The sequence below is a fragment of the Flavobacterium granuli genome, from assembly GCF_031456055.1.
In the GTDB taxonomy this organism is placed as follows: domain Bacteria; phylum Bacteroidota; class Bacteroidia; order Flavobacteriales; family Flavobacteriaceae; genus Flavobacterium; species Flavobacterium granuli_A.
The window spans coordinates 692056-749726 of the sequence record NZ_JAVDTX010000001.1 but is presented as its reverse complement, the minus strand read 5'-3'; the positions used below and the strand labels follow the sequence as shown (position 1 = coordinate 749726).

The window sequence follows — 57671 nt, the reverse complement described above, 5'->3', positions numbered from 1 at the left end:
GTATTGTTGAATTTTTGTACTTTAAATATACATCCGCATTTGCTTTCGTTTTTGTTCTAAATAAATTAATAATTGCATTGGCATTTTTGAAATTATTTTTTTTAAAATCATAATCCTTGACTTTATTAGAATTAAATACGTGGCCCATGACTATGAGTTCCTGTTCATTGGCATATCCACGATATAATTTCAAATAAGGCTTCATTTGATATGATTAGTTTTATTTTCTATCTAAATTTATTGTTTTTTATTAATATACTAACCGAAATTATGAAAAAGAGTATCATCATGGTTGTAAATCCAATATCAGGAGATGTTGATAAAGCTCAATTTATTGAAACGGCTAGTTTTTTTGCAGAAAAAGAAAATTTGGAACTCATTTTATACGAGACTTCCGGAGAGGGTGATGTTGTCAAGATAAGAGAATTGTATAATGAGCATCTACCCGAAAGAATTTTAGTTGCGGGTGGTGACGGAACCATTAAAATGGTCGCAGAAGCAATAGAGAAACATGATGTAATTCTTGGAATTTTGCCAGCCGGTTCTGCAAATGGTTTGTCGGTTGATTTGAATTTACCGTTGACACTTGAAGAAAATCTTGAGATAGCTTTTTATGGTAATTATATCGAGATGGATATGATTGCGATCAATGGAAAAAAAAGTTTGCATTTGAGTGATATTGGACTCAATGCTGATCTTGTTAAGAATTATGAAAATAGCGAAACACGTGGCATGTGGGGATATGCCATTCAGGCCTATACAACTTTGATAGATATGGAAGACCCTTTCGAAGCAACGATTACCGCCAACAATCAAACTTCTACATGTGTAGCTCGGATGATTGTGATTGCCAATTCTCAAAAGTATGGAACTGGAGTAATAATTAATCCTGATGGGGCAATGAACGATGGTAAATTTGAACTAGTGATTCTGAAAAATTTGGATTTGATTGTTTTCGGAAAAATTATCACTGGAAATATGCCGATTGAGTCAGATGATGTTGAAATAATTTCTACAGACAGAGCCACCATAAAAACGAATATTCCCGTAAGCTTTCAAATTGATGGTGAGTATTGTGGCGCCGAAAGTATTTTGGAAATTTCTATTTTACACAAACAATTAAAGGTTGCTGTAGCATAATTTTATTTATTATTTAAATGGATTTCTTTCCTGCCAAGCAACTTCGGGTTCTAGTTTTGGAAAAATTTTTGGAACATGCTTGTTTATTTGTTTATTGCTGTGTTCCATAAAACCGTACATTTTCATTGGTATTGCCCCAACTGAACTCTTAATTTCCAAAGCCGTTCTAGCAAAAATAATTTCTTTAAATCCTTTATTGATCGAATAGGCAATCATGTCATAAAGCATATTCAAATACAGCATTTTTTCTCTTTGAACGGTGTCGTCATAACCTAAAAAATAAGTGTCTATCGTATCGCCATTTTTAATCAATGTATTGAAACCAATAAGATTTCCATCAATAAAATAGCCGTAGAACAAAAATTTGTCTTTCAGAGTTTCTTTAAAAATCCTAAAATGGTTTTTTGTAAGAAAAAAAGTATTGAAAGGTGCATTTTGGGCAACATGATGGTATAAGTCATAAATTGTTTCTTCGTACCGGATTATGTCTTCCAGGTGTAATTTCCTTTTTTCTATTCCTTCTGCTTTTTTTCGGGCTCTTTTGTATTGGTCACGGTATTTTTTCGTCAAGGAATCGATATAATCCTGTTCAGTCCGCCATTCATCCCGAATTGGAAAAGTCATATTGGGTTGAACGCTGTATTTATAGTTTTTTGAAAAAGCATCAGAAGCAAAATTTTCTACATCTTTTTGGGAGTAATCTTTAAAAGTCGTGATGTGCACTTTCTTGCCCATCAATTTAAATTTAGCTTTCAAATCATTAGTCGCTTTTTTTAAGGTTTTAATACCCTCAACAGACGATATGGCATCCGAAAAAACAAATGAATTTTGCCCCGTAAGCATATTATTACCAATGAGCAAAACGTGAGAAGCAAAATTTTTCAGAACAAATTTTCGAACGGAAGCTTTAACACATCGGTCTCTATCTCCAAAAGATTCTAATTTATTTAAATCCAAAAATTGCGAAATAGCGATCCCTACCAACTCTTGCTCCTTAAAAAGCCCAATATAATGACAACTCATATTGATTGGAGCCGACTTCTCCAAAATTTCAAAATACGCTGAGGACAAAAAAATGTTTTCACAGCCCAAATTATCCCAATTTTCAGGAAGTTGGGATTTAGTTTCGTAAATCTTATATGAAAGAGATGTTTTCAAATTGGGTAAGTATATTTTTTCAAATTTAGCCAATTTATATGGAATTGTGATTGAGTTTCTAAGCTGAATTTGAAGCAGAAACATTTGGTGTTTTTTAGCCGGCATCGTCCCGCTTTTCGTTTCAATCTTATAAGCCGAACACCGGCTTATAAGGATTTTCACTATAATCGGGGCTAAAGGGAAAGATTTTGCATTTTACCATCATCTAAAAAAAGAAGAATAGCGATAATCATATTAAGGCTTAGTTTTGAGTTAATAAAGGTTAGTCTCTTAGAAGCTTAGAATCTCAGCATCTTTCCCTAACTTTATAGAAAAGAAATAATTATGCAAACATATACCGAAGAATCAGCTAGCCCCTTTTTGGAAAATTTAAAAGATTGGCATTTCAAACATAATGCGATAGAAAAGGATTTTAAATTCAAGAATTTCACACAGGCACTTGGTTTTATTGTGCAGGTTGGTGTATTGGCCGAAAAGATGAATCATCATCCAGAGCTTTTTAATGTCTATAATAAAGTGAATATCCGTTTGAATACACACGATTCGGGAGGAGTGACCACTAAAGATTTTGAATTGGCCACCCAAATTGAGGGTTTGTTCTAATAAAAAAGCCTTATTTCTAGATGTTTAGAAATAAGGCCTTCTTGTTTTTAGCTTTGATTTATACCCATCCACAGATCAATGATCCTATAATAGTCAAGGTAACAATCCAATATCCAGCATGAATCCAAATGTATTTCCAAGATTTTCTTTCGAATAAACCGTTAATTGCAACTATTGGGAAAGCAAAAAATAAACCAGAAATGAATCCATGTAAAGCACCATGCTTGAAGGTTCTATAAGCAGTTCCATAATCCGCCATGAAAGCTTTAAATGAGGGAAGTGCTTCACTAATTTTCGGTGGACCACCAATCATTCCTAAAGCACCACTTTGATGAATCGTTAGAGAAGATTCGATTATAACTATAAAAAGAGAGAAAATGTAGGTTAATCCAAAAATCTTAAACATATTTCCTTTTTGAAGTTCCTCTTGTGTAAGACCTGTTTCTTTCATCCAGATAGTTCCAAAAACTTTTGGATTATACCAAATAAATCCAACTACTAATGTTGCTAATGCACTTACAAAAATTGCAATCCAATTCATTTCCATAATTTAAGGTTTTAAGGTTATACATCAAAAGTAATTAATTTTTCAATATGTATTTTAAGTTTAAAAATTTACATATAAGTAGTAAAATAATTACTATAACAATAAAAAGATGTATTTAATCGATTATTTTTGTATTTAAGTATGTTTTGGTATTACTTTTGTTTTGTTATACGTGAAAAATAAAGTTTATAAAACGAGCATGGTACTATATACCAATTTAGTTATGCGAATTACATATAACGGATAAAAACAATTAATAGCACCTATGAAAAATATCGTTACATTATTTCTTACTGTTGTCTTTTCAATTTCGTTATTGGCTGAAGTGCCTAATTCTGAGAAAAATATTTTGATAAAATTGTATCAAAGTACAAATGGTGACCAATGGAAAGTTAAATGGGATTTGAACGCCCCAGTTTCAACTTGGCATGGTATTAAAATTCACAGCGATAAAGTAATAGGGATCAATCTTTCCAATAATAATTTAGTGGGGACATTACCTGCTGCAATTACAGATTTGAAAAACTTGGAAGAATTAAATCTGTTTAAAAATCAAATCTCTGGAACAATTCCTGAAAATATTGGAAAACTAAAAAAGTTAAAAGTATTAAACCTTTCTTTCAATAAGTTGTCAGGGACAATTCCGAATTCTATTTGCGAGATACCGCATTTGAATACATTAATGATTTTCATGAATAAGCTTTCAGGAGAATTGCCAAATCATATTGGGAATTTAAAAGAATTAGAAGTTGTGTCTTTATTCAATAATGAATTATCAGGTCCACTTCCTGCTTCATTATATGAATTAAAGAATCTAAAAGAATTGATGCTGAGCAGCAATAAATTTTCGGGACAAATCAGCTGGAATGTCGAAAAATTAAAAGCTTTAGAAAATCTAAGTTTGTTTGACAATAAAATGAACGGACATATTCCTTACACTATTGTGAAATTAGACAATTTGAAAAGTGTTAATTTAGCGTATAATTCATTCTCAGGTACAGTTTCTCAAGCTTTAGCCCAAAAAGAAGATTTTAATCTTAATATGATTAATGAATCTGGTATTGCTTTCAAATTAGAAGTATCAGATAATGCAAAAGGAGTCTTAGCGGCTGATGAATAAGTTTATAAATAGAGTTTAGTAGTTAGAATAGTTAAAATAGTTTTCATGTAGTTTGGCGCAATGGTTTAGTTTTAAACTGTTGCGCTTTTTTTATGTATTTACATTTTATTTACTTTCTAATTTTTGAAAACACTCTCTAAGTTTTTGTTTAAATCAGTCCACTTTTTGCTGACGATTTAAATGAGTCAGTTCAATTTTAAAAGATTAAAAAAACCGTGTCACAGCAATTGTCCTGTTCTTTGTTTTTGGTAGTTTTTGTCCCAAATAATAATACGTTTACGTTGCAGTTAGATTCTTTTTCTTCAAAAAAGTGTAGCCTATAATAACACCGTTTTAGTAGATCTTGGATCTCGCTATTGTGTGTCTTGTAAAATGTAAAGCCCGTTTTGGAAACCATGAGAACCTTATATGGTGAGAATGTAAAAATTAGCGAAATTGATTAGATGTGCTTAGGTTGTTTAAAACGTTATCTTTTAGTTTGTTATGTTTTAATATGGTTTTTCGGATAATTTTATCAGAAAAAAAGTAAAATAAAATTTGGAAGTCTGAGTTTTTAAATTACTTTTGTTCTATCAAATTAGTATAATATAAAATATTCTATATCAGAAAAATTAAGACTTCGAAGTAAATCCTGCTTTTAATAATGCAAAATTTATTTGTGTTTGGTGTATTGTTGCTGTTGATGTTTTTATCTTTATTCCTTTAAAGTTTAATGTAATAACTTCTGGTTATTTGATAATAAATAGTATTGAAAGAGTTAAATAAATTTTTTAAAAATGTCTGAAAACACAAATACAAAGCAATTTGCCATTCATGAAGACTGGACTGTAGTAATCTTAGGCTTCCTGATTATTGGATTGTCGCTTACGGTTTTTCTTCTTCCGGTTCCTGCATTTAAATGGGTGAATTATACGGAACTTATAGAAAATGTTTTTGGTTACGGTAATTTGAAAACAGTTTTGCAACAATTTATATTCTTGTTGGCAATAGGGGGGTTAGGTGTTTTATTGACTGGAAAATCTGTGAAGCATTTCCTGATTGGATTTCCTGCTGTATATTTCTTAACCATTATCGCTTTGATTATTGCAGGAAATGAACAAGTAAAATCATATAATCTGGAAGCTGTTATTTTCAGTCTTTTTATTGGATTATTTATTGGTAATTTCTTTACGCTTCCAAGTTGGTTTCGGACTTCGCTTTCTACGGAATTGTTTGTCAAAATTGGATTAATATTATTAGGGACAACTATTATATTTTCAGATGTTCTTAAAGCTGGTTTTTTAGGTTTAATACAGGCTTTGGCAGTAGTTTTATCGGTTTGGTATTTTGCATTTTGGTTATGCACAAAATTAAAAGTGGACGATGAACTCAAGATGATGATATCCAGTTCGGTTTCCATCTGTGGAGTTTCAGCGGCAATTGCAACATCTGGAGCCATAAAGGGGGACTCAAAGAAACTTTCTTATGTAATCTCAATGGTGTTGATTACTGCAATTCCGATGATGATTTTTATGCCGATTATCGCAAAGTATTTTAATTTTTCGGAAGAGGTGACTGGGGCTTGGCTTGGAGGTAGTATTGATACTACGGGAGCAGTCGTAGCTTCTGGTTCATTGGTGGGGGAAACTGCTTTGAAAATAAGTACGATTGTTAAGTTCTCTCAGAATGTGCTTTTGGGCATAGCAGCATTTGCAATATCACTTTATTGGACTTATACTCATAATACATCAGAGGAGGTAGCGGTTTCTAAACCAACTTTGAGAATTATCTGGGAGCGGTTTCCAAAGTTTGTGATTGGTTTCATAGTTGCTTCTTTGGTCTTTTCTTTTCTAGTTTCAGTAGAAACAAGAGATGTTGTAAAAGAAAGCCTGAAAAACCTTCAGAGTATTTGGTTTGCTTTGGCTTTTACCAGCATTGGTTTGGAGACGAACTTTAAAGATTTATTCAACTCAAATACTAAAAAACCGTTCTATGCTTTTTTAGTAGCGCAGTTGTTCAACGTAATAATTACTTTAATCATAGCCTATATTTTGTTCGGCAAATGATTGTTGAAAATAGACCTTGATACTGATGAGTTTTTTGGTTCTCTGCAGTAAAATTAATTTTGTTTATCATACAAAACAGAGTTAGTTGATTATTTGGTCATACTTGATTTTTTTTTTTTGTAAGTGCAATAATTCAATTTCTTTGAATTGTTGCGCTTTTTTTTGTAAGATATGTATTCGGTATAATTATTCTCATTCAAATTTGTCGATTTTTTTTGTTTGTTAGCGAACTTTTTAATTATTTTTGGATTAATGAAATTTAATAAACCCCCAATGAATAAAAAAATTACGCTAATTTTTATTTTCTTCTTTTCCCTTTCAATTTTTGCTAATATTTCACAGGCTGAAAAGGATGTTCTCATAAAATTAAACCAAGCTACGAATGGTGCTAAATGGATTAATAAATGGGATCTTTCTTTGCCAATGAACAAATGGTACGGAGTCAAAGTCGTTGACGATAAGGTAATTTCTATAAACTTAAACAACAATAATTTGACAGGTCGTATTCCTGTTGAAATTACTACTTTGTTAAATTTGCAAGAATTGAATTTAGGTACCAATTTATTAAATGGTGAAATCCCACTGAATATTGGTAATATGAAGACTTTGCAAATTTTAGATCTTTCGTTTAATAAATTAACGGGTTTTATTCCAGTTTCAATTTGCAATTTGCCAAATTTAAAAACATTAGTCTTAGATCGAAATATACTATCAGGTGAATTGCCTCCACAAATAGGCAAACTTACAATGTTGGAGAATTTATCGTTGTATGAAAATTCGTTTCAAGGACAATTGCCTCTTTCTTTTTATCAATTAAAATCATTGAAATCAGTTTCTTTATATTCTAATAGATTTACTGGGAAATTAAGCCCAGCAATTGGGAATTTGGAATTGTTAGAAAATTTAAATCTTTTTGATAATGATTTCAAAGGGCAAGTCCCTTTAGAATTAGAAAAATTAACCCATTTAAAAAAAATGAATATATCCTATAATTTGTTTTCAGGATTAGTTTCTAACAAATTATCATTATTGGATAAATTGAATATGACTATGCGAAATGAAATAGGAAACGTAGTTTCGTTACCCGTTATTAAAGGGTAATTATTTCATTGCAAAGTTTGAAGTGATTGAAAGTTGTTTGTTTTAATACATTTAGTTAGAATGCCCTGTAAATTCATACATTACGGGGTTTTTCGTTTTTTGTATGCTACAGAATATTAAAATTTCTTCCCTTTATTTTTTGATTATTAAAATATTCTCCATTATTAGCTTGAAAAATTATTTTTTTTCACATATTTAATTCGCTGATGTTGTAGTGATTATATAATTGTGTTAAATTAGTAGAAAAATTAATGTGTTTTTTACACACTCTTCGTTGTAAATAGTTTTTTTTGGAGCTGTGCCTTTCGGATTACTCCTGTTTGATTTTTTTTGATTTGAAATTGCTTGGCATGTGGAATTATTACATGTTATGTTTTTTGAAACAACTTTCTCTGTGATTTAGTAATATTATATATAACTTAATAAATAGAACAATGGCAGAATTAAAAAAACAGCAAACTGCGTTAGGAGACGCAGCAGCGAGACAATTAGCAATTGCAACCCGTTCAGTTCCTCAGATGGGAACAATTACACCAAGATGGCTCACGCATCTTTTGCATTGGGTTCCTGTGGAAGCAGGGGTTTATCGTTTAAATAAAGTAAAAGATGGGACTCATATTGAGGTGGATTGTTCAGCTAGAGATGAACATGAACTTCCTAATACTTTTGTGGACTATATCGATAATCCTAAGGAGTATAATTTGGCCGCAGTACAAACCATTGTTGATGTTCATACTCGTGTTTCGGATTTGTACAGTAAACCATATAACCAAATTACAGAACAATTGCGATTAGCGATTGAAACTATTAAGGAAAGACAGGAAAGCGAGTTAATAAACAATAAAGATTATGGTTTGTTAAGCAATGTGGTTCCTTCACAAATCATAAAAACCAGAACAGGCGCTCCTACACCAGATGACATGGATGAATTGTTGACTAAAGTTTGGAAGGAACCTGGTTTTTTCTTGTTGCATCCGTTAGCCATTGCTGCATTTGGTAGAGAATGTACCCGTCGCGGAGTTCCGCCTCCAACCACTTCTATGTTTGGTTCCCAATTTCTTACTTGGAGAGGTATTCCACTTATTCCTTCGGATAAATTACCTATTAAAAACGGAAAATCTAAAATTATATTGATGCGTACTGGCGAAAGTCGTCAAGGAGTAATTGGACTTATTCTACCTGGATTACAAGGTGAACAGTCGCCTGGCTTGTCAGTTCGTTTTATGGGTATCAACGAAAAAGCGATTGCTTCTTATTTGGTATCGTTGTATTGTTCCTTGGTAGTTACTGTTGATGATGCAATTGCGGTGCTGGAAGATGTGCAAATAGATAAGTATCATGAATACAAATACTAACAATATCGGATTACCGAATATTGAGGATTTGCAGCATTTAGCCAATGAGTTGTTCAGTGCTTTGCCCAACGAATTTCCAAAAGAAATTTCCTTGAGTCCAGATCATAATGAACATCCTCGTGCTACTAAAATAGCTGAAACACTCCTCTCTGCTGCCAATTTAGGTCAAGTCGAAACTGTATTTCCAGTAAGTAACCATGACACTTTATTGGCTCAATCGGGTTTTGGTCCATCTCCAATTCCAAATCTGCCGAAGAATCCTTTGGATTTTTCTCAAACTCCGCCGTCTATGGGAGGTTTTGGTGGATCACCCTCGGTTGCTTCTTATGGAAATATTGCTCCTATAGGTGAATCTCAATATTCTTTTTCGAGTATTCCAAAGCCTAATTTTTTTGAACAAGATTTAAATGGTATTGATACTTCAAAATATGGACTGGGAAGCGGTGAAGTGCCGTTTGCAATAGGTACAGGCAATAATGTCAATATGGAAGATCCTCAGACGGGATTTTCTGATTTGAATTTAAAGAATAAAGAAGAATCATCTTATTTGCCATTTGAATATGAAGGGTCTTCTTTTGAATCTGAATTAAAAGCGGCATTGGATTTGGTGAACACCAGTTTTGGGGTTCCATTGGAAAAAGGGTCAGTTGGATTAGAACAAAATAGCAGTTACTATTTTTTGGATCAAAACCCGTTTGCTTTTGATTCCAGAAAACCTGCAATTTCATCTGTTGTTCCTATTCAATCACAATCCAGAAGCGGATGGGTTGGATCTAATTTTGATGCTAATTTGATCAAAAAAGATTTTCCGATTTTGAGTGAAAAGGTAAATGGAAAACCATTGATTTGGTTCGATAATGCGGCAACCACACAAAAACCAAAGTCAGTTATTGATCGCGTTGCCTATTTTTACGAACATGAAAATTCTAATATTCATCGTGCAGCACACGAATTGGCGGCCCGTGCATCGGATGCTTACGAAGCAGCACGCGAAAAAGTGAGAGTGTTTCTGAATGCGGGTTCTGTTAACGAAATTGTTTTTGTTAGAGGTGCAACAGAAGGTGTTAATTTAGTAGCTGAAAGTTGGGGAAATCATAATCTGGTGGCTGGCGATGAGATAATTGTCAGTCATTTGGAGCATCATGCCAATATTGTTCCTTGGAAGCGTTTGGCCGATAAAAAAGGCTTGAAATTGAGAGTGATTCCGGTTGATGATGATGGACAAATTTTACTTGATGAATATGCTAAATTGTTAAATTCTAAAACGAAGTTGGTGGCGTTTACGCAAGTATCCAATGCGTTGGGAACTGTGACGCCGGCAAAACAAATGGTTGAAATGGCTCATACTGTTGGAGCCAAAGTACTTTTGGACGGTGCACAATCTGTTTCGCATATGAAAGTAGATGTTCGTTATCTCAATGCCGATTGGCTTGTTTTCTCGGGACATAAATTGTTTGGGCCAACGGGTATTGGTGTTTTGTATGGAAAAGAAGATTTACTGAACGAAATGGAACCGTATCAATCTGGCGGGAATATGATTCAAGATGTGACTTTTGAAGAAATCAAATATCATAAAGCGCCCAATCGTTTTGAAGCCGGAACCGGAAATATTGCCGATGCGATAGGACTTGGCGCTTCAATTGAATACATTTCGAAAATTGGAATTGAAGCGATTGGACAGTATGAGCATTATTTGTTGGAATATGCCACACATTTACTCAAACAAATTCCGGGAGTAAGATTGATAGGTACTGCAGCCAACAAAGCCAGTGTGCTTTCGTTTACTTTGGAAGGTTTTACTAATGATGAGGTTGGAAAAGCATTAAATAGGGAAGGTATTGCGGTACGCACCGGACATCATTGTGCGCAGCCTATTTTAAGAAGAATGGGTGTGGAAACCACAGTTCGTCCTTCATTGGCTTTTTACAATACTTGTCAGGATGTAGATGTGTTTATAGAAACCCTCTGGCGATTAAAAACAGATAAATAAATAGCAAAGCCTCAGGATTGTCCTGAGGTTTTTTGTTTGATTTAGTTGCTCTTTTGGATGTAAATTAAAGTAAATAATTTATGAAAATTTTAGACACTTAAATACCATTAGGAAAGGTTTAATTAATTAGCTTTGTTATAAACTGATAATTTAACGGACGTTATTATGTCATTTTGCTATTTTTAGAAGCTTTAACAGAGAATTCAACGGATTTGAAGTTGAATGATGAAAATTAATTTAACCACATTTTAATCTTAAATAATATGGTAGTACAGTATCAAGGAAAACAAAACGGAATCCCGACAATATTCACTCTAAGAATCATCGGAAACAATCTATCAAAAAGTAGTTCGAATTACCAAATTGATTTATTGATAGGAGACAAACAGTTGCCAGTTTTTACGACATTAATTCATCAGAGTTTGTCTAATTGTTTAAAAGAGATTTACTTATTTGGAAAACATAACGGTATCAAGTTTGATGCTTCTTCAGAGAAAGTTGCACCTAAATTAGTTCCTTATGATTTGGTTTTATTCAACGCTCACAAGCAGGGTTTGTTTGCAGCATAAACCAATTCCTTTAAATGCATAAAAAATGACTGTTCGTAATTGAGCAGTCTTTTTTTTTGTATGCGAGTTTAGGTAAGATCGCTAAATTCTTAATTTTATTCCATAATAAAAGCTTCAGATTTCTCTGAAGCTTTTCTAGTAGCCCCTAACGGGGCAATTTTCGAATCATTTTATGGATAATATAAAGAAGTTGAAGAAAAGAAGTAATTCAAAATTTTCTGATTTTCCAAGAAATGATGAGTTAATACACTTATGGTACAGTTTGTAAAACGTTTTTAGAGAATCATTAAGTTTTAGAAGAAGAAATAGCCAACAGATATTTGAAACACTCCGTTTTTATTCTCAATAGAAGAATTATCTAAATTATTAATATCAGTTAATCCCAGATTATATCTTACACCAAAATTAAGTCCGTTGTCAAGTTTATAGCCTAAGCCAAAATTAACACCAAAATCAAAAGTATTAAACGAATCTTTCACATTTGTCTTTTCATTTTTAGCAGAAAGTAAAAAACCAATTTGCGGTCCGGCTTCAACACTTAATCCTTTTGTTAAATAATATTTTCCCATTAAAGGAATGTTCAGATAACTTAAGGCAATCGTATTATCAGCGAAACCATATCCCTGACCAGAATACATTAATTCAGGTTGGAAAGAAAATTTATCCGAAATGGGAATTTCTGATAAAACACCAAAATTAAATGCTGTTACGAGATCAATACCTTTGGTATTATCTCCGCTGATTGATGCAAAGTTTAAACCTCCTTTAGCGCCAAATTTAATTTCTTGGGCATTAACATTTGTAAATCCTAAAACTGTAACAACAGCTAGTAATAAAAATTTTTTCATAAAAATTGTTTTGAATTATTTGAATCCAAAATTCGTTTAAGAAAAATTAAAAAAGGTTTCAAAAGCTTAAAACTGTATAAATTGGTACTTATTTGCTGGTGTTTTTATATTCGTTTGGCGTTTGACCAGTAACTTTTTTAAAGGCTTTATAAAAAGTCGTTTTTGAAGTAAAGCCAGATTCTAATCCCATCGTCAACAAATTATAGTTTTCATATTCAAAATTTGAGATCATTTCTTTGACAGCTTCAACCCTATAGTTATTTATGTAATTGGCAAAGTTGTCTCCTGTTATTGTGTTTATAATTTGTGAAACATATCCCGCGCTAATTCCTAATTTTTCAGCAACTTTTTCTCTGTTTAATGTACTGTCAGTATAAATGTGCTGATCTTTGCAAAGTATTTCCAGTTTTTGAAAATAAAGATTATCCGCCGTGATAGATTCCCTATATTCTTCTGGTCTGTTTTCTACAATTTGCAAATTGGAATACGAAATGGCTAAATCTTCATTTAGAAAATTGTGGATGGCATCTTTGTTTTTGGCAAGTTTGTATTTGTAAATGCCAATATAAGCTGTCCAATGAATTATGAATGTTGCAGATAGAGCCAAGACGTTCATAGTAGGAGAAATATCATATTGATGAAATCTGCCGGCTAGACAGGCAATAAGGTAAGCGAATAACAATGAAGAAACAATTGTTAATAAGGTAATTATCCATTTTTTTTCATGTAAATTTTTTAAATGTCTTATCATAAAATAAGAGTAAATCGGCAGGAAAGGGATGAATGTAACACCTAAAGTAAGATGGATCAGACCGAGTATTTCGAACAGACCGTTGCTTGACTCAGGAATATTATAAATTCCTGCAACACGATCAAGATCGTATGTAATATTAAGGACAGCGGAATAGGTAAATGGGATAAAACATAAATAAATTTTTTGTTTGCTTTTTACAGTATCATCAATCCGGTTTATAATAAAAAGGAATATGAAAGTAGGTATCAGAAATACCCATTCGACGTTTTGAATAAAGCGCAGAAAAGGATAGGGAGTAAATGCTTCTTGAATCTCAAAAACATGATTCAGTAAAATAATTGAAAGTGTAAATAGTAAGTATGCCAGATATTTATTTGAATTACTATTGAATAAGGAAGACTTTAAAATAATTAAGCCTAAGATTATTCCCTGAAAAATCGCAATATTTAAAAGTGTTGTATAAATCAATTTTTTAGTATAAAAGTTGTTTTTAAAATTCGCTTTGGAATATCATGGTAATTAGTCATTTTCAAAACATAGTTTATTTCGTAAGAATTTATAAGGCGAATTTATATTAATAGTAATGACTTTTCTTAATGGATTAAGAAATGATTAACTAAAAGGATTGTTAATTTGTATAAAAAAATATCTTAAGGATTTTTTTAAGAGTCTAATCTGTAATGGCTGTTACAAAAATATTTCTGGATTTCTACCTGTTGAAATATTACTGCATAAGATTAGATTTGTTCAGTTTTAATGAATTGAAACTTTATCTGTTTTTTCTACCTATTTTTTTACGATGCGAATCAACTTAATTATTTGAAATTTATATGAAATTAAATTTTTTGGGTTTTACTGTTGAGATTTTCTCTGCGGTATCTGAATCTGAGTAATTTTTGAATTGGCTCTCTCAAGAAATATGTAATTTGTTAGAAAGAGTGAAATATATGTAACAAAAAAAAGCTCCAGATTTCTCTGAAGCTTTTCTATAGGGGAGTGGGACTCGAACCTGTGTCCGCCGTGGCAGATATGAGCCCGACGATTTACATATTATTATTCTATTTATACTTACTCAAATCTAGATTGAGAATAGTACCTACTCTGCTAAACTCTTCATTAATCTTTGCATTCAAGATTAGTTGTTCATTCTTTATTGGATGATTAAAAATTAACTGATGTGCATGAAGCATCATTCCTTTGAGGTCATAATTCTCCAACCATAATTTATTTTGTTTGTTACAACCATGTGGTCGACTTCCTAAAATGGGATGAAAAATATGTTTGAAATGTTTGCGTAATTGATGCATACGTCCAGTTTCAGGAATCGCTTCTACCAAGCAATATCGCGATGTTGGTTTATTATTAAATTCTAACTCAACTTCGGCATTTTGCAATCGATGAAAGTATGTTATTGCATTTTGTGTAACGTCATCATCATTGGTTAAATCATAATCAATCGTTAGTTCTTCGGGTGACCAACCACGTAAAATGGCTAAATATTTTTTTTCGACTTCGCGTGTGGCAAAACGATCATTCATGATTTTCAAAACTTCTTTGTCCAATGCAAATAACAAGATACCAGACGTTTTTCGGTCTAACCGATGAATCGGATAAACGTGTTGCCCTATTTGATTTCTCAATTCTTGAATAGCATAAACTTTTGCATCGCGCGCATAAAATGATTTGTGAACCAACAAACCACTTGGTTTATTAATTGCTATAATATATTCGTCTTGATAAAGTATTTCTAACATTTGGAAAAAATAAAAGAGATAATATGTATTGTTTAATAAAAATAAATACAAACAAAAAAGCCTCACATTTCTGTGAAGCTTTTCTAGTAGCGGGAACAGGACTCGAACCTGTGACCTTCGGGTTATGAGCCCGACGAGCTGCCTACTGCTCTATCCCGCGATGTGCGTTTTGTAATCTCAATAAGGCTACTTAGTAGCGGGAACAGGACTCGAACCTGTGACCTTCGGGTTATGAGCCCGACGAGCTGCCTACTGCTCTATCCCGCGTTGTTTCGGGTGCAAAGATACGCCGAATTTAGAGAAAAACAAGGAAAACTTTAAAAAATGTTTTATTTCCTGTATTGACTTGATATGTTTACCTTTGCACTATAAATTAAAGTAGAAATGTCACATAAAGCAGGTTTTGTAAACATCATAGGGAATCCAAACGTTGGGAAATCAACGTTAATGAACGCCTTTGTTGGTGAAAGGTTATCAATTATTACGTCAAAAGCACAAACAACACGTCATAGAATTCTTGGAATTGTAAATGGAGAAGATTTTCAAATGATCTTGTCGGATACTCCTGGAATCATCAAACCGGCCTACGAAATGCAGGAGTCGATGATGAACTTCGTGAAGTCTGCTTTTGAAGATGCCGATGTTTTGATATATATGGTAGAAATTGGTGAACAGGAACTGAAAGACGAAGCTTTTTTTAATAAAATTATTCATTCGAAAATTCCAGTTTTGTTATTATTAAACAAAATTGACAATTCGAATCAAGCACAATTGGAAGAGCAAGTGGCTTTTTGGACTGCCAAAGTTCCAAATGCAGAAATTTACCCAATATCTGCTCTGCAAAATTTTAATGTTCCTGAAGTTTTTCAAAGGATTATTTCTCTGTTGCCAGAATCACCAGCGTATTACCCAAAAGATCAATTGACAGATAAACCGGAGCGTTTCTTTGTTAATGAAACAATCCGTGAAAAAATATTATTGAACTACAGCAAAGAAATTCCATACGCAGTAGAAATCGTAACTGAAGAATTTTTTGAAGACGAAAACATCATCCGAATTCGTTCTTTGATTATGGTGGAACGCGATACTCAAAAAGGAATTGTTATTGGTCACAAAGGTGCTGCCCTGAAAAAAGTGGGAATGGATGCTCGTATAGATTTGGAGAAATTTTTCGGAAAACAAATACACATCGAATTGTATGTGAAAGTGAATAAAAACTGGAGAAGCAACGCGAATATGTTGAAGCGTTTTGGTTATAATCAATAAATGTTGATTTGGTAATTCGGTTATTTGTTTAATCGAATGTTGGAATGTAAAGTCCGAAATAAAATAAATATAAAATCAGTATTGGAGTTTTTCTCTAATGCTGATTTTTTTTTAGCCCAGATCTAAATGGAAACCCCGCAGTGAAAAAAGGTTGTTGTTCCTGTGGTTGCTGAGCGACTGGAAGAAGCTCGAGCAAGCGCATTGGAACAACTCCTTTTTTGAACGAGGAGTTGCAATGGAGAGCTGGATTGGCTACTAATTATTCAGATTCTAGGATTTCTAGAAATACTTTTTCGATATCGTTCATTTGTTTTTCGCCGTTGCTTCGGATTTGTTTGGCAACTACATAAAGCAGAAACCACGAGAAAATCATGAGGGACATCACGACAAAATCACCTGTTGTGGATTTTTTCAGAATATAGTCAGAGTAGGCGATTCCACAAAAGATGATGAATGTTCCTGCTACCATAAAATGGAGGAACATGAAAAATGTCCATAAATTGGGGTCGGGACCAAACAGGCCTCGGATATGGGTTTGATTTTCACCTTTGGATTCCATTTCTAAGTGCAAATGTGGTGACCAATATGCTTTTTTCTGTCCTTTGATATTAATCCAAATGTGGTATTCTTTTATTTTTAAAATGTAGTCTGGTGATTTTGTGGTGGTGAAATGAATGAATTTTTGTCGTAGTGAATCGATGTCCTGATTGACTTCTTTGTAGAATCTCAAGCGCAAACGAATCTCATTATTGGCATCCATAATTTTAGAAATGAATTGGTTAAGTGATTAAGGTGTGGCGAATATACCAAAAAAATTGATATTCATGCTTTTATACACTACCTTTGCAGGCCGAAACTGGGAAGCAGTGTTCGGACAAATAAATATTTGAATTTATATTATGAATAATATTGTTGCGATAGTAGGAAGACCTAATGTAGGGAAATCAACCCTTTTTAATAGGCTGATACAAAGAAGAGAAGCTATTGTAGATTCAGTATCTGGGGTTACCCGTGATAGAAACTATGGTAAAAGCGAGTGGAACGGAAAAGAGTTTTCTGTGATTGATACGGGAGGATACGTTCGAGGATCGGATGATGTTTTTGAAGGTGAGATACGTAAACAAGTAGAGTTGGCTATCGACGAAGCCGATGTTATTATATTTGTGGTGGATGTTGAAGAGGGGATTACTCCGATGGATGATGTTGTTGCCCGTTTGTTACGTAAAGTGACTAAGCCCGTTTTATTGGCTGTAAACAAGGTGGATAATGCCATGCGTGAGAAAGACGCTCTTGAGTTTTATAACCTTGGTTTAGGTGAATATTTTACATTTGCCAGTATTTCAGGAAGTGGAACGGGAGATTTATTGGATGCTTTAATTGAAGCTTTTCCAGTGAAACCAGAACCGGTTCAAGAAGAGGTGGTTTTACCTCGTTTTGCTGTAGTAGGTCGTCCTAATGCTGGAAAATCTAGTTTTATCAATGCATTAATTGGTAAAGAACGTTTTATGGTAACTGACATTGCGGGTACTACTCGTGATGCTATCGATACAAAATTTGACCGTTTTGGTTTTGAATTCAACTTGGTGGATACTGCGGGAATTCGTCGTAAAGCGAAAGTGAAGGAAGATTTGGAGTTTTACTCTGTAATGCGTTCAGTGCGTGCAATTGAACATGCCGATATTTGTATTTTGGTTATTGATGCCACTCGTGGATTTGAAGGACAGGATCAAAGTATTTTTTGGTTAGCCGAAAAGAACCGTAAAGGTGTTGTAATCCTTGTGAATAAGTGGGATTTGGTTGAAAAAGATACTATGTCAACTCGTGATTACGAAGAGAAAATTAAAAAAGAATTAATGCCATTTACGGATGTGCCTATTCTTTTTGTTTCGGCTTTGACAAAGCAACGTTTGTTGAAAGCATTGGAAGCGACTGTTCAGGTTTTTGAAAACAGAAAGCAGCATATTGCAACATCTAAATTCAATGAATTTATGTTGAAAGTAATTGAAGCATATCCGCCACCTGCAACCAAAGGAAAGTATGTGAAAATTAAATATTGTATGCAGTTGCCAACACCAACACCTCAGTTTGTGTTTTTTGCCAATATGCCACAATATGTTAAAGAACCTTACAAACGTTACCTTGAAAATAAAATTAGAGAAAAATGGGACTTTTCAGGAGTGCCAATCGATATTTATATTAGAGAGAAGTAAAAATAAAAGTAAAAGGATTTGTTTTGGCTTATGAAGTATAAAGTCATATTGAGAACATAATCTTTTTGAATTGATAAAATTAAACCGTTCATATCTGAGCGGTTTTTTTGTTTTCAATAATTAGCAATTTTAGAATAGATAATTTAAAGTTTTTGATAACTATAATAGAATTAAATCGAAAATAAGTTTTATTTTAAGTAGTATTAAGACTGCTAAAATAATAATATTACGTATTTTAACAGTATAATGTGTTTTTTAACGTTGTTTTATGATAAATTTGTCTTAAATTAAATAATAAGAATTATGAGAAAGATTATATTAGGAGCTATACTGTTATTTAGTGTAATGGGGTGTTCGGAAGATAGTGCCAAACAAGATGAGGTTGCTAATCAAGAAACTTCTATGAATATTCATCTTAGTGCACAAAAATCTAATATCACAGGAAAAGACGTAAAACGAGGAATACTTCCTGTTACAGTAAATTTGGTATATATTAGTGTACAACCTTGGAGTCAGAACGGAATTCACGGGGACGGTGAAATTGACGTAACTAGGCTTGCAAACACATTTGTTTTTAATATTGTTTCAAATGATAGTGATGGTGCTTCTGATGGGTTTGAAATAAGAAATTTTAGTACAGGAATTTCACAATTTACTGTTACTGCACATTCTGACAACATAAATATTCCAAACGTCAAAGCTTATGGTTCTTGTGTGGGTGAATCTAGCATATTATCCGTGAATGATTTATTCATAAAATGGGAAGCGAAGCCTGTTGCTATTAATTATACATCAGATGTACAAACAATAGATGTAAAAGCGGGAATAAATACGCCTGTTTTTTTTACGTTACTGCCAATAAATGGCCGTGTGATAGCCGTATTTCAATTATCGGATGAATTAAAAGATTGGAATTATAGTGCAAAGGTTCAAACATTAAATGATAGTGGATTATTAAATTCAGGTCTTATAGATGTTGATAAAACTCATAACGGTGTAACTTATCTTGATGGTTTGTTCGTTAATGAAGATAATTCATCACGAACTCATACCATTACTATTTTTGATGATAAGGGTGAAAAAGTTGCTGAATACCCTGTTGCTATTGACGTAACAAATGGAGAAAGCACTAATACGATATACACGATACTTTCTGATCAAATTCCAGAAAGCAATAAATTGCAAACAACAATATTGGTTCCTGATTTCAAATCACCACCAGCAAGTGAAAAAAGTATTTAATTAGTTTAAATGAAAGTCCCGAATTTATCGGGACTTTTTTTTTGCCTGCTTTGAAAGTGTGATTTCTTAGTGTACTAAGTTTTTCTTAGAATTATCTTGGTACCAATCTTTAAATTTTTTATTTGTTTTGTATTCCTCATCATGCAAAACGATAAAGATCAAAAGCAGTAGTAAGCTCACGCCAATGAAGTACAGACCCATTAAAACTGGAAAAAATAGTTTTGTTTGACAAAGTGCTGCAAAAACTACAAGATAAATTGTGGTTAACCACATCAGTTTAATTGCAAAATTTTTCATGACCTTAACTTTTCTAATAAAGTTACGGTCTGTTTTTACAAAATTTAGTTAATTGATGAATAATCTATTCTTAAAATTGAATAGATAATGCTATAAAATTTTGGACTACTTTTTTTATAAAATTATATCAGTTTGAGTAAAACTCCCAAAATAGCAGCGATGCAGATAATATGAGGTTCTTGTATTTTTTTTATATAAATCAGAATTAGAACGGTTCCTGTGGCTATCAATGCTGTGGGTATGTCAACAATGGTTCGGGTGGTAATAACAATTACCGCACCTACCAAAGCACCAATTACTCCGGCAGTTATTCCATCGACAAAAGCTTTGATGCTCTTATTTTGTGAAATCTTTTTAAAATAAGGAGCAGGAATAACGGTAAATAAATAACAAGGCAAAAAGACACCCAAAGCAGCAACAGTTGCTCCCGCAAATCCAGCGACTAAATATCCTATGAAGCCCACAGTAATAACAACGGGACCGGGAGTTATCATGGCTACAGCAACTGCATCGACAAATTGATTTTCTGTTAACCATCCATACTCATTAACTACTCCTGCATGTAAAAAGGGAACAATAGCCAATCCGCTTCCAAAAACAAATGCTCCAGCTTTAGTGAAAAACCAAGCTATTTCCCCTAGTTTTCCAAGTTCAATTGTCGAGAATCCTGCCGTTGTCATGAAAAACAAGGAGGCTATTTTAGGTCTTTTAATCCATTCTGGTGGAGCTTTTACTGCCATGTATACAAAGCCTAAAAGGACAAATAGCAGTACTTCTTCTTTTTGTGTAACTACTGTAAGAATTGTAGAAATTATATAAAACAACCAAAGTAACCAATTGTTTTTAATACCTGAAATTTCAAATTTGCTGATGGATTTAATAGTAAGCTTGTAGGAACTCAAAATAATTATGCCAATTACTGCTGCACTTATACCGTAAAAAATAGCTTGCATCCAAGGTAAACCGCCATACGCTTGGTAGGCAATACCTAATAAAACAACCATTATGAAAGAAGGGATGACAAATGCCAATCCAGAAAGTGTAGCTCCTAAAACACCAAAGTGAACGAACCCAATGTAAATTCCTAATTGGGCAGCCAAAGGACCTGGTGCTAATTGTGATAAAGCTAGTCCTTCTTTAAAGTCGGTATCGTTAATCCATTTTTTATCCTCGACCAAGTCGCGATGCATGTAACCAACTAAAGCAACGGGACCACCAAAACCTGTTGTGCCCAGTTTGAGAAAGTATTTTATTAGATCAAATAAGGTATAATTAAGTTTTTCGGTACTCATGTTCGTTTTGTTTTTTTGAATGGTTTGGTTCAAAAGAAAAGACATTGTGTTTTCATAAAAAACGAACAAAAGAAAAATGAGCTGATCAACTTTACTCTGAAGTTGGACTTCTTTAAGCTTAATTGGTCTCAGTTTTATGCTTCTCTTTCAGTTTTATTTTATGAAAAAAAGTAAACCTTATAATGTCTCGATTAAAATAATCAACACCACTTGGGCGTTGTTGAAAACTGTTTAAATAACCCAATTCTAATGCAATATTTTTGTTGATACCATATTGTAAAGCAGCATAAATTCTGTTTTGATCAAAAGTGTTTTTATCAATATTTTCTCCAGCATTAATCATTATTTCATCATAAACAATGGCTTTCAAGTACTGACTTTCTTTTTTCCAACAAGAATATTCACCTTGAAGACGGTATCTAAATCTCCAATTGAAAGTAGTTCCCGGTTGCAAGCCATCTTTATTGGCATTGTGAAAAAACCGTTCTTCCACTTGAAACCGTTGGCCCAATGTTATGTTGCCATAATCGTGTTTCCAAATAATGTCCTGTTGTCCTCTGTATTCTGGGGTCCTAAAATCATTAGTGACTTCAGGAACTTGAGTAGCAACAGAGAAATAGGATACTCCAACACCCAAATCTATGTCTTTATTGATTTTATATCGTCCGACGATTCGAACTAAATATAAATTCTCCTCGAAAGGACTTATAAAAACTCGATTGTCAAATTCAGAATGAATCGACCATTTGTTGTTTAATGTCAATTGGTTGCTATAACGTGTCCAAAGCAAACTTTGATGATCTACATTTTTTTCGGTTTGTGCTTTGCAAACAAGACTTAGTAACAAAAGGCAAAAGATTCTGATGGTTTTCATGAATATTTTTCAATTTGCCACAAATTTACATAAACTCTACAGTTCGCATAGAATTTATTTTGCCACTAAACCAAAAAGCCTTTCACATAATCCTCAGTCATTTTTTCTTTTGGATTCAAAAGAACTCTTCCGTAAGACCAAAACTCAATAGTTTCTTAAAACCAAAAGTTAACTTGGCTTTTACGTCAAGTTAACTTTTGGTTTTAAGAAGTTATTAAAATTACTATAAGGTATATTTCAAAGTAATCCCATAAGTAATTTGATCTCCCAACACTGCTGCATATTGTCCAGTATTTCCTCCTGCAGGCAACAATTGTTCATAATAATTTTTGTTTAAAAGGTTGCGACCCCAAACGTGGATCGATAAACCTTCCGCAGCACGGAAACCTAGACGGCCATTGAAGATAGCATAACCAGGAACAACTAAATAAGTTGATGCTGAAGGGCTTGATGAGAATTCTGAACGAGCATAGCCATCAAGAGCTACAAAGAATTTTCCAGCATTTGAAAAGAATTTGGCATCTTTAGTGTATTCACCACTTAAACTTCCAGCCCATTCTGATACACCTGGTAAATCAGTTCCAGAAACATCCTTATAGTTTACAGCAACTCCATCGACAACGGTTCCGGTTTCTTCTAATGGAAGAGGTGCATTGGTGAATTTAACATACTTACCGTCGGTATAAGTTGCAGCTCCGTAAAGGGTAAAATGTTTACTAATAGTAAAACTAGCATCTAGTTCTGCACCTCTTACACGTACTTCGTCTGCATTGGCAAGATATCCACGATTCACTCCCAACTCTGCAGCTTGTACATTCGTTTGAAAATCTTTGATATTTGTATCGAAGTAAGTCAAGTTCAATATTGAATTTTTGAAAGGAGAAGTTTTTACTCCAAATTCATAATGATTTACATCTTCTGGTTTAACTACTGCAAGATCACCTAGAGTTTGACCTGCAGGAGGAGTAGGAAGTCCAGCTACGTTCACACCAACTGGTTTGTAACTTTTTGCATAAGTACCATAAACATTGATTTTTTCAGTTGCTTTATAAGAAACTGTAATGTTTCCTGAAAAGTCTGTATCATCAATATCTGTTGAAAAATTTTGATTGCTATAAACCGCTTTTTTAATAGCTAATAGTTGTGGATCGTTCGTTTGAAGACCTCCGTATGTTTTACGGTCATAATCTGCAATTTTTTTATCAAAATTATATCGTAAACCTGGTAGAATATGTAATTTGTCCGTTACGGCCCAATCCAACTGACCGAAAACGGCAGTACTTGCAGAATGTATTTCAGCATTGGTTTTTATACCGTATCCTTCAAGAAGATTAGGTGTTTCCCATAATGCTAATGGTACGGGTGTGCTCACGCCATTGTTATTATAATTAACGCTTTGTTGAGAAAATCTCCATTGAGCATTACCTGATTCTTCAGTACCTTTTGTTTTTGATGTTTGATCAATGAAAAAGAAACCAGCAACACCAGTTATTCTTGACGTAATCTTACCTGCATAACGAACCTCTTGAGTTATTTGTGTTTGTCTTGAAGGGTTTTGCGATTTGGCAAGTACCTGCAAACCTGTGAAATCCCTATCATTGGACGGATCCCAAGTCCAAAAACGCCAAGCTGTGGTTGAGGTAAGTGTTCCTCCGCCAATTTTAGTGTCAATATTAAGGGATGCTCCACCTAAATCTTGTCCTGAACGCCAAGGGGTATCGTGGTCAATCTTTCGGTCAAAGGCATTCAAACTTGGCAATTGATAATTCAAATCAGCAATAATTGCATTAAATTGGCGGTAAGGTTTTCTTTGTGTAGGTGCAACGCCAGCAACAACTTGAGCATATCCGTCATTATGTTGAGTAGTAATATCTCCAGCCAATATAATATTTGTGTTTTCAGTTGGTTTATAAAGCAATTGGCCTCTAATACCTTGATTGTTTAATGTGTTTGTTGGTTTCCCAGATACGATATTTTCAATTATACCATCACGTTGTGTACCAGAAAATGACAATCTACCAGCTACTTTTTTGCCCAAAGCTCCAGTAACCGAAGCCTTGGCTTGAAGATAGGCGTAATTTCCGTAGCTTACTTCGAAGTCAGCACCAGAGGTGAAGCTTGGTTTTCGAGAAGTAATGTTGAAAGCACCAGAAGTTGTGTTCTTACCAAACAAAGTTCCTTGTGGCCCACGTAACACCTCAATTTGCTCTACATCGATAAAATCAAGAGTTGTTGCCGCTGGACGTGCATAATAAACACCATCTACATAGAAACCTACACCTGGATCGATACCATCATTGGTAAGCCCGAATGGAGAACCTAGTCCACGGATGTTGATTCCTGTATTTCTTGGGTTTGAAGAATAAAGTTGTACAGAAGGAACCAATTCTTTAATACGGTTCACGTTGAATGCTCCAGTTTGTTCAGCCTGTTTACCAGTTACAACAGATATTGCAATTGGAACATCTTGAACTTTTTCTATTCGGCGTCTTGAAGAAACAACCACTTCGACCAAAACATTTTCATTTTCTGGTGTTAAGCTGATTTCTAATGGAGTTTCCGTTGGTTGGCTGATTTTTATTTCTTTGGTAGTATAACCAACATATTGTATTAAAAGAGCAAAAGGAAGTTTTTCGTGAGTATCAATGCTGAATTTACCATTGGCATCAGAAGTTGTATTGTATTTTGTCCCTTTTATAATAATGTTTGCACCTGGCAAGAAATTATTTTGATTGTCAGTAACAGTTCCTGTTACTTTACTTTGGGACCATGAAGTAGAAAAAATTAATAGAAGTAATAAGCTTGAAATTGTTTTTATAGATATAGTTTTCATTATTTTTATATATTATATGTAATTAGTAGAATTTAAAAATGTTTTTTTATTGTCTAGCACATACACATACAACACATCACTTGAGTGATATTTTTTTCAACACTTGATAGATTAGTTATCTTTTTTGTTTTCCTGACTTCAATTTTTTTGTTTGTAATTGTTTGCATAAGGATAAATTTGTTGTTAATGATAAGTTAATTCTTTGCAAAGATATATAAATTCTATAAATTTAGTATAGTTTGAAAAATATTTTTTTATTTTTTTACCAACGAGGCAATAGTAATACCTTGCATTGCCTTCAAAGTTTCCTCGCGAATAGTTATTAATCCGTGTCGTAATGCGCATTCAGACTCACTTACGCAATCAGAACAGCGTTCGTAAAAATTTAATGAAGCACATGGAAGTAATGCGATTGCACCATCAAATAATCGATGAATATCGGCCAAAGTGATGTTTTCTTTGTCTTTTAAAAGATAATAACCACCATATTTCCCTTGTTTACTGCCTACAAAATGGCCTCTTTTTAAATCCAATAATATCTGTTCCAAAAACTTTTTTGGGATAGAAGCCCCTTCCGCAATTTCAATGGTTCTTGAAATATGGTTTTCATCTTGTTGCGCTAAATATAGAAGCGCTTTAAGGGCATATTTGGTTTTATGTGAAAGCATTCGGAATAATTATTTTTTTTATAATGTATAAAACTTGGATGAATTCTTTTTGAGAATGCATTTAGGATTCAAATATAGACTTTTTTTTAATTTTTTAATTTAATTTTTGAAAACAAACGAATCCTTGTTGTATCTCCGTTTGGAATTTCAATGTTATTTATGTTTGAGGAGCTTTATCCAGCTATACACTATATCTATTGTCCCGAACCCCGGGTCAATAGGATGCCGTTTCCATCTGGGCTAGGGGATTCGTTTTCATAATAAACGTTGTTATTTAAAAACACAAAAGAGAATTCTTTATGAAATCTCTTTTGTGTTTTGTTATTTTTTTACCAGCTTCCGCCGGAACCTCCACCAGAGAATCCACCTCCGCCAAAACCACCGCCGAAGCCACCGCCACCGAAACCACCGCCTGATGATCCACCAAAACCACCGCCGCCGCCTCTTCCAAGGCTGCTTAGAAGGATAACATCCATTAGGCTTGGGCCAACACCGCCGCCACGGTTTCCTGAATTACCGCTTCCGCCACCTTTGTTTTTGGATAGTAATATCAAAACAATGGCTACAATCACAATGAATGGTAAAATTGGGAAATCTTTTCCTTTGGTTTGTTTGCGTTCGCCTTTGTATTTGCCTTTGAAAACATCAATAATGGCATCAGTTCCTTTGTCTAAACCTCGGTAATAACTACCTGCTTTAAATTCTGGAATGATAATATTTCTGGTGATTTCTCCGCCAATTCCAGCTGTCAGTCTGTCTTCCAATCCATAACCTGGGGAGATCCATATTTTTCTTTCGGCTTTCGCCAATAAAATAAGGACACCGTTATCATCTTTTTTGGTTCCACCAATTCCCCATTGGTGTGCCCATTTGGGAGTAAGAATACCAATGTCTTCGTTTTTTAGACTTTCTATAGTGATCACAACAATTTGAGTTGTCGTTGAATCCGAATATTTGATGAGTTTTTCTTCTAGTTGCGATTTTTCCTCAGGACTTAGAATATTGGCATAATCATAAACTGAAGTTTGGAAACTGGGTTTTTCTGGAATTGTAAATTGTGAGAAGATGCAATTGCTTGAAAAAAACACAAGAAGAAAGAAGATGGATTGTAAAATTCCTTTGGAATTTGAGTTTTTCATTGTTGGATTTTTCATTGGTTATCCTTTTGATATTTCGTTTGACAATTCGTTGGTGTCGCCTTCTTGCCAAGGGAAATATTTTTGCAATCTTTCTCCTGCCCTTAGTATACCATCAACAAGACCTTGCTTAAAGTCTCCTTTTTTGAATTGAGAAGCCATCACATCACGGGTGCAATCCCAAAAATCAGGTTCGACTAAATCGTTAATACCTTTGTCACCACAAATAATAAAATGATGGTCTTCAACAGCGAGGTAAATTAGAACTCCATTTTTAAGGTCGGTCTCATCCATTCTTAATTCATGAAAAACTTCCTTGGCACGATCATACGCATCCAAGGAAGTTGTTTTTTCTATATGAACCCGAATCTCACCTGAAGTGTTTTTTTCGGCTATCCGAATAGCTTCAACAATTTCTTGTTCATCTTCTTTGCTTAAAAAATCTTCTACTTTTGACATCGTATAATTTTTAAAAACCCCGCCATGGCGGGGTTTGATTTTTTTAGAATTTTACTTCAGCAGGTTTGTCTGCACCAGCTACTGCTTCGAAATATGGTTTTTCTTTAAGGCCATACATTCCTGCCAAGATATTTCTTGGGAAAGTATTAATGTTGTTGTTGTAAGGCTTAACGGCTTCATTAAAACGGGTTCTAGCTGTTAAGATTTGATTTTCTGTACTAGCTAGTTCATCCTGTAATTTCATAAAGCTTGCATCAGCTTTCAGGTTTGGATATTGCTCAACACTAACCAATAATTTTGATAAAGAAGAAGAAACTCCTGATTGTGCCGAATTGAATGCAGCTAGTTGTTCTGGGGTAACGTTTTTTGGGTCAATTGTAATTGAAGTAGCTTTAGCACGAGCTTCGATAACAGCTGTTAAAGTGCTTTTTTCATGTTCAGCATATCCTTTTACGGTGTTTACTAAATTTGGAATAAGATCATTTCTCCTTTGATAAGAAGTGTTAACATTTCCCCAACTTTCTTTCACGTCTTGTTCAAGTGTCACTGCATTATTATAAATTCCAGAAGCCCAGCTGTAAAGTCCAATGATTACTACTGCTACTATAATCCAAGGTAAAAATCTTTTAAAATTCATAATTGTTTAATTTAAGGTTTGTTTGTTTTTATTTATTGTTATTGCAATTCGTTTTTAATGTTAATTAGCTGCATTTTTATAGTTTCTAATTTACTGATAATTTCAAATTTATCCATTGTTTTCTTTTGGCCTTCCTTCAGATGGATTTTAGCACCTTCTAAAGTGAATCCTCTTTCTTTGACTAAATGATAAATAAGTTGAAGGTTCTTGATATCTTCGGGTGTGAACATTCGGTTTCCTTTGGCATTTTTCTTTGGTTTGAGTATGTCAAATTCACCATCCCAAAAACGAATCAGTGAAGCGTTTACATCAAAAGCCTTGGCAACTTCGCCTATACTATAGTATCTTTTGTCTTTTGGAAGTTCAATATGCATATTTTTATTTTGAATAATTTTTTTTAATTTTCTTTCTATCCTACAAGTTCGTTCAGATGGCGACTGAAATGCTTCGCAAATTCGTTGTCGTTCAGGTCTGAAATCTGCCAACTGAAAAACTAATCCAAGGATTGATTTTCCTGATTCGCTATTTTAGAAATAGCAACGTATTCGACTGCCGAAATATTGCCGTAATAAAAATTTAATGGGTTCACCACTTTTCCGTTTTTGTGAACTTCATAATGTAAATGTGGCGCTTCGGAACGTCCTGTGCTACCTATATATCCTATAATGTCTCCTCGTTTTACTGATTTTCCAGGTCTGCAGTTGTATTTACTCAGGTGCGCATAAAGGGTCTCGTACCCATAACCGTGCCTGATTACAATATGGTTTCCGTATCCAGAAGCAGTATTGTCTGCTTTGGCGACAACTCCATCTCCAGTGGCGTAGATTGGTGTTCCTGATTTGGCCGTAAAATCCATTCCTTCGTGCATTTTTCTGGCTTTGGTAAATGGGTCCGTTCGGTACCCGAAACCAGAAGCCATTCGTTTTAGATTTTCATTTTTTACAGGCTGTATTGCCGGAATTGCCGAAAGCAGTTTGTCCTTCGCTTTGGCCAATTTTATAATTTCGTCCAATGATTTGGATTGGATTGCGAGTTCTTTACTCAAGGCATCTATTCTTTCGGTAGTGCTGGTTACCAATTTTGAATTGTCATAACCTTGCAGGGCGACATAACGGTTTACTTTATAATAGCCTGCTTTTCGTTCTTCTTCCGGAATGGCGGCTGTATTGAAATAAACTCTGTATAAATTGTTGTCACGATCCTCAATATCTTCAATTACATCATCTACTTCGTCCATTTTTTTGTTTAAAATGGCATAATTCAATTTTAGATTTTCAATTTCTCGTGCTTGCAAACGATCTTTTGGTGTGTCAAAATATGGAGTGTTCAATAGTATTATGAAAGTCAAAAAACCAAACAATGCCGAGGCTAATAAAAACAGAACGGCAAAGCCAACTTTTCTCCTCTTTCTGATTTTTATTTTGCGATATGCTAGATTTACGGAATCGTAATAATATTTTACTTTCGCCATATTTTAAAATACCCTATTTTTGCAAATTGTAAAGGATAAGTCGAACAAATTTAATAAATGTTTCAGTTGTTCGACTCTTTTTTTAATAATAAATAAATGACACCTGTCTTTATAGAGACGCTAAGATTCCAAGATACTAAGAGACTGAGTTTTTTAGCTTAGAATAAAGTTCTTGAATAGCTGGTTTTTCCAATAAAAGACTCTAAGTTTCTAATTTTTTTAAGGCTTAGTAACAAAAAAATAAACAAATTACTGAATATATACAGCAAAAATGAAATCACAAGACGTACGTAAACAATTTTTAGATTTTTTTGAAAGTAAAGGGCATTTAATTGTTCCATCTGCTCCGATTGTTCTTAAGGATGATCCGACTTTGATGTTTAATAACTCGGGAATGGCTCAGTTTAAAGAGTATTTTCTAGGCCTGGGAACTCCAAAAAGCAACAGAATTGCCGATACGCAAAAATGTCTTCGTGTTTCCGGAAAGCACAACGACTTGGAGGAAGTAGGGATTGATACGTATCACCACACAATGTTTGAGATGTTGGGGAATTGGTCTTTTGGAGATTATTTCAAAAAAGAGGCGATTCATTGGGCTTGGGAATTATTGACCGAGGTGTATAAAATTCCAAAAGACATTCTTTATGTTTCGGTTTTTGAAGGAAATCCTGATGAGAATGTTCCTTTTGACCAAGAGGCTTGGGATATTTGGAAAACATTAATTGACGAAGACCGAATTATTCTTGGAAACAAAAAAGATAATTTCTGGGAAATGGGCGATCAAGGACCTTGCGGACCTTGTTCTGAAATTCACGTTGATATTCGTTCTGCTGAAGAAAAAGCTTTGGTTTCTGGTAAATCTTTAGTGAATAATGATCACCCGCACGTAGTGGAGATTTGGAACAACGTATTTATGGAATTCAACCGTAAAGCCGATGGTTCTTTAGAGAAATTGCCTGCTCAACACGTGGATACAGGAATGGGATTTGAGCGTCTTTGCATGGTTTTGCAAGGAGTTCAGTCAAATTATGATACCGATGTTTTTACTCCGCTAATCAGAGAAATCGAAACGATTACTGGTACAAAATATACCATTAAGGCAAAAGACGAAGAAGAGGAAAAAGTAAATATTGCGATTCGTGTAATTGCGGATCACGTTCGTGCGGTAGCTTTTGCTATTGCCGATGGTCAGTTGCCATCGAACACGGGGGCAGGATATGTAATTCGTAGAATTTTGCGTCGTGCGATTCGTTACGGTTTTACTTTCCTAGATACGAAAGAACCTTTTATATATAGATTAGTAGACACTTTGAGTACACAAATGAGTGGTTCTTTTCCAGAGATTCGTTCACAAAAAGCGTTATGTTCAAATGTGATTCGTGAGGAAGAAAGCTCTTTCTTGAGAACTTTGGATCAAGGATTGGTTTTATTGGATGCTGTTATCAATACCAATTCCGGTACTGTAATTGATGGTAAAAAAGCATTCGAATTGTATGATACTTATGGTTTTCCAATCGATTTAACGGCTTTGATCTTGTCTGAGAAAGGATTAGAATTGGATGAGAAAGGATTTCAGGAACAATTGCAATTGCAAAAGGAACGTTCCCGTGCAGCTTCTAAAGTGACTGCAGGAGATTGGAATGTTTTGGTTGAAGATGATGTTCAGGAATTTGTGGGTTACGACCGATTGAAACACAACGTTAAAATCACTAAATACCGTAGAGTGGATAGTGTAAAAGATGGGGAGATTTACCAGTTGGTTTTTAATTCTACACCTTTTTATGGTGAAAGTGGAGGACAAACGGGAGATAAAGGATATCTGGAAGCTCAAAACGGTGACATTATTTATATTATTGACACCAAAAAAGAAAACAACCAAACTGTACATCTAACTAAATCATTGCCTGATAATTTAACGGATAGTTTTACGGCTGTGGTGGATGAAAATCAGAGAGCAAAAACATCTTCGAACCATACGGCAACCCACTTGTTGCACCAAGGATTGCGAAAAATATTGGGTACTCATATCGAGCAAAAAGGTTCGATGGTGCGTTCTGCTTCTTTGCGTTTTGACTTTTCTCATTTCTCTAAAGTAACAGATGATGAACTTAAGGAAGTTGAGGATTTCGTTAATGCTAGAATTCGTGAGAGTTTGCCCTTGATAGAAAAAAGAGCGATTCCGAAAGACCAAGCGTTGCAGGAAGGTGCAATGGCATTGTTTGGGGAGAAATATGGGGATTTGGTTCGAATGATCAAATTTGGTGACTCAGTGGAATTATGTGGAGGAACACACGTTCCGAATACTAGTGATATATGGCATTTCAAAATTACTTCTGAAGGTGCTGTTGCGGCTGGAATCAGACGTATTGAGGCAATTACCAGTGAAGCTGCTAAAGATTTTTTTGAATCGCAGTTGATTACTTTTGCTGAAATCAAAGAAGTGTTGAAAAATGCTGTAGATCCTGTAAAAGCGATTCAGTCCATTCAGGATGAAAACGCTTCTCTTAAAAAGCAATTGGAAGTTTTATTGAAAGATAAGGCCAAAAATATGAAAGGTGAATTGGCTAAGGAATTACAAGATATTAATGGAATTAAATTCCTTGCGAAGCAAGTTGATTTGAGCCCTGAAGGAGCAAAAGACTTGGCTTATGAATTGGGAACATTGGGAACAAATATATTCTTGGTTTTGGCTACAGCCGACGCAGGAAAACCAACATTATCTTGTTATATCTCAAAAGAATTGGTTGCTGACAAAAAACTAAACGCAGGCCAGGTGGTTCGCGAATTAGGAAAATATATCCAAGGTGGAGGAGGAGGACAGCCTTTCTTCGCTACCGCAGGAGGAAAAAATACAGATGGAATTGCTGAGGCTTTGACGAAAGCAGTTGAGTTTGTGAAGTAGTTTTCAGGAGTTAATTCATTGCCTTTTATAAAGGTGTTTGAAAAATATAAGCCTTAAATAATCCGTTTCTAGCGGATTGTTTAAGGCTTTTTAATTTATAATCTAGTTTTTGTTTCTAAAACTTAAACCAAGCATAAGGTTCATTGGTAAAATTCAATGCTCTTGGTAAATCATCTCCTGGTGTGACTTTTAATTCAGGTTGAAGCGAAGGGTTGGAAGGATATTTTTTACCATCAAATTTTACAATTCTGTTTTTGTGGCCACTTTGAATGAATAAGTTTTTCCAACCGGAAGATTTATCGGTATCAATCACAACAGGATAATTGGCAACAGTAAATTTGGTGATGATTGCACCTTGATTGTCCAAAATATATTGGGTGCAGCCTCCAGAACCACAAAAATAAGGACCTGTCAAACCTACTAAAATTTCTTTTTTGCCATCATCATTCAAATCATATTCAAAGAAAATGAACCTTTTGCTATAATCATCGATGACGTTTTTGGAAAGATCGTCTTTGTATATATTTTGCAAGGTCAATCGAACGATATTGGCAGTTTCTAAATTTGAAGAATTGATGCCATATTTCCCAGCGGGAATTGTGTCTGTAGGGTCAGGATCTACAATACTGTCTTTAAGTTTAGCTGAAAGCGTGTCTTTGGTTACAGTTGTTGTGTTAGTTTTGTTTTGGCTTTCGGTTGTTTCTTTTTTGCAAGAAATAAAAGTAAGTGACAAAAGAAGTACTAGAGTTAAGATTTGCTTAGTCATAATTTTCATTTTACATAAATAGGGCTTCTTTTTAGTAAGTAGGAAACGGTGTCCATCCAGCTGTCTTTTAGATTAAACATAGGCTTTCTGTTTTGAGTATATATTTTGGTATTATTTTTATACATATCAAAATAGACGTGATAATCAAACAATAATTGGGTATTGGTATTGGCAACAGTAGCTTCATTTGCTTTTACTTTATTGTCATTTACTTTTGCGTTTTGCGAAGTATAAGCTGTTGATGTTTTATTTTCGGTTACTGTATAAGATACTTTTGCTGCAATAATATTATCTACTCCAAGTATTCTTTGAAGCTCGTCTATTGGTGTTTCATCGATATTTTTATAATCGATACCTGCTTTTCGTAGCAAACTATTTGTTGTTCTTAAATCCTGAACTGTCAACGATACTATATGAGAAGATTTGTCTAATAGTTTGTTGTAAATATCGTTTTGGGCGAATTTAGACATCTCTTCTGAGTCGGTCATATTTTCAGAATTTACAAAAGGGACAGGCAATACAGCGATTGTGTTTTGCTTGAAGGTTGCTGCCTGATTTACAGAAGTGTTGTTTGCTTGACTTGGAACGCTTTCGGCTTGGGCAAAAGTTTGTGATCTTCCGCTGGCAAAATCAATTCGCGCAATTTTAGAAACAGCAATTTCAATAGTCATGGTTTCATTTGGCATCGAATAGTCAACAGTTTTATCTGATATTTTTGAAATAGTGCATTCAATGACTTGATAATCTTTTGTGATGATTTTGTCGAGTTTTTTTGCTTGTGAAAAAGCAGATGCTGATAATAAAATTAGCATTAATACGGTAAGTGCTTTTTTTAGAGTCATTTTTTAAAATTTAATTATTAGAATTCTAATTTGTTTTTCAAATCAAGAAATATTTTAGAAGTTTATTTTGTGCTTTTAAATTGTTGATTTTAAGATTGTTGTTTGTTTTTGTGAAGAGTTGCTCTTACTATCAAATTTAATCAAATTAATTGGTCTATTAAAATATATGGATGTAAATTCTGTATTTTTTATTTCGTATTTTTGGAAGGTTAAAAACACAAAATGAACTTTACAACCAAAATTGATATCCCAAAAAATCTCAACCCAATAGACTACAACTCCAAAATTGTCTCCTTGGGTTCTTGCTTTGCGGAAAATATGGGAGATAAATTCCAATATTTTAAATTTCAAAGTGCAATCAATCCATTCGGAATTATTTTTAACCCGGTTTCTATTGAGAAAATTATCCATAGAGTAGCAAACGAAGTTTTATTTACTGAGGAAGATATTTTTTTTCACAATGAACGTTGGCATTGTTTTGAAGTTCATTCGGATTTAAGTCATTCGAATAGAGAAGATTTGTTGACAAATCTGAATCAGATTCTTATAGAAACCAAGAAGCAATTGCAGGAAGCAACCCATATAATTATTACGTATGGAACTTCCTGGGTGTATAGAAATATAGAAAAAGATACTATAGTTGCCAATTGCCATAAAGTACCCCAAAAGCAGTTTGCCAAAGAATTACTAACCGTTGAAACGATTCAACAAAGTATTGAAAACACAATCCGTTTGGTTCAATCTCTAAATCCAAATTGTAATTTCATTTTTACCGTTTCGCCGGTGCGTCATCTCAAGGATGGTTTTGTCGAAAATCAAAGAAGTAAATCTCATTTAATTACGGCAATTCACTATCTGCAATCTGGATATTTTCCCAGCTACGAAATTATGATGGATGAACTCCGGGATTATCGTTTCTATGCCGAAGATATGTTGCATCCTAGTCAAATCGCGATTGATTATATCTGGGAAAGATTTAAAGAATCGACTATTTTAGAAACAATATATTCCACAATGGATGCTGTTGAAAGTATTCAAAAAGGGTTGCAACATCGTCCATTTAATCCTCATTCAGATAGTCATAAAAAGTTTGAAGCCAATCTTCAGTCGAAAATCGCTACATTAGTAGTTGAATATCCATTTATGAAATTTTAATTATGCTAAAAAGAATTATAGTTGGGGCAGTAATCGTAGTGGCAATACTATTGGCATTCAAATATTGTGAATTCAAAAAAGGAGACGATTCAACTTTAGATTACAATACCAATTTGATTCAGCAGCAAATCGTGAACGTGGGTAAATTAGTGGTTACCGAAGGACATTTTTCGGAAGTTGTTACCTATAAAAACCAACAAAAATATATGATGGATATGCTTTCTTTTGAGAAAAAAGCATTGATAATCGTCAATGCCGATGTTACCGTATCCTATGATTTACATCAAATGAAATACGATATTGACGAAGCCAATAAAACCATCACAATTATAAGCATCCCAAAAGAAGAAATAAAAATAAGCCCGGACATCAAGTTTTATGATGTCGAACAAAGTCAGATGAATCCGTTCACGGGAGATGATTACAATAAAATCAATAAATCTGTAAAGGCAAATTTGGCAAAAAAAATAGAAACATCCACATTGAAATCGAATGCACAAAACCGTTTGATAAGTGAACTTTCCAAGATTTTGATTCTAACAAACACAATGGGTTGGAAACTGCAATACGAAGGCAAAGTCATTGAAAATGAAAAAGACTTTGTGACAAAAGTAAAACTTTAAGACTATTTTTTTAATTTTAGAATAGCTAATAAATTGTTGAATTTCAGTTTAATAATTATATGGTTCAACAATAATTCTGAAACATATTATAGGAATTATGTAACTTTTAAAATCATAGTTATTGCATATTTGTAGATTAAAGAAATCCCAAGCAGACAATGAATACTCAAAATTCTAATTTACTTATTTACAAAGATTCTATATGGGCAAAAAACTAAATCCTTTTGTGAAAAAAGCGCTGCGTATTCTGCTTTGGAGTGCTGTTACAATTGTGATTTTTTTGTTATCCATTATAATACTGATCCAAGTCCCCGCCATTCAGAATTTTGCAAAGGATAAAGTACTTACTTATCTTAACGACAAGCTTAAAACCAAAAGTTCCTTAGACAGGATTGCAATTAGTTTTCCCAAAACTGTAGTACTCGAAGGTTTTTATTTTGAAGACCAACATAAAGATACATTGCTGAGCGGTAAACGATTGGAGATTGATATTGATTTGTTTAAAATCATCAATCACAAAATCGAAATAAATTCCATTGAACTTGAAAACACAACCGCCAATATATCCCGAAGTAAAGATTCAGTTTTTAATTTCGATTACATTATTAAGGCATTCGCTTCTACCGAGCCGAAAGATCCTGAAAGTGAACCCTATGTTATATCAGTTGTTGATGTGGATTTAAAGAACATCAAGTTCAGATTCAAAGACGATTTATCCAAGAATGACATAAAAGTAAAACTTGGAGATTTCAGCACAAAATTCAAAAAGTTTGATTTGGATAAAATGGATTTCAATATTCCATACATTGATTTGAATGGATTGAATGTGGTTTTAAATCAGGATCTAGTTGAAAAAATTGCCAAAGTTTCCGTTAAAACAATTGATACGATTTCCAAAAGGAGCGATTTTAATTTGGAACTAAAAAAAATCACATTGTCTAAAATTAATGTTGCCTACGACAATGCAGATTCCAAAATGAATTCCAAACTAAGCTTGGGACAACTAAAACTTTTGGTCAATGATTTAAATATAAAAAATCAAACACTCGATTTTGATACGTTTGAAGTCAAAAATCTAAAAGGAAATCTACTGCTTGGAAAAAAAGATAAGCAAATAAAAGCACCAAATTTAGACACTACTGCCATTCCCAAAAAAGCTTGGAAAATGAAATTGAAATCATTGGACTTGCAAAACATTGCTTTCAAGTTTGATGATATGGATTCTCCCGCAATTGCAAACGGAATGGATTACAAACATCTTGATTTGAATGGATTTAATACCAAAGCGGAGAAGATTTATTTTGCAAATAACACCATTTCGGGCAACGTAAAATCATTAACCGTAAACGAGAAAAGCGGACTCGAAATTCAACAGCTCAAAACACAATTTTTTTACGGCCCAAAGCAAGCATATCTGACTGATTTGTATGTTAGAACTCCTCAAACGGAATTGAAAGACAAAATAAAAGTGAGTTATCAATCGCTTGCCAGTCTTTCAAAAAATGTAGCAGATTTATCGGTTGATGCTAATTTGAGTCAGTCAAGAATTGGTTTTAAGGATGTTTTACTTTTTGCGCCACAACTTCGAAAAACAAATCCTTTTCAATCGAATCCAACTGCTGTTGTGTACATCAATTCAAGGGTAAATGGAAAAGTAAAAGATTTGAATATTCCTTATTTTCAGATGCAGGGAATTGGGAATACGAAAGTCTCTGTTTCGGGTAAAATTAAAGGGTTGCCCAATTACGAAAAAGCTTTCTTCGATTTGGACATAAAAAACCTGACATCTTCTTCACGTGACGTAATTTCGTTTGCTCCAAAAGGATCGCTTCCCAAAGAAATTCGGCTACCGGAACAATTTTATGTTAGCGGAAAATTCAAAGGTTCCATCGATAATTTCAAAACAAAATTGTTGTTAAACAGCAGTTATGGTAAAGCCAATGTGGATGCGTTGTTTGACAAAAGAATTAAAAACAGTGAAAAATATGATGCTGTCATTGCCTTTGATAATTTTAATTTGGGAAGATTAATCAAAAATGATTCCTTGGGAAAAATTACGCTGAATGCAAAAGTTAAAGGGCAAGGATTAAATCCGAAAACTGCAAATGCTCAGTTATCAGCGATTGTAAAAAAAGCAAATTTCAATAAATATACATACTCAAACATCGCTTTAAAAGGTTCTATTGCAAAAGGGAATTTTGATATAAAGGCCGACAGTAAAGATCCAAATCTGAAATTCGTATTGGATGCAAATGGAGGTTTTAAAGATAAATATCCTTCTGTAAAATTAAATCTGAATCTTGATATCGCTGATTTAGAGAAGCTCAACTTGCACGCTGGTCCAATGAAACTTCGAGGGAACATAGTTGCAGATGTCCCCAATACCAATCCGGATTATCTAAACGGGGAAATAGTGGCTTCGAATATCCAAATTTTGCAAGATGCAGAACCTGTTGTTTTGGACGTCGTTAAAATTATTGCTTTTTCAGATGATCAAAAAAACAATATCAAAATCACTTCTCAATTTATAAAAGCAGAAATTGATGGCAAATACAAATTGACGACTCTTTCGGATGCGATAAAAAATTCGTTATCAAAATATATAAATATTCAGACCGCAAAGTATAAAGCCAATTCAGAGAAACAACAATTTGCCTTTACTGTTGCTGTTCAAAATGATCCTATTTTATACAAATTGATTCCAAAGTTGACTGGATTGGAACCTGTAAATATTTCCGGAAGATACAATAGTGTTGGCGATACAATTAAAATAAAGGGAACAATCCCGAGGGTTATTTATGCTGAAAACACAATATCTGACGGGAAAATAAATGTCGAAACAATCAATAATGCTTTGGAATATAAGGTTTCTGTGGCAACGATTGAAGGTGCACAATTTAAAATTCCATTTGCAAGTTTATCGGGAAAAATAGAGAATAATATTCTTTCCTATGCTTTGCAGGTACAAGATAAAGACAAAAAAGATCAATATTTTATTGCAGGCGAATTGCTTCACGAGGATTCAAAAAACACTTTTAAACTAAATGCTGAAAAATTAGTTTTAAACTATGATAAATGGAATATAAATCCAGAGAATTCAATTGAATTTGGAGATAAAAGACTTTATGTAAATAAATTTTATTTGGATAATTCCGGTAATGAACTTAAGATTCAATCTCAAAATAATCAGAACAATGCCCCGCTTCACGTTGATTTTGTGAATTTCAAAATAGAGACAATTTTGAATGTAATAAAGAAAAAAGAATTGTCGATGGAAGGGGTAATAAATGGACCTGTGGTATTCGAAAACCTAATGGTGAATCCTATTTTTACTTCGGATTTAACGATTGATAAGTTTGCTTTCGGAGGAGAAGCGGTTGGGAATATCACTTTAAAAGTTGATAACAAAACGACCAATATTCTTTCTGCAAATATGACTCTTTCCGGAGAAGGGAACGATCTTGCCCTTTTGGGGACATATAGGATTGACAGTGAAAATTTCGACCTTGACTTAGATATAAATCAATTAAATGTAAAAAGCATTCAAGGGTTTTCGTTGGGAAACATAACCGATGGTAAAGGTGCTTTGTCTGGGCAATTCAAAATTATCGGAACTGTTTCAGAACCAAAAGTAAATGGAGAATTGTTGTTTAAAGATGCAGGTTTCCGAATCACAAAACTCAATTCTTATTTTACTGTAAATGATGAAAAAATAGCTTTACGAAATGAAGAAATTGCATTTGATAACTTCTCTGTTTTTGATGAAAATGGAAATGAACTCGGCGTAAACGGTAAAATGACAACCCAAAATTTCAGAGATTTCAATTTTGATTTAGCGGTAAAAGCGGATGATTTTAGGGCAATACATTCTGAGGTAACCGATAATGATTTGTTCTACGGCGATCTGTTTTTGGATACCAAATTGAAAATTGGAGGAACGCTTGATAATCCTGTTGTTAATGGAAATGTAGAAATAAACGACGAAACAAAATTTACAGTTGTACTTCCTCAATCTGACCCTTCTATTGTTGACAGGGAAGGAATTGTAGAGTTTGTAGATGAAGATAATCTGTATTTAAAACAAACGGTTGAATTGCAGAAAGAGCTGAATCAATCGAAATTAATAGGAATGGATGTGTCGGTTGCAATTACTATTGATAAGGAAGCCGAATTTACGTTAGTGATTGACAAGGGAAATGGTGATTATCTGAATTTAAAAGGAGAAGCTGAACTTACCGCAGGAATTGACCCTTCCGGAAAAACTACGCTAACGGGTAAATACGAGTTTGATAGTGGTTCTTACGAAATGAATTTCAACATGATCAGACGAAAATTTGATATTCAAAAAGGCAGTTATATCATTTGGAACGGAGAGCCAACAATGGCAACTTTGAATATTACGGCTGTATATGAAGTTAATGCAGCGCCATTGGATTTGTTAAGTGATCAACTTGGAACAGTAACTCCAGAAGTTAAAAATACCTATAAACAAAAAATACCATTCCATACTTTATTGAAGATGAATGGCGAATTGCTAAAACCAGAAATTACTTTTGATATTACTTTACCTGATGGAAATTATGATGTTTCGTCGGATATTGTGAGTGCATCGCAAACAAAGTTAGAACAGTTGAGACAAGATCCATCGGAATTAAACAAACAGGTATTTGCCTTGTTATTGTTAAATCGGTTCGTAGGCGAGAATCCTTTTTCCAGTGAAAGCGGAAGCACAAGTGCCGAATATCTTGCCCGACAAAGTGCAAGCAAAATACTTTCACAACAGTTAAATGACCTTGCTGGAGATTTAATTGCCGGAGTTCAACTAGAATTTGATGTGGAATCGAGCGAAGATTACACTTCGGGGGCCAAAGAAACGCGAACCGATTTGAATGTGGGAATTTCAAAGAAACTTTTGAACGACAGATTGAAAGTGACAGTAGGAAGCAGTTTTGGTGTCGAAGGAGCAGAACGAGCCAATGAAGATGCATCCAATATTGCGGGTGATGCTTCTTTAGAATACCAATTGAGTAAAGACGGAAGATACATGATTCGGGCGTATAGAAAAAATGAGTACCAAGTGGCGATTCAAGGCGAAATTGTGGAAACAGGCGTTGTCTTTATTATCACGATGGAGTACAATAAATTCAAAGAGCTTTTTAAGCGTAGCGCCAAAGAAATTGAGATTACGAAAAAGGAACAAATTCGTAAAGAAAAAAAGAGATTAGAGAAAGAGAAGCAAAAAGCGAAAGTATCTTATGCCAAGTAGACATTCAAAATATTTTTTAATCCTGAGCTCATTCTTCATTTTAGGATGCGGTAACACTAAGTATTTGCCTGAAGGTGATTTGCTCTATACGGGCGGTTCTGTAACAGTTGAGGATTCAATTATAAAAAGAAAAGACAGGAAAGCATTAGAAACCGAATTGGAAAATCTTTTGCGTCCCAAACCAAACAGCGAAATATTGGGGTTAAGACCAAAATTATTCTTTTACAACTTAGCAGGAAAGCCCACAAAAGACAAAGGCTTTCAGCATTGGTTAAGTACCAAAGTGGGGGAGCCACCAGTTTTATTCAGCAAAGTAGATTTAGAATATAATGCTTCTGTCTTAAGAAATTATACCGAAAACAGAGGGTATTTTAAAACCAAAGTACAGTCAGATTCTACTAGACATGGTAAAAAAGCCACGGCAGAATATATCGTTCGGCCTTCAAAACAATACAAAATTAAAAATGTTTCTTTTCCGGATGATTCCACTGCTTTGGGCAAATCGATTGCCAGAACTCAAAGGAGATCCCTTTTGATTCCGGGCAATCCTTATGATTTGGAAGTCATAAAATTGGAACGCGAGCGCATTGATGCCAGATTAAAAGAAAAAGGATATTACTTTTTTAATCCCGATTATATTTTGGCTCAAGTGGATAGTACCAAAGGTGACCACGAAGTAAGTATTAGACTGAAAATAAAAGAAGAAACACCATCAAAAGCAAGGAAACCCTATACCATAAATGACATTATTGTCTATCCAAATTATTCTATTCTAACGGATACTATTGCTTATAAAAAGGAGGACATTATGCAATACAAAGATTTTACGATTATTGATTCTGCCAAGACTTTTAATCCAAGAGTATTTGACCGCACTTTGTATTTTAAAAAAGGGGATTTGTACAACAGAAAAAACCATAATTTATCCTTAAACAGGTTTGTGAATTTAGGCACATTTAAGTTTGTAAAAAATGAATTCAAAGTGGATGATTCAATTCCAGATGCCTTAAATGCCTATTATTATCTAACATTGTTGCCTAAAAAGTTTCTTCGGTTTGAAGTAGGAGCCAGTACTAATTCGGCTGGATATACAGGAACCGAAGCAAAGATTAATTGGAACAACAGAAACTTTTTTGGCGGAGCCGAATTGTTTACGCTTTCCTTATTTGGAGGTATTGATTTTCAGGTTTCAGGTCAGAATGGTGGAAATGATATTTATACTTTTGGAGGCGAAACGAGCTTGGTATGGCCTCGTTTAGTCGCTCCTTTTAAATGGCAAAATTCGAGTGAATTTGTTCCAAGAACAAAAGTGCTTGTCCGCTATGAACGTCAAAGCAAAGCAGATCAGTATACGTTGAATTCTTTCAAAACGTCTTTTGGTTATTTATGGAAAGAAAGCGTCAGAGCTGAACACGAATTGAAAGTATTGGAAATTAATTATGTGAGTCCTGAAGAGGTAACGGATTCATATTTGGAAGAAATTAAGACAAATCCATCATTAGGAAAAGTAATCGAAAAGCAATTGATTTTTGGTCCTACCTATTCTTATACTTTTACCAATACGATGCAAAAAAGGAAAAAGCATACAGTATATTTCAATGGTGAATTGGATTTAGCCGGGAATGTTACGGGATTGCTTATGGGGGCAAATGCCAAAAAAGGTGATACTATTAAGTTCTTTGATGTGCCTTTCAGCCAATTTGTAAAAGTCAAAGGAGATTTTAGACATTACTTAAAGCTCGGTGAAAATAGCAAGTTAGCCACTAGATTAATTGCTGGTGCTGGATATGCTTATGGGAACAATACCGTTATGCCGTCGTCCAGGCAGTTTGTTGCCGGTGGACCCAACAGTATCCGAGCCTTTAGGTCACAATCGATAGGGCCAGGAAGTTATAAAAATACCGATCCAGATGCTGAATTTTTAGAAGATCAATTGGGGGATATAAAATTAGAATTCAATACTGAATACAGAACCAAATTATTCAGTATAGTAAACGGAGCTTTGTTTTTGGATGCGGGTAATATTTGGCTTCTGAATGAAGATAAAAACAAACCCGGTGGTCAGATTTCAAAAGATTTTATGAAACAAATTGCGGTTGGAGTAGGAGCAGGATTGCGTTTTGATTTTTCTTTTCTAATCCTGCGAACAGATCTCGCATTTCCAATTAGGCAGCCTTATTTGGTTAACGGAAGCAATTGGGTGATTGACGACATCGATTTTGGAAGCGGAGCTTGGCGTAAAGACAACCTGATGCTCAATATCGCAATTGGTTATCCTTTTTAATGATTATCCACTGCATTCTATTATAAATTTTAGGAGCAGAAAGAATAGGGATTTTTGGAAAGATGGTTTCCTGCTTTCCGTTTCAATCTTATAAGCCGAACCCCGGCTTATAAGGATTTCTACTTCAATCGGGGCTAAGGAGGGAGATTTTGATTTTTTGCGATCATCCCAAAAAAAGAAAAACACAAATTTTCACTTAAAAAAGAATCTGTGAAAATTTGTGTCTGTATGTTTTTACTCTATGTCTGTAATTCTAATATGTTGTTTCTTCGTTTTCAAAAATTAACTCCAATCCATTCGAAATTAATTTTTCGATTTCGGGACGTTGTTTTTTAAGGTTCTCCAAATGCAAAAGTATTTGCTGCATTAGATTAGTTTCGTTTCGAGTGTTTAAAAGTTCAATCAATTCCACAGAAAGTAACCAATCGTTTGGATGATTATTTTGAATTTTTTCAAAAATTGGTTCTAATGAAGTCGTTGTGTCATTAGATTCACGAATGTTTCTTACGGTTTGGTACAATATTTCCAAATCGTCTCTTTCAGCAGTTTGTTTGGCTTTAATGGTTTTGCTCGAAGGTACGTGCGAAATCAAATCAAAACTGTTGACATCGGCTGGTCCAGAAAAAGCTGAAACCAATTTTTTACCGACCGCCATATCATAATTCCCCCATTGCGGTTGGAACAAAACAGTGTCTCCGTGAGTAACCGTACAGTTCTTAAAACAAATTAAGATAATCTCTCCGTGAAGATTTCTCTTTCCGGTAATGATTTCTCCAACCACTTTTATATCGCCTTCAAATTCCAAAGTGGCAGTTTGTCCTTCATAAACGCCATAAGCTTTTAAGTCACGTGGACTCATATCTTCAATTGCCAGATTGATTCCTTTTAGTTTTCCTATTGGGCTACCAAAACCTTCAGGATGCGTACTCGTTCCGTGACCTACCAATTCTTTTTCGCGATACGATAAAGCAGTTTTGCCCGTGGTTTGAAAGTAAATTGGTTTTCCTTCCTGATCAATAACATTTGTAAAGACTCCTGAAATCTGTAAACCGGTGCTCAATTCAACTGTTCCCAATGCTTTAGAATGGATTAGTTTTTTTATTCCAGACATTCCTCCCGTACGCAAAGCCATAGTGTTGGCAAACTCTTCCAAAATCAAACTCAAGTAAGCAAAATCGGGAGTCACATACAGCTGTGGTTGTAATTTGGTAATATCAAAACTTTGGCTGACAGCCGAAAAATCATAAGGGATTTTCTTCACGTTATCTGTCATACACCAAGCGCTTTCACCAATGGACGACAATAAACCAGCACCGTATATTTTTGGATTTTCCAATGTGCCTATTAAACCATATTCCACCGTCCACCAATGTAGGTTCCGGATTTGGGCCATTTCCGATAATTCACCCATATTGTTTTGCAAATCTTCAACTGCTTTTTCGGCAGCTTCAATTTCAGCTTTTGGTGTGCCTTCTGCCTCTTTCAAAATAGAAAGCAACCGAATGGCTTCATACATTTCATAATCTTTATGCGAAGAAATGGCTTTACAACCTATTTCTCCAAAACGACGTAGATATTCCGCATATTCAGGATTAGCAATAATAGGGGCGTGACCGGCACCTTCGTGAATAATGTCTGGTGCTGGAGTATATTCAATATGTTCGAGTTGGCGAATGTCTGATGCAATTACCAAAACATTATACGCCTGAAATTCCATAAAGGCATTCGGTGGGATAAAGCCATCAACTGCAACGGCAGCCCATCCAATTTCGCTAAGTATGCGGTTCATACCATACATACTAGGAATGTTGTCTACTTCAATTCCCGTTTTTTTCAATCCTTCAAGATACGAACTGTGAGCTACCTTCGAGAGATAATTTACGTTTTTACGCATTACATATCTCCAAACCGCTTGGTTTATAGGTGTGTAATCACTGTAATCCTGAGGTTTTATAAACTGTTTTAAATGTTTCGGCAAACGGTCTAATAATGGATTGCTTTTTATTTTTGTGTTCATAACGAAAACGATATAGTTTTTATGCAAAAGTACAATTTTCAAAGGCTAAAAAGAAGTTTTTTAACCATGACTTTAGCTAATTGTAATGTTGTATTGTTATTTGAATTTGTTAATGCAGCAAAAGTAACACAATGATTTTAAAAATGAATTACCGCAGATTCACGGATTAAAATATTTTAATCTTAGAATCTGCGGTAATTTTATAATTTTTTCTTTTTCTGTTTTTACAAAAGCGGATGTTTCGCTTCATGCCTGAAATACTCAATTTTATAGTTGAACATTTCTGCCATATTTTGGCCTCTAAGTTTGGCTTCTTCAGCTAGTGGACCTACGAATAAACTGTCAATGGTACTCGTGAAAATCTCCATCCAGCGAGTAAAGTGTTCTTTTTCGACAGGAAGTTGTTTGTGTGGAGGAAAAGGGCTTCCGGAATAAGTGTGTTCATTCAGCAGGATTGTTTGCCAAAATCGGTACATTTTTTCTAAATGTTCCGGCCAGCGATCTCCAATTCTTTCTTCGAAAATAGAACCAATCAGTTCGTCTTTTCTAACATTCGAGTAGAATGTGTCTACCATTAATTGAATGTCTTCTATGTTTGTTATGTCTTTATTTGTCATGATTTCTGGATATAAAAAAAACCTACGTAAAGGTAGGTTTTTTTAAAAACTAAATTATTTTTTCTTTTCTGTTTTTTCCTTGTCAACAGGTTTTGCAGGTGGATATTGTGCCAAAATTTGGGTCACAATATCATTTACTATTGCGTCTTTTTCTGCCATGTCTTTAGAAAGCGTTCCAGTACCTTCTCCTTGCCAGATTAGTTCTTTTTTCTTGGCGTCGATGAGGTCAATGTATAAGGTTCCTTCGGTAGAGGAGGTAACTGTAGTATGTCCTCCATACATATAAGGGTTCCATCCCCATCCCCAACCGTAGCCATAACCGGCATTGAATTGGTTTACACTGATTTCTTCTCGGGATTTAGTGAAAATGTTAATTAATAAATCGGGATTTTCACTTTTGGTAAATCCTTTGGACTGCAATTGTTGATCGATGGCATTCAGGATTCTTTTTTTATCCAAATCAGAAATTTCGACTTTATCAATACCAGATTTCATAAATGCAAACGTTTTGTATTGCGTAAAATCTACCGATCTGTCGTAATCAGAATATACTTTTACTGTGTCACAAGAGGTAACAATGAAAAGTAATAATAAGGGCAGGAATTTAAATGTTTTCATGTTTATGTGGTTTATGTTGCTGTAAATTAACTGCAAAAATCGTACCAATTAGTTTTACTCTAAATTAGTTAAAAAAAATCATTTTGACAAGAATTTCCTCAAATACATTTGTTTGCAGTTAGTTGTGTTAGCCCTGATAAAAGTGGAAAGCATTTTTTGATAAACGAGTATTTTTTTCTTGAACAAAAAAAGCGACCAGAGGAAGCTCTTTTTGTTCTTAGAAAAAAACGAGTTTATAAAAAATCTTGAAGCGAATAGCAGGATTAGCTTCCAGAAAGTATCTTAATTCAATAATTGATCATCCACTAAATTTGGTAGTGTAACTTTCAATAAAGGTTCTACTTCCATAGCGCGTTTTATTGCAAAAACAGCGCCTTCGTTACGAGCCCAGCTCCGTCTTGAGATTCCGTTATTGACATCCCAAAATAACATCGAAGCCAAGCGTCTAGATGCTTCTTTACTGCCGTCCAACACCATTCCAAAACCACCATTGATAACTTCACCCCAGCCAACGCCTCCACCATTGTGTATGGAAACCCAGGTTGCACCACGGAAACTGTCTCCAATCACGTTTTGAATTGCCATATCTGCCGTGAAACGGGATCCGTCATAAATATTCGAAGTTTCTCGGTAAGGCGAATCGGTTCCCGAAACATCGTGATGATCGCGTCCAAGAACTACCAATCCTATTTCACCTTTGGCAATAGCCTGATTGAAAGCTTCGGCAATTTTTACACGACCTTCGGCATCGGCATATAAGATTCGGGCTTGAGAACCCACGACCAATTTATTTTCTTGTGCGCCTTTTATCCACTGAATATTATCCTGCATTTGTTGCTGAATTTCTATTGGAGCAGTTTTGGCCATTTCTTCCAAAACTTGACAGGCGATTGCGTCTGTTTTGGCTAAATCTTCAGGCTTTCCAGAAGTACAAACCCAACGGAAAGGTCCAAAACCATAATCAAAACACATAGGTCCCATAATGTCCTGCACATAACTTGGATATCTGAAATCAATATTATTCTCGGCCATAATATCAGCACCAGCACGGGAAGCTTCCAATAAAAAGGCATTTCCATAATCAAAGAAATACGTTCCTTTGGCTGTGTGTTTATTAATAGCTGCTGTGTGACGACGCAATGTTTCCTGTACTTTTTCCTTGAATAAATCAGGATTATTTGCCATCATATCATTGGCTTCTTCAAATGAAATTCCAACCGGATAATAACCTCCAGCCCACGGATTGTGAAGCGAAGTTTGGTCGGAACCCAAATCGATATAAAGGTTTTCTTCGTCAAATCGTTCCCAAACATCGACCACGTTTCCGAGGTAGGCGATAGAAACGGTTTCGTTATTGGCTTTCGCCAAAGCTACTCTTTTGACTAATTCGTCAATGTTTTCAACTACTTCATTAATCCAGCCTTGACTGTGGCGTATGTGGGTGATTTTTGCATTTACCTCGGCGCAAACCGTGATACAGCCCGCAATATTTCCCGCTTTGGGCTGTGCGCCGCTCATTCCTCCAAGACCCGAAGTCACGAATAAACCTCCTTTTGGACTGCGCTTTATTTTTCTAAAACCATTCAAAACTGTGATTGTCGTTCCGTGCACAATTCCCTGTGGCCCTATGTACATATAACTACCCGCGGTCATTTGCCCGTATTGGGAAACTCCCAAAGCATTCATTTTTTCCCAGTCATCAGGTTGCGAATAATTTGGGATTACCATTCCGTTGGTCACCACAACTCTAGGAGCTTCTTTATGAGAAGGAAACAATCCCATAGGATGCCCGGAATACATTGTCAATGTTTGCTCATCGGTCATTTCCGATAAGTATTTCATCGTCAATAAATATTGCGCCCAGTTTGAGAAAACTGCACCGTTTCCTCCATAGGTAATCAATTCGTGTGGATGTTGCGCCACTGCATAATCCAGATTGTTCTGAATCATCAACATAATGGCTTTGGCTTGCTCGCTTTTTCCAGGGTATTCCGAGATTGGGCGGGCGTACATTCTATAATCGGGACGTAAACGGTACATATAAATACGTCCGTAAGTTTCTAGTTCGTTGCGAAATTCAGGAATAAGTTCAGCGTGATGCTTCGGGTCAAAATAGCGCAAAGCATTACGAAGCGCCAGTTTTTTCTCATCGTCAGATAAGATTTCTTTCCGTTTCGGCGCGTGATTAATGTTGGCTTCATACGGTTTTGGCTGTGGTAATATAGAAGGAATCCCTTGTTGTATTTGTTCTTGAAAAGTCATTTTTTTGTTTTTAAATCTAAATTCTGCCTTCTGCAATCTATATTCTTTTCTCTTTATTCTATTTTTTAATTTGCCCTGTTTTTTTATCAAATCCATAGGGACAATGGCGACAGCCGCTTTTACAGCAATACCCTCTTTTTAAATGGTGTTTTTCGGTAAAGCATTTGTATCCTTCGGGCGTATAGTAAAAATCTTCTCCCTCAGTTAATTTATTTTCATTACTTTGTTCTGCCATTCTTTTTTATACTTGAAATTCGCAATTAGGCGATTGTATTTTTCTTTAATTTGGACTAAATTGCCTGTACAAATCTATAAATTTTATAGCCAATGTTTGTTATTGTTGCCAAATATTTAATTCCTAAAGGATATCGCGGGCTAACAGTCTTTCCTTTTGTGTTTATAAAATACGCATTTGATTCAGAAAATAAAGTACTTGTCAATCACGAAAAAATTCACCTTCGACAACAATTGGAATTACTCGTTTTGCCTTTTTTTGTTTGGTATTTTGTTGAATATGCGGTACGTTTGTTGCAGTATAAGAATGCCAATTTAGCCTATAAAAATATCAGTTTTGAAAGGGAGGCTTACGCCAATGAACAGCATTTGAATTACCTTGTAACGAGAACATATTTTAGTTTTTTAAAGTATTTAAAAACTAATAAACCCTAAACTTTGAATCAGAAAATAACATACGAACTACCTAATGGAATTTCACTTGAGATCAAGAGGGAAGATTTACTTCATCCCTTTATATCTGGAAATAAATTCAGAAAGTTAAAATACAATTTGCTTCAGGCCAAAATCGAAAAGCAGGAAACTGTGTTGACTTTTGGTGGCGCTTATTCCAATCATATTGCGGCGGTAGCTTATGCGGGTAAAGAACAAGGTTTTAAAACCATTGGTGTGATTCGTGGAGATGAGTTGGGAGATAAAATTGCCGAAAATCCAACTCTGCAGTTTGCCCAAGAATGTGGAATGCAGTTTGAGTTTATAACCAGAGATGCCTATCGATTGAAAACTGAAACCAATTTTATTGCGAATTTAAAAGATAAATTTGGTTCTTTTTATTTAGTGCCCGAAGGCGGTACCAATGAATATGCTATCAAAGGTTGCGAAGAAATACTCACTGAAGAAGATGCTAAATTTGATTATGTATGTTGTGCCGTAGGAACTGGAGGAACAATTTCGGGGATAATCAACAGTGCATTGCCACACCAAAAAGTTTTGGGATTTCCAGCATTAAAAGGAGACTTTTTAAAAGATGAAATTCGTAAATTTGCGACCAAGGAAAATTGGGAATTAATAACCGATTATCATTTTGGGGGCTACGGAAAGGTAAATAAAGAACTGATTCAATTCATAAATCAGTTTTACAGACAAACAGAAGTTCCATTAGACCCTATTTATACGGGAAAGATGGTTTTTGGCGTTATAGATTTAATTCAGAAAGGCTATTTTCCTCATAATTCCAAAATTCTATTGATTCATACAGGAGGATTACAAGGAATCCAGGGAATGAATACGCTTTTGAAAAGCAAAAACAAAACATTGATTGAAGTTCAATAATAAAAAAAGTAAAACATAACACCCAAATACAGCTGCATGTTTCAAAAAATAACTTTATTTCTTTTAATTGGGATGCTAATCGGTTGCGGATCATCGAAACCAACAATAGTTACTACAAAAAAACCGGTGGGATGGAAATATTCCAAACCAATCCAAAACGGAAGTAGTAGCAAGGTGACCAATCAGTCTTCTTCAAAACCGTTAAACACAAATGAAGCTGCGAAAGCCTACATCGCACAATACAACGGGGTTGCGATGAGTAATATGAAAACCTACGGAATTCCTGCCAGTATTATTTTGGCACAAGGAGTTTTGGAATCGGGGGCTGGGCAGAGTGACTTGGCAATGAATGCTAATAATCATTTTGGAATTAAATGTCATAGCGATTGGAAAGGAGACAAAGTCTATAAAGATGATGATTCTGCAAATGAATGTTTTAGAAAATACAATCAAGCCTCCGAATCTTTCCAAGATCACGCGATGGTATTGACAGGTAAAAAAAGATATGCTAGCTTGTTTAAATTACCCAAAGGGGATTATAAAGCATGGGCAAAAGGTTTGAAGGATGCAGGTTATGCCACAGATCCTAGATATCCGGAAAAACTAATTAGTTATATAGAATCGTACAACTTAAGTCAGTATGATGCAAAAGTTTTAGGAAAAGAATCTAAAAAAGAAGAAACAAAAGTCTTGGTTCAAGATGATTTTGGCGCTGATGAAGCCAGTCTGTATGAAATCCAAAAAGGAGATACTTTTTATTCCGTTTCCAGAAAATTCAATTTAACCGTAGAAGAATTAAAACAGAAAAATAATTTAACAGAGAATTCGCTTTCGATAGGACAGAAGCTGATAGTAAAATAAGTTGGCAGTATTCAGTTTTTAGTATTTAGTAAAATACTAAATCTAAAGTCAAAAATCTAAAATTTAAAACCGTAATGATATACCAAAGAAGCAGTCAGCTTTTTGCTGAAGCAGAAAAAGTAATCCCAGGGGGAGTAAATTCACCAGTAAGAGCTTTTAAAGCCGTGGGAGGTACGCCGATATTTGTAAAAAGTGCCAAAGGAGCGTATTTGTATGATGAGGATGGCAACCGATTAATCGATTATATCAATTCATGGGGGCCGATGATTTTGGGCCACGCCTACGAGCCTGTGGTGGAAGCAGTAATTGAAAAAGCCAAATTAGGAACATCTTTCGGGATGCCAACAGAATTGGAAACACAAATTGCAGCTTTAGCCGTTTCGATGGTTCCAAATATTGATAAAATCCGATTCGTGAATTCAGGAACTGAGGCTTGTATGAGTGCGGTACGTTTAGCACGCGGATTTACCAAAAGAGATAAAATTATTAAATTTTCCGGTTGCTATCATGGTCATTCCGATTCGTTTTTGATTCAGGCGGGAAGTGGAGCCGTGACTTTTGGAACTCCAAATAGTCCAGGTGTAACAGCAGGAACAGCCAAAGATACTTTGCTTGCCAAATACAATGATTTGGATAATGTGAAGACTTTAATAGAAGCCAATAAAAATGAAATTGCAGCAATAATTGTTGAACCTGTTGCTGGAAATATGGGATGTATTCCGCCGGTTAAAGGGTTTTTGGAAGGATTGCGTGAGTTATGTACAGCCAACGGAATTCTGTTGATTTTTGATGAGGTAATGACAGGCTTTAGATTGGCCAGAGGTGGAGTGCAGGAATTGTTTAACATCAATGCTGATATCGTTTGTTTTGGAAAAGTAATCGGTGGTGGATTGCCAGTTGGAGCTTTTGCGGCACGCGCCGAAATTATGAATTTCCTTGCGCCATTGGGACCTGTTTATCAAGCGGGAACTTTGTCCGGGAATCCATTAGCTATGGCTGCGGGATTGGCAATGCTACAGGCATTGGACAATGATCGTGAAATTTTCAAAAGACTGGAAGAGAAAACGGCTTATTTAGGAGCAGGAATCGAAAGAGTTTTGAAAGCTAATAATGTCGTTTTCACAATCAATCAAATAGGTTCAATGATTTCAGTTCATTTTGATGCGAATCCTGTGACTGATTTTCAATCTGCAGCAGCAGGAGATAATGAAACTTTCAAGAAATTCTTCCACGGATTGGTAGCCGAAGGAGTTTATATAGCGCCATCAGCTTATGAAACTTGGTTTATCACCGATGCTCTGACTTATGAAGATTTGGATTTTACTATTAATGCAATAGATAAAGTTTCTAAAACGTTCTAAGTAGCAGCAAATAATAAAACATAAATTCCACTCATTTGCTTAAATTATTAGGCCCAATGAGTGGAATTAGTGTTTTAATCTTTAAACGAAAATGGAATTATTTATTGTATTTCTGCTTTTTTTTCATCTCATTCCCATCCCAGTTTTTGTTTGTTTTGTTCTCTAATCGTTAGCCATTTTTTAAATTGGTCGGCAGATAAGATGGCTTTCATTTTAGCTTCGGTGTCTACTTTTTCAGCTAGTAATTTGTTTTTCAAAGCAGTTTCTTCTTCGACTGTTAATTTTTCTCCGGTGGCTTTTTTAGCATTTGCTTTAGCTTTTAAGTCATGTGTTTTCGCGCTTTTCTCCGCTAAAAGTTTGCCTACGGATTCTTGCTGTTTGGCATCCAGATTTAATTCTTTAGTCAGATGGGTCAAATATTTTTGCTGACGTTGTTGTGGAGTGGTTTCCTGGGCAAATCCGATCAATCCCAATCCTAATGCTAAGACAATAATTAATTTTCTCATACTTATTCGATTTTAAAGTTAGGTTTTAAATTGTTGTTGATAATCAATAGTTTAGAGCTAATTTATGAAAAATGAATTCTAATATGTGAAATATTATGTTAAAGCAAAAAAGCCACTATTGACAGAAATCAATAATGGCTTATTTTTGTTTAAAAAGCGAAATTAATATTAATTATTTCTGCTTCTTCTTTGTCTCATTTTTTCTTTGTTTTCTTCTCTTATTGTAAGCCATTTTTGATATTGGTCGGCAGATAAGATGGTCTTCATTCTAGCTTCAGTGTCTGCTTTTTCGGCTTGCATTTTGGTTCTGAACGCTGTTCTTTCTTCATCGGTCATTTTTTTGCCACTAGATTTCCGAGCATTTTTTTGAGTTTTTAGCTCTTGAGCCTTGGCGCTTTTCTCAGCTAAAATTTTTCCGACTGCTTCTTGTTGCTTGGCATCCAAAGTCAATTCTTTGGTTAGATAAGCTAAATGTTTTTGCTGACGTTGTTCTGGAGTCATTTTTTCCATGCCAGATTTATTTTGTTGTGGAGTGGTTTCTTGTGCAAATCCAGTCAGTCCCATTCCGAATATTAAGGCAATAATTAATTTTTTCATGTTGCTTATTTTTTAGGTTATAGGTGTAAGACGTGTGTAATATACAAAGGTTTAACACTTTAACTAAAGTTTATGAAAAACTGATATATGTCATTTAAAATTTAAAACGGTATGTTATCTTTACATCGTGAAAAACCTCCTATTCATACTCATCATTGCTATTTTTCTAAAGCCGATTTTCCCGGTTATAGAATACGTAGTTAATTATGAATACATTTCAAAGGTACTTTGCGAAAACAAAGCAAAACCAAAGATGAATTGTAACGGGAAGTGTCATTTGATGAAAGAAATGGCCAAGGCTGCCGAAAATGATAAGCCTACATCTTCCGATAAAAAAGGATATTCTCCTGTTGTAGAACTATTATTTTTTCAGGAAATCAAAACTTTTTCTATTGCTTCTGTATCTTTTTTGGATAATGAAAACAATAGTAATACCTATTCCAATTTATATTCCAATTCTCATTTGGAATCCCTTTTCCGACCACCCATTTTTATTTCTTAGATTTTTTCAATTGCTATAATTGCTGCTGTTTGATTTTTCAAAGGGTTAGTCTTTTATGGAATCAATTGCTTCGTTTTTTTGACAAATTAATTATACAACATCAGTATTTTAATTGGCTTCATGAGTTCGATAAATTTTATTTGTGCGTGACCCTTCGTAAAAAACTACGGGTCGGGCTTTCCGTTCCCGCTTTTTTTTATCCCGTTAAAAAACGGAATAAAAAAAGAGCTCCACTGCAATCCCTCACGCAAAACATACAAACACAATCAAGATTTTATTAAAAAAAAATACATTTCAAATGAAAATTCAATTTAAGAAAAATATCATATTATTATTTGCTGCTCTTGCTTTTGCCTCTTGTTCTTCAGATTCTACTGAACCTACCGTAGATGAACTGGACGGACTTACAAAATTTCAAGAAATTAAGAACACAACTCATACCATAGAGTTATACCGACACATGGGTGGATTAGTGCAAGGATATAACGAAGTGGGTTTAAGAATCAAGGATAATTCCACTGGGCAATACGTAAAAAATGCAACAGCAAGTTGGATGCCTTTGATGCATATGACTTCAATGACGCATTCTTGTCCAAATTCTAAAATTGAAAAAGCATCTGCCGAAGCGACATTATATGAAGGATATATTGTTTTTCAAATGGCACAAAATGCTACCGAATATTGGGATTTAAAAATTGATTATGCAATCAATGGAACTACGTACACTGCGACTTCAGTTATTGATGTACCAGCATCAGCTAAACAAACTGTTACAACTTTCACAGGAACTGATGGTGTGAGATACATTGCTGCCTACGCAGAACCGCATCACCCAAAAGTGGCAATCAATGATATCGAAGTTGCGATTTTTAAAATGAAAGATATGATGACTTTTCCTGTTGTGGATAATTTTAAATTAAAAATTGACCCAAGAATGCCAAGTATGGGTAATCATAGTTCCCCAAATAATGTTGATTTAACTCAAGTGGCTGCCGGTGGATTATACAACGGAAAAATGTCACTTACTATGACAGGTTATTGGAAAATAAACCTGCAATTGGTGAATGCTAACAATGAAGTTTTAAAAGGTGAAGCGATAACTGATGCTGTTCCTGCAAGCAGTATTTACTTTGAGATAGAATTCTAGTTGGATAAAAAAAGGTCAATTATCGATTTCGGTTTTGACCTTTTTTTAATCACTTTAAACACGATTTATTATCAATAATAATGACTGCAAGGATTGAATAATCTTATGCACGGCAAAATTTTGTTTCGATGAAAAAAAATGTATTCTTCCTTTTTGTAAATTTCTTAATTTCTATATCTCTTTTTGCTCAACAAGAATCAAAGGATTCGGTTGTTGCCAAACCGTTGAATGAAGTTATTGTTATTGGAAAAAAAGCCAAATTGTATCAAAAACAAAGCAAACCACTTGCCACGATTGATGAATACCTACAACAATCCAGCAAAGTCGATATGATTAAAAGAGGTGGTTATGCTTGGGAACCGATTATCAACAGTATGGCTACCGAGCGAACGTTGATTACTATAGATGGTATGCGTATTTTTGGAGCCTGCACTGATAAAATGGACCCCATAACTTCTTATGTGGAAGTTTCAAATTTGGCGGAAGCTACAGTAGTTTCCGGGCAAGAGGGAGGCTGTCATGGAGCCACAATTGGTGGGGCTATTGATTTGAAAAAAAATGAAAGTAGTTTTTCAAACGCTGGTTGGAGTGCCGATTTGAATGCGGGTTATGAGTCGAATAGTAATCAAAAAATTATTGGTTCGGCTATCAATTATGTAAAGGAATCGTTTTATGTTGATACCGATTTTATGTTGCGAAAAGCAGATAATTATTTTGCCGGAAATAATGAAGAAATAGATTTTTCCCAATTTCAAAAGTTTAATATTTCTGCTTCTTCTGGGTTTCGTTTGGATACCGATAAAACGATTAAAGCAGCTGTAATTTATGATAAAGCTACCGATGTGGGTTATCCCGCTTTGCCTATGGATGTTTCGCTGGCCAAAGCATTGATTACTTCTTTGAGTTATGAATATGTTCCCGCAGGAACAACGCTTCAATCTTGGGAAACCAAGCTTTACTACAATACCATTACACATATTATGGATGACACCAAGCGCCCCAATGTTCCCATACATATGGATATGCCAGGTTGGAGTGATACGTATGGAATGTATTCAAAAGTAAAAGGCGTTTTTGGATCACATCATTTCACGGCTGATGTAAGTTCGTTTTACAATCGTTCCGTTGCCGAGATGACGATGTATCCTAATGATCCAAACGAAAACCTAATGTTTATGTTCACTTGGCCAGACGTTAGGACTTTGTATTGTGGGTTGTTTTTGGAGGATAATCTGGTTTTAAACACCAATTCAGCTTTACTTTTTACAGCCAGTATCGCCAGTCATAGTAACAAAGTAGCCAGTCAATTTGGATTGGAAAGTTTGCAGATTTTTTATCCCAATATGGATGCTGTCAATAATAGGCTTCTAGGTAGTTTTTCAACCAAGTATAATTATACCCAAAATGGTTTTGAATACGGAATAGGATTAGGGTATGGAGAACGTGCTCCTTCAGTTTCCGAAGGGTATGGCTTTTATTTGTTCAACAGTTTTGATGGATACGATTATATTGGGAATCCTGATTTGTACAACGAGCAATCCATGGAATCAAGTGTATCTTTTGGTTACTCCAAAAGCAAATGGAGTTCTAAATTATCGGCAACTTTTTTTCATATTTCAAATTATATCGTGGGAGCGCCAGATGCAAATCTAATTCCAATGACAATTGGTGCAAACGGTGTAAAAGTATATACTGCTTTGGATTATGCCAATCTTTTTAATATGGATTTGAATTTAGACTGTCAAATTTCAGAAAGCCTAAAATGGCAAGGACAGTTGGTTTATGCGTATGGAAAAGAAAGCAATAACAGGAATTTGCCCTTTATAAGCCCATTTGGTTATTCCAGTGCATTTAATTATTTCAAAAACCGAGTTTCAGCCTCAATTGCTGTTGTTGGAAATGCAACTCAATCGAAGTTCAGTCCCTATTATGGTGAAAATGAAACATCAGATTATGCTATTTTAAATGCCTCTCTCGGTTATTCTTTTTATGTTGAAAAAAGTAAATGGAATGTTAAAGCAGGGATTGAGAATGTTTTTGATACATACTATTCAACATTTTCAAGTTGGAATAATATCCCGAGCAAAGGAAGAAATTTTGTTTTGAATTTAAATTTCGGATTTTAGTTTGAACAAAATAAAAGAGATTATCTGTTTTTTGAGGAAGTAAATATCATTTCCAAATTGTATTTTTGAATATCATAAAAATTATAACGCCATGATTTCCGTTCAAGAAGCCTTTTCGATATTAGAACAAAATTTGCCAGCTTTGCACAAAGTAGAGTATTCTCTTTCTCAGGCCCGAAAACATATTTTGGCAGAATCACTTTTGTCACCGATCAATATGCCACCTTTTCGACAATCAGCGATGGATGGTTATGCTTTGTGTTTACACGATGATTTGGTGTATG

General features: G+C 34.5%; 50 protein-coding genes and 2 tRNA genes (2 of these 52 only partly in view). 24 read left to right on the top strand and 28 right to left on the bottom strand.

What is annotated here, in order from left to right:
* Positions 1–205, bottom strand: the start of a protein-coding gene (locus J2W95_RS03230) for an App1 family protein (protein ID WP_310003889.1). It extends 761 nt beyond the left edge of the window; only the first 205 of its 966 coding nucleotides appear in the window; it begins with the start codon at positions 203–205; its stop codon lies off the left edge, out of view.
* 65 nt (positions 206–270) lie between these two features.
* Between J2W95_RS03230 and J2W95_RS03225 the strand changes: the two genes are divergently transcribed.
* Entirely contained in the window at positions 271–1140 is an 870-nt protein-coding gene (locus tag J2W95_RS03225; RefSeq protein ID WP_310003887.1) for a diacylglycerol/lipid kinase family protein, read from the top strand.
* A gap of 9 nt (positions 1141–1149) precedes the next feature.
* Here the strand turns inward: J2W95_RS03225 and J2W95_RS03220 are convergent, their stop codons facing one another.
* Complete coding sequence (locus tag J2W95_RS03220; RefSeq protein ID WP_310004264.1) at positions 1150–2298, bottom strand: peptidogalycan biosysnthesis protein; 1149 nt, start codon at positions 2296–2298, stop codon at positions 1150–1152.
* A gap of 324 nt (positions 2299–2622) precedes the next feature.
* On the opposite strand from J2W95_RS03220, the gene J2W95_RS03215 reads away from it, so the two are divergent.
* Entirely contained in the window at positions 2623–2901 is a 279-nt protein-coding gene (locus J2W95_RS03215; RefSeq protein ID WP_310003885.1) for a 4a-hydroxytetrahydrobiopterin dehydratase, read from the top strand.
* A 58-nt stretch (positions 2902–2959) separates the two neighbouring features.
* On the opposite strand, the gene J2W95_RS03210 is transcribed toward J2W95_RS03215, so the two are convergent.
* Positions 2960–3448, bottom strand: a complete 489-nt coding sequence (locus tag J2W95_RS03210) for a DUF1761 domain-containing protein (RefSeq protein ID WP_310003883.1) — start codon at positions 3446–3448, stop codon at positions 2960–2962.
* A 265-nt stretch (positions 3449–3713) separates the two neighbouring features.
* On the opposite strand from J2W95_RS03210, the gene J2W95_RS03205 reads away from it, so the two are divergent.
* The 6 genes from J2W95_RS03205 to J2W95_RS03180 all read left to right on the top strand — a co-directional run bounded on the left by J2W95_RS03205 (position 3714) and on the right by J2W95_RS03180 (position 11628).
* Positions 3714–4568, top strand: coding sequence for a leucine-rich repeat domain-containing protein (locus tag J2W95_RS03205; protein ID WP_310003882.1), 855 nt, complete (start codon positions 3714–3716; stop codon positions 4566–4568).
* Positions 4569–5344: 776 nt separating this feature from the next.
* Complete coding sequence (locus J2W95_RS03200; RefSeq protein WP_310003881.1) at positions 5345–6613, top strand: YeiH family protein; 1269 nt, start codon at positions 5345–5347, stop codon at positions 6611–6613.
* A gap of 273 nt (positions 6614–6886) precedes the next feature.
* On the top strand, positions 6887–7714 hold the full coding sequence (locus J2W95_RS03195; RefSeq protein ID WP_310003879.1) for a leucine-rich repeat domain-containing protein: 828 nt from the start codon (positions 6887–6889) through the stop codon (positions 7712–7714).
* Positions 7715–8148: 434 nt separating this feature from the next.
* The gene (locus J2W95_RS03190; protein ID WP_310003877.1) at positions 8149–9069 is read left to right on the top strand and encodes a family 2A encapsulin nanocompartment shell protein; all 921 of its coding nucleotides are present in this window, start codon (positions 8149–8151) and stop codon (positions 9067–9069) included.
* On the top strand, positions 9053–11059 hold the full coding sequence (locus J2W95_RS03185; RefSeq protein WP_310003876.1) for a family 2A encapsulin nanocompartment cargo protein cysteine desulfurase: 2007 nt from the start codon (positions 9053–9055) through the stop codon (positions 11057–11059). Before J2W95_RS03190 ends, J2W95_RS03185 begins: the two co-directional genes overlap by 17 nt.
* Positions 11060–11322: 263 nt before the next feature.
* The gene (locus tag J2W95_RS03180; RefSeq protein ID WP_310003874.1) at positions 11323–11628 is read left to right on the top strand and encodes a hypothetical protein; all 306 of its coding nucleotides are present in this window, start codon (positions 11323–11325) and stop codon (positions 11626–11628) included.
* A 293-nt stretch (positions 11629–11921) separates the two neighbouring features.
* On the opposite strand, the gene J2W95_RS03175 is transcribed toward J2W95_RS03180, so the two are convergent.
* From J2W95_RS03175 to J2W95_RS03155, 5 genes are all read right to left on the bottom strand, one after another.
* Positions 11922–12476 (bottom strand): porin family protein, encoded by a 555-nt coding sequence (locus J2W95_RS03175; protein WP_310003873.1) that lies wholly within the window; start codon positions 12474–12476, stop codon positions 11922–11924.
* An 88-nt stretch (positions 12477–12564) separates the two neighbouring features.
* Positions 12565–13227 (bottom strand): helix-turn-helix domain-containing protein, encoded by a 663-nt coding sequence (locus tag J2W95_RS03170; protein ID WP_310003871.1) that lies wholly within the window; start codon positions 13225–13227, stop codon positions 12565–12567.
* Between the two features lie 1061 nt (positions 13228–14288).
* The gene (locus J2W95_RS03165) at positions 14289–14984 is read right to left on the bottom strand and encodes a pseudouridine synthase (protein WP_310003869.1); all 696 of its coding nucleotides are present in this window, start codon (positions 14982–14984) and stop codon (positions 14289–14291) included.
* A gap of 87 nt (positions 14985–15071) precedes the next feature.
* A tRNA-Met gene (locus J2W95_RS03160) sits at positions 15072–15144 on the bottom strand.
* 34 nt (positions 15145–15178) lie between these two features.
* Positions 15179–15251, bottom strand: a tRNA-Met gene (locus J2W95_RS03155).
* A gap of 117 nt (positions 15252–15368) precedes the next feature.
* Here J2W95_RS03155 and era point away from each other — a divergent pair.
* On the top strand, positions 15369–16250 hold the full coding sequence (gene era / locus J2W95_RS03150) for a GTPase Era (RefSeq protein ID WP_310003867.1): 882 nt from the start codon (positions 15369–15371) through the stop codon (positions 16248–16250).
* A gap of 259 nt (positions 16251–16509) precedes the next feature.
* On the opposite strand, the gene J2W95_RS03145 is transcribed toward era, so the two are convergent.
* Positions 16510–17010, bottom strand: coding sequence for a hypothetical protein (locus tag J2W95_RS03145; RefSeq protein ID WP_310003865.1), 501 nt, complete (start codon positions 17008–17010; stop codon positions 16510–16512).
* 139 nt (positions 17011–17149) lie between these two features.
* Here J2W95_RS03145 and der point away from each other — a divergent pair, with 139 nt between their 5' ends.
* Together der and J2W95_RS03135 are read left to right on the top strand one after the other, a co-directional pair.
* Entirely contained in the window at positions 17150–18460 is a 1311-nt protein-coding gene (der, locus tag J2W95_RS03140; protein WP_077370732.1) for a ribosome biogenesis GTPase Der, read from the top strand.
* Between the two features lie 303 nt (positions 18461–18763).
* Positions 18764–19702: a hypothetical protein gene (locus tag J2W95_RS03135; RefSeq protein WP_310003862.1), complete on the top strand. Its 939-nt coding sequence runs from the start codon at positions 18764–18766 to the stop codon at positions 19700–19702.
* 66 nt (positions 19703–19768) lie between these two features.
* Here the strand turns inward: J2W95_RS03135 and J2W95_RS03130 are convergent, their stop codons facing one another.
* The 10 genes from J2W95_RS03130 to J2W95_RS03085 all read right to left on the bottom strand — a co-directional run bounded on the left by J2W95_RS03130 (position 19769) and on the right by J2W95_RS03085 (position 29369).
* A complete protein-coding gene (locus J2W95_RS03130) occupies positions 19769–19999 on the bottom strand; it encodes a hypothetical protein (protein WP_310003860.1) in 231 nt (76 codons plus the stop codon).
* 122 nt (positions 20000–20121) lie between these two features.
* Positions 20122–21291: a chromate transporter gene (locus J2W95_RS03125; RefSeq protein ID WP_310003858.1), complete on the bottom strand. Its 1170-nt coding sequence runs from the start codon at positions 21289–21291 to the stop codon at positions 20122–20124.
* Positions 21292–21409: 118 nt separating this feature from the next.
* Positions 21410–22165 (bottom strand): DUF2490 domain-containing protein, encoded by a 756-nt coding sequence (locus J2W95_RS03120; RefSeq protein WP_310003856.1) that lies wholly within the window; start codon positions 22163–22165, stop codon positions 21410–21412.
* 223 nt (positions 22166–22388) lie between these two features.
* On the bottom strand, positions 22389–24998 hold the full coding sequence (locus tag J2W95_RS03115) for a TonB-dependent receptor (RefSeq protein ID WP_310003853.1): 2610 nt from the start codon (positions 24996–24998) through the stop codon (positions 22389–22391).
* 254 nt (positions 24999–25252) lie between these two features.
* Positions 25253–25666, bottom strand: a complete 414-nt coding sequence (locus tag J2W95_RS03110; protein ID WP_310003851.1) for an RrF2 family transcriptional regulator — start codon at positions 25664–25666, stop codon at positions 25253–25255.
* A 329-nt stretch (positions 25667–25995) separates the two neighbouring features.
* Positions 25996–26820 (bottom strand): TPM domain-containing protein, encoded by an 825-nt coding sequence (locus J2W95_RS03105; RefSeq protein ID WP_310003849.1) that lies wholly within the window; start codon positions 26818–26820, stop codon positions 25996–25998.
* A gap of 3 nt (positions 26821–26823) precedes the next feature.
* Positions 26824–27261, bottom strand: coding sequence for a TPM domain-containing protein (locus J2W95_RS03100; protein WP_310003847.1), 438 nt, complete (start codon positions 27259–27261; stop codon positions 26824–26826).
* A 43-nt stretch (positions 27262–27304) separates the two neighbouring features.
* Positions 27305–27898, bottom strand: coding sequence for a LemA family protein (locus tag J2W95_RS03095; protein WP_310003845.1), 594 nt, complete (start codon positions 27896–27898; stop codon positions 27305–27307).
* A gap of 38 nt (positions 27899–27936) precedes the next feature.
* The gene (locus tag J2W95_RS03090; protein ID WP_310003842.1) at positions 27937–28272 is read right to left on the bottom strand and encodes a MerR family transcriptional regulator; all 336 of its coding nucleotides are present in this window, start codon (positions 28270–28272) and stop codon (positions 27937–27939) included.
* Positions 28273–28391: 119 nt separating this feature from the next.
* The gene (locus tag J2W95_RS03085) at positions 28392–29369 is read right to left on the bottom strand and encodes a M23 family metallopeptidase (RefSeq protein WP_310003840.1); all 978 of its coding nucleotides are present in this window, start codon (positions 29367–29369) and stop codon (positions 28392–28394) included.
* A gap of 271 nt (positions 29370–29640) precedes the next feature.
* On the opposite strand from J2W95_RS03085, the gene alaS reads away from it, so the two are divergent.
* Positions 29641–32271 (top strand): alanine--tRNA ligase, encoded by a 2631-nt coding sequence (gene alaS / locus J2W95_RS03080; protein ID WP_310003838.1) that lies wholly within the window; start codon positions 29641–29643, stop codon positions 32269–32271.
* A 115-nt stretch (positions 32272–32386) separates the two neighbouring features.
* Here alaS and J2W95_RS03075 read toward each other — a convergent pair whose 3' ends face one another.
* Positions 32387–33037, bottom strand: coding sequence for a hypothetical protein (locus J2W95_RS03075; protein WP_310003836.1), 651 nt, complete (start codon positions 33035–33037; stop codon positions 32387–32389).
* 5 nt (positions 33038–33042) lie between these two features.
* A complete protein-coding gene (locus J2W95_RS03070) occupies positions 33043–33879 on the bottom strand; it encodes a hypothetical protein (protein ID WP_310003834.1) in 837 nt (278 codons plus the stop codon).
* Positions 33880–34101: 222 nt separating this feature from the next.
* On the opposite strand from J2W95_RS03070, the gene J2W95_RS03065 reads away from it, so the two are divergent.
* The 4 genes from J2W95_RS03065 to tamL all read left to right on the top strand — a co-directional run bounded on the left by J2W95_RS03065 (position 34102) and on the right by tamL (position 43207).
* A complete protein-coding gene (locus tag J2W95_RS03065; RefSeq protein ID WP_310003833.1) occupies positions 34102–35034 on the top strand; it encodes a GSCFA domain-containing protein in 933 nt (310 codons plus the stop codon).
* Positions 35035–35036: 2 nt separating this feature from the next.
* Positions 35037–35657, top strand: coding sequence for a DUF4230 domain-containing protein (locus J2W95_RS03060; RefSeq protein ID WP_310003831.1), 621 nt, complete (start codon positions 35037–35039; stop codon positions 35655–35657).
* Between the two features lie 202 nt (positions 35658–35859).
* A complete protein-coding gene (locus tag J2W95_RS03055; protein ID WP_310003829.1) occupies positions 35860–40923 on the top strand; it encodes a translocation/assembly module TamB domain-containing protein in 5064 nt (1687 codons plus the stop codon).
* Positions 40913–43207: a translocation and assembly module lipoprotein TamL gene (gene tamL / locus J2W95_RS03050; protein ID WP_310003827.1), complete on the top strand. Its 2295-nt coding sequence runs from the start codon at positions 40913–40915 to the stop codon at positions 43205–43207. Before J2W95_RS03055 ends, tamL begins: the two co-directional genes overlap by 11 nt.
* 253 nt (positions 43208–43460) lie before the next feature.
* Here the strand turns inward: tamL and J2W95_RS03045 are convergent, their stop codons facing one another.
* The 5 genes from J2W95_RS03045 to J2W95_RS03025 form a co-directional block, all read right to left on the bottom strand.
* The gene (locus J2W95_RS03045) at positions 43461–45224 is read right to left on the bottom strand and encodes an aromatic amino acid hydroxylase (RefSeq protein ID WP_310003826.1); all 1764 of its coding nucleotides are present in this window, start codon (positions 45222–45224) and stop codon (positions 43461–43463) included.
* Positions 45225–45448: 224 nt separating this feature from the next.
* Positions 45449–45841: a group III truncated hemoglobin gene (locus tag J2W95_RS03040; RefSeq protein ID WP_310003823.1), complete on the bottom strand. Its 393-nt coding sequence runs from the start codon at positions 45839–45841 to the stop codon at positions 45449–45451.
* Positions 45842–45895: 54 nt separating this feature from the next.
* Positions 45896–46459 (bottom strand): DUF4136 domain-containing protein, encoded by a 564-nt coding sequence (locus J2W95_RS03035; protein ID WP_310003822.1) that lies wholly within the window; start codon positions 46457–46459, stop codon positions 45896–45898.
* 282 nt (positions 46460–46741) lie between these two features.
* Positions 46742–48721, bottom strand: a complete 1980-nt coding sequence (locus tag J2W95_RS03030) for a urocanate hydratase (RefSeq protein WP_310003819.1) — start codon at positions 48719–48721, stop codon at positions 46742–46744.
* 58 nt (positions 48722–48779) lie between these two features.
* Positions 48780–48956, bottom strand: a complete 177-nt coding sequence (locus J2W95_RS03025; RefSeq protein ID WP_310003816.1) for a C1orf53 family protein — start codon at positions 48954–48956, stop codon at positions 48780–48782.
* Between the two features lie 92 nt (positions 48957–49048).
* Here J2W95_RS03025 and J2W95_RS03020 point away from each other — a divergent pair, with 92 nt between their 5' ends.
* From J2W95_RS03020 to hemL, 4 genes are all read left to right on the top strand, one after another.
* On the top strand, positions 49049–49390 hold the full coding sequence (locus J2W95_RS03020) for a hypothetical protein (RefSeq protein ID WP_310003814.1): 342 nt from the start codon (positions 49049–49051) through the stop codon (positions 49388–49390).
* 3 nt (positions 49391–49393) lie between these two features.
* Complete coding sequence (locus J2W95_RS03015) at positions 49394–50287, top strand: 1-aminocyclopropane-1-carboxylate deaminase/D-cysteine desulfhydrase (protein WP_310003813.1); 894 nt, start codon at positions 49394–49396, stop codon at positions 50285–50287.
* 36 nt (positions 50288–50323) lie between these two features.
* Positions 50324–51148, top strand: a complete 825-nt coding sequence (locus J2W95_RS03010; RefSeq protein ID WP_310003811.1) for a glucosaminidase domain-containing protein — start codon at positions 50324–50326, stop codon at positions 51146–51148.
* Positions 51149–51222: 74 nt separating this feature from the next.
* Positions 51223–52509 (top strand): glutamate-1-semialdehyde 2,1-aminomutase, encoded by a 1287-nt coding sequence (gene hemL, locus J2W95_RS03005; RefSeq protein WP_310003810.1) that lies wholly within the window; start codon positions 51223–51225, stop codon positions 52507–52509.
* 128 nt (positions 52510–52637) lie between these two features.
* On the opposite strand, the gene J2W95_RS03000 is transcribed toward hemL, so the two are convergent.
* The gene (locus tag J2W95_RS03000; RefSeq protein WP_310003808.1) at positions 52638–53015 is read right to left on the bottom strand and encodes a hypothetical protein; all 378 of its coding nucleotides are present in this window, start codon (positions 53013–53015) and stop codon (positions 52638–52640) included.
* Positions 53016–53183: 168 nt separating this feature from the next.
* Positions 53184–53612, bottom strand: coding sequence for a hypothetical protein (locus J2W95_RS02995; protein ID WP_310003805.1), 429 nt, complete (start codon positions 53610–53612; stop codon positions 53184–53186).
* A gap of 127 nt (positions 53613–53739) precedes the next feature.
* On the opposite strand from J2W95_RS02995, the gene J2W95_RS02990 reads away from it, so the two are divergent.
* The 4 genes from J2W95_RS02990 to J2W95_RS02975 form a co-directional block, all read left to right on the top strand.
* Entirely contained in the window at positions 53740–54114 is a 375-nt protein-coding gene (locus tag J2W95_RS02990) for a hypothetical protein (RefSeq protein WP_310003803.1), read from the top strand.
* A gap of 298 nt (positions 54115–54412) precedes the next feature.
* Positions 54413–55261 (top strand): hypothetical protein, encoded by an 849-nt coding sequence (locus tag J2W95_RS02985; protein WP_310003801.1) that lies wholly within the window; start codon positions 54413–54415, stop codon positions 55259–55261.
* A gap of 128 nt (positions 55262–55389) precedes the next feature.
* Positions 55390–57387, top strand: coding sequence for a TonB-copper family protein (locus tag J2W95_RS02980; RefSeq protein ID WP_310003799.1), 1998 nt, complete (start codon positions 55390–55392; stop codon positions 57385–57387).
* 91 nt (positions 57388–57478) lie between these two features.
* Positions 57479–57671, top strand: the beginning of a protein-coding gene (locus J2W95_RS02975; protein WP_310003797.1) for a molybdopterin molybdotransferase MoeA. Its footprint extends 977 nt past the window's final position; only the first 193 of its 1170 coding nucleotides appear in the window; it begins with the start codon at positions 57479–57481; its stop codon lies beyond the right edge, outside the window.

Bases quoted from the DNA above. Each gene is read 5' to 3' on its own strand.
- J2W95_RS03225 (WP_310003887.1), top strand. From the start codon at position 271: ATGAAAAAGAGTATCATCATGGTTGTAAATCCAATATCAGGAGATGTT.
- J2W95_RS03165 (WP_310003869.1), bottom strand. From the start codon at position 14,984: ATGTTAGAAATACTTTATCAAGACGAATATATTATAGCAATTAATAAA.
- J2W95_RS03195 (WP_310003879.1), top strand. From the start codon at position 6,887: ATGAATAAAAAAATTACGCTAATTTTTATTTTCTTCTTTTCCCTTTCA.
- J2W95_RS03215 (WP_310003885.1), top strand. From the start codon at position 2,623: ATGCAAACATATACCGAAGAATCAGCTAGCCCCTTTTTGGAAAATTTA.
- J2W95_RS03145 (WP_310003865.1), bottom strand. From the start codon at position 17,010: ATGGATGCCAATAATGAGATTCGTTTGCGCTTGAGATTCTACAAAGAA.
- J2W95_RS03175 (WP_310003873.1), bottom strand. From the start codon at position 12,476: ATGAAAAAATTTTTATTACTAGCTGTTGTTACAGTTTTAGGATTTACA.
- J2W95_RS03200 (WP_310003881.1), top strand. From the start codon at position 5,345: ATGTCTGAAAACACAAATACAAAGCAATTTGCCATTCATGAAGACTGG.
- J2W95_RS02980 (WP_310003799.1), top strand. From the start codon at position 55,390: ATGAAAAAAAATGTATTCTTCCTTTTTGTAAATTTCTTAATTTCTATA.
- J2W95_RS03085 (WP_310003840.1), bottom strand. From the start codon at position 29,369: ATGGCGAAAGTAAAATATTATTACGATTCCGTAAATCTAGCATATCGC.
- J2W95_RS03035 (WP_310003822.1), bottom strand. From the start codon at position 46,459: ATGAAAACATTTAAATTCCTGCCCTTATTATTACTTTTCATTGTTACC.
- J2W95_RS03180 (WP_310003874.1), top strand. From the start codon at position 11,323: ATGGTAGTACAGTATCAAGGAAAACAAAACGGAATCCCGACAATATTC.
- hemL (WP_310003810.1), top strand. From the start codon at position 51,223: ATGATATACCAAAGAAGCAGTCAGCTTTTTGCTGAAGCAGAAAAAGTA.
- J2W95_RS03090 (WP_310003842.1), bottom strand. From the start codon at position 28,272: ATGCATATTGAACTTCCAAAAGACAAAAGATACTATAGTATAGGCGAA.
- J2W95_RS03210 (WP_310003883.1), bottom strand. From the start codon at position 3,448: ATGGAAATGAATTGGATTGCAATTTTTGTAAGTGCATTAGCAACATTA.
- J2W95_RS03055 (WP_310003829.1), top strand. From the start codon at position 35,860: ATGGGCAAAAAACTAAATCCTTTTGTGAAAAAAGCGCTGCGTATTCTG.
- tamL (WP_310003827.1), top strand. From the start codon at position 40,913: ATGCCAAGTAGACATTCAAAATATTTTTTAATCCTGAGCTCATTCTTC.
- J2W95_RS02985 (WP_310003801.1), top strand. From the start codon at position 54,413: ATGAAAATTCAATTTAAGAAAAATATCATATTATTATTTGCTGCTCTT.
- J2W95_RS03030 (WP_310003819.1), bottom strand. From the start codon at position 48,721: ATGACTTTTCAAGAACAAATACAACAAGGGATTCCTTCTATATTACCA.
- J2W95_RS02995 (WP_310003805.1), bottom strand. From the start codon at position 53,612: ATGAAAAAATTAATTATTGCCTTAATATTCGGAATGGGACTGACTGGA.
- J2W95_RS03185 (WP_310003876.1), top strand. From the start codon at position 9,053: ATGAATACAAATACTAACAATATCGGATTACCGAATATTGAGGATTTG.
- J2W95_RS03120 (WP_310003856.1), bottom strand. From the start codon at position 22,165: ATGAAAACCATCAGAATCTTTTGCCTTTTGTTACTAAGTCTTGTTTGC.
- J2W95_RS03045 (WP_310003826.1), bottom strand. From the start codon at position 45,224: ATGAACACAAAAATAAAAAGCAATCCATTATTAGACCGTTTGCCGAAA.
- J2W95_RS03205 (WP_310003882.1), top strand. From the start codon at position 3,714: ATGAAAAATATCGTTACATTATTTCTTACTGTTGTCTTTTCAATTTCG.
- J2W95_RS03135 (WP_310003862.1), top strand. From the start codon at position 18,764: ATGAGAAAGATTATATTAGGAGCTATACTGTTATTTAGTGTAATGGGG.
- J2W95_RS03075 (WP_310003836.1), bottom strand. From the start codon at position 33,037: ATGACTAAGCAAATCTTAACTCTAGTACTTCTTTTGTCACTTACTTTT.
- J2W95_RS03095 (WP_310003845.1), bottom strand. From the start codon at position 27,898: ATGAATTTTAAAAGATTTTTACCTTGGATTATAGTAGCAGTAGTAATC.
- J2W95_RS03115 (WP_310003853.1), bottom strand. From the start codon at position 24,998: ATGAAAACTATATCTATAAAAACAATTTCAAGCTTATTACTTCTATTA.
- J2W95_RS03040 (WP_310003823.1), bottom strand. From the start codon at position 45,841: ATGACAAATAAAGACATAACAAACATAGAAGACATTCAATTAATGGTA.
- J2W95_RS03170 (WP_310003871.1), bottom strand. From the start codon at position 13,227: ATGATAAGACATTTAAAAAATTTACATGAAAAAAAATGGATAATTACC.
- J2W95_RS03100 (WP_310003847.1), bottom strand. From the start codon at position 27,261: ATGTCAAAAGTAGAAGATTTTTTAAGCAAAGAAGATGAACAAGAAATT.
- J2W95_RS03060 (WP_310003831.1), top strand. From the start codon at position 35,037: ATGCTAAAAAGAATTATAGTTGGGGCAGTAATCGTAGTGGCAATACTA.
- J2W95_RS03125 (WP_310003858.1), bottom strand. From the start codon at position 21,291: ATGAGTACCGAAAAACTTAATTATACCTTATTTGATCTAATAAAATAC.
- J2W95_RS03020 (WP_310003814.1), top strand. From the start codon at position 49,049: ATGTTTGTTATTGTTGCCAAATATTTAATTCCTAAAGGATATCGCGGG.
- der (WP_077370732.1), top strand. From the start codon at position 17,150: ATGAATAATATTGTTGCGATAGTAGGAAGACCTAATGTAGGGAAATCA.
- J2W95_RS03000 (WP_310003808.1), bottom strand. From the start codon at position 53,015: ATGAGAAAATTAATTATTGTCTTAGCATTAGGATTGGGATTGATCGGA.
- J2W95_RS03010 (WP_310003811.1), top strand. From the start codon at position 50,324: ATGTTTCAAAAAATAACTTTATTTCTTTTAATTGGGATGCTAATCGGT.
- era (WP_310003867.1), top strand. From the start codon at position 15,369: ATGTCACATAAAGCAGGTTTTGTAAACATCATAGGGAATCCAAACGTT.
- J2W95_RS03025 (WP_310003816.1), bottom strand. From the start codon at position 48,956: ATGGCAGAACAAAGTAATGAAAATAAATTAACTGAGGGAGAAGATTTT.
- J2W95_RS03105 (WP_310003849.1), bottom strand. From the start codon at position 26,820: ATGAAAAATCCAACAATGAAAAACTCAAATTCCAAAGGAATTTTACAA.
- J2W95_RS03070 (WP_310003834.1), bottom strand. From the start codon at position 33,879: ATGACTCTAAAAAAAGCACTTACCGTATTAATGCTAATTTTATTATCA.
- J2W95_RS03110 (WP_310003851.1), bottom strand. From the start codon at position 25,666: ATGCTTTCACATAAAACCAAATATGCCCTTAAAGCGCTTCTATATTTA.
- alaS (WP_310003838.1), top strand. From the start codon at position 29,641: ATGAAATCACAAGACGTACGTAAACAATTTTTAGATTTTTTTGAAAGT.
- J2W95_RS03130 (WP_310003860.1), bottom strand. From the start codon at position 19,999: ATGAAAAATTTTGCAATTAAACTGATGTGGTTAACCACAATTTATCTT.
- J2W95_RS03065 (WP_310003833.1), top strand. From the start codon at position 34,102: ATGAACTTTACAACCAAAATTGATATCCCAAAAAATCTCAACCCAATA.
- J2W95_RS03190 (WP_310003877.1), top strand. From the start codon at position 8,149: ATGGCAGAATTAAAAAAACAGCAAACTGCGTTAGGAGACGCAGCAGCG.